The organism is Pseudoxanthomonas fibrivorans, assembly GCF_041464125.1.
Taxonomy (GTDB): domain Bacteria; phylum Pseudomonadota; class Gammaproteobacteria; order Xanthomonadales; family Xanthomonadaceae; genus Pseudoxanthomonas.
Window position 1 is genome coordinate 2,850,034 of sequence record NZ_JBGNUG010000001.1, and the last position, 55,844, is coordinate 2,905,877.

Annotated in this window: 51 protein-coding genes and 1 pseudogene (2 of these 52 only partly in view); 29 read left to right on the forward strand and 23 right to left on the reverse strand. The window is 71.7% G+C overall.

Features of this window, described 5'->3' with window-relative positions:
- The 3 genes from aceA to ACA089_RS13135 form a co-directional block, all read left to right on the forward strand.
- Nucleotides 1–18: the 3' end of an isocitrate lyase gene (gene aceA / locus ACA089_RS13125; protein ID WP_372017456.1), read on the forward strand. Its footprint begins 1,275 nt before the window's first position; the window shows 18 of its 1,293 coding nt (coding positions 1,276–1,293); its start codon lies beyond the left edge, outside the window; its stop codon occupies nt 16–18.
- A gap of 319 nt (nt 19–337) precedes the next feature.
- Nucleotides 338–1,375: a GGDEF domain-containing protein gene (locus tag ACA089_RS13130; protein WP_372017458.1), complete on the forward strand. Its 1,038-nt coding sequence runs from the start codon at nt 338–340 to the stop codon at nt 1,373–1,375.
- Between the two features lie 10 nt (nt 1,376–1,385).
- The gene (locus ACA089_RS13135) at nt 1,386–3,941 is read left to right on the forward strand and encodes a putative peptide modification system cyclase (RefSeq protein ID WP_372017460.1); all 2,556 of its coding nucleotides are present in this window, start codon (nt 1,386–1,388) and stop codon (nt 3,939–3,941) included.
- A gap of 2 nt (nt 3,942–3,943) precedes the next feature.
- Here ACA089_RS13135 and ACA089_RS13140 read toward each other — a convergent pair whose 3' ends face one another.
- Nucleotides 3,944–4,264 (reverse strand): NHLP-related RiPP peptide, encoded by a 321-nt coding sequence (locus tag ACA089_RS13140; RefSeq protein ID WP_372017462.1) that lies wholly within the window; start codon nt 4,262–4,264, stop codon nt 3,944–3,946.
- A gap of 63 nt (nt 4,265–4,327) precedes the next feature.
- Between ACA089_RS13140 and ACA089_RS13145 the strand changes: the two genes are divergently transcribed.
- Nucleotides 4,328–5,512 (forward strand): putative peptide maturation dehydrogenase, encoded by a 1,185-nt coding sequence (locus tag ACA089_RS13145; protein ID WP_372017463.1) that lies wholly within the window; start codon nt 4,328–4,330, stop codon nt 5,510–5,512.
- Nucleotides 5,513–5,551: 39 nt separating this feature from the next.
- On the opposite strand, the gene ACA089_RS13150 is transcribed toward ACA089_RS13145, so the two are convergent.
- The 3 genes from ACA089_RS13150 to ubiK all read right to left on the reverse strand — a co-directional run bounded on the left by ACA089_RS13150 (nt 5,552) and on the right by ubiK (nt 9,554).
- Complete coding sequence (locus tag ACA089_RS13150; RefSeq protein ID WP_372017464.1) at nt 5,552–7,645, reverse strand: S9 family peptidase; 2,094 nt, start codon at nt 7,643–7,645, stop codon at nt 5,552–5,554.
- Between the two features lie 117 nt (nt 7,646–7,762).
- On the reverse strand, nt 7,763–9,274 hold the full coding sequence (locus tag ACA089_RS13155) for a YifB family Mg chelatase-like AAA ATPase (protein ID WP_372017466.1): 1,512 nt from the start codon (nt 9,272–9,274) through the stop codon (nt 7,763–7,765).
- 7 nt (nt 9,275–9,281) lie between these two features.
- Nucleotides 9,282–9,554 (reverse strand): ubiquinone biosynthesis accessory factor UbiK, encoded by a 273-nt coding sequence (gene ubiK / locus ACA089_RS13160; RefSeq protein WP_372017467.1) that lies wholly within the window; start codon nt 9,552–9,554, stop codon nt 9,282–9,284.
- 180 nt (nt 9,555–9,734) lie between these two features.
- Here ubiK and ACA089_RS13165 point away from each other — a divergent pair, with 180 nt between their 5' ends.
- Both ACA089_RS13165 and ACA089_RS13170 read left to right on the forward strand, forming a co-directional pair.
- Nucleotides 9,735–10,073, forward strand: a complete 339-nt coding sequence (locus tag ACA089_RS13165) for a P-II family nitrogen regulator (protein WP_372017469.1) — start codon at nt 9,735–9,737, stop codon at nt 10,071–10,073.
- Between the two features lie 40 nt (nt 10,074–10,113).
- Entirely contained in the window at nt 10,114–11,283 is a 1,170-nt protein-coding gene (locus ACA089_RS13170; RefSeq protein ID WP_372017471.1) for a hypothetical protein, read from the forward strand.
- A 124-nt stretch (nt 11,284–11,407) separates the two neighbouring features.
- Here the strand turns inward: ACA089_RS13170 and speE are convergent, their stop codons facing one another.
- On the reverse strand, nt 11,408–12,259 hold the full coding sequence (gene speE / locus ACA089_RS13175) for a polyamine aminopropyltransferase (RefSeq protein ID WP_372017473.1): 852 nt from the start codon (nt 12,257–12,259) through the stop codon (nt 11,408–11,410).
- A 152-nt stretch (nt 12,260–12,411) separates the two neighbouring features.
- On the opposite strand from speE, the gene speA reads away from it, so the two are divergent.
- Together speA and ACA089_RS13185 are read left to right on the forward strand one after the other, a co-directional pair.
- A complete protein-coding gene (speA, locus tag ACA089_RS13180; RefSeq protein WP_372017475.1) occupies nt 12,412–14,301 on the forward strand; it encodes an arginine decarboxylase in 1,890 nt (629 codons plus the stop codon).
- A 91-nt stretch (nt 14,302–14,392) separates the two neighbouring features.
- Entirely contained in the window at nt 14,393–15,082 is a 690-nt protein-coding gene (locus ACA089_RS13185; RefSeq protein ID WP_372017477.1) for a MarC family NAAT transporter, read from the forward strand.
- Between the two features lie 84 nt (nt 15,083–15,166).
- Here the strand turns inward: ACA089_RS13185 and ACA089_RS13190 are convergent, their stop codons facing one another.
- From ACA089_RS13190 to radC, 5 genes are all read right to left on the reverse strand, one after another.
- A complete protein-coding gene (locus ACA089_RS13190) occupies nt 15,167–15,916 on the reverse strand; it encodes an SDR family NAD(P)-dependent oxidoreductase (RefSeq protein ID WP_372017479.1) in 750 nt (249 codons plus the stop codon).
- A gap of 215 nt (nt 15,917–16,131) precedes the next feature.
- Entirely contained in the window at nt 16,132–16,893 is a 762-nt protein-coding gene (locus ACA089_RS13195; RefSeq protein WP_372017481.1) for an SPOR domain-containing protein, read from the reverse strand.
- A gap of 43 nt (nt 16,894–16,936) precedes the next feature.
- Nucleotides 16,937–18,625, reverse strand: coding sequence for an arginine--tRNA ligase (gene argS, locus ACA089_RS13200; protein WP_372017483.1), 1,689 nt, complete (start codon nt 18,623–18,625; stop codon nt 16,937–16,939).
- 35 nt (nt 18,626–18,660) lie between these two features.
- Nucleotides 18,661–19,227, reverse strand: a complete 567-nt coding sequence (locus tag ACA089_RS13205) for a DUF1697 domain-containing protein (protein WP_372017485.1) — start codon at nt 19,225–19,227, stop codon at nt 18,661–18,663.
- 60 nt (nt 19,228–19,287) lie between these two features.
- Nucleotides 19,288–19,962, reverse strand: coding sequence for a RadC family protein (gene radC / locus ACA089_RS13210; RefSeq protein WP_372017487.1), 675 nt, complete (start codon nt 19,960–19,962; stop codon nt 19,288–19,290).
- Between the two features lie 94 nt (nt 19,963–20,056).
- Between radC and coaBC the strand changes: the two genes are divergently transcribed.
- The 3 genes from coaBC to ACA089_RS13225 are packed head-to-tail and all read left to right on the forward strand — an operon-like array spanning nt 20,057 to nt 24,115.
- The gene (gene coaBC, locus ACA089_RS13215; RefSeq protein ID WP_372017489.1) at nt 20,057–21,289 is read left to right on the forward strand and encodes a bifunctional phosphopantothenoylcysteine decarboxylase/phosphopantothenate--cysteine ligase CoaBC; all 1,233 of its coding nucleotides are present in this window, start codon (nt 20,057–20,059) and stop codon (nt 21,287–21,289) included.
- Between the two features lie 5 nt (nt 21,290–21,294).
- The gene (gene dut, locus ACA089_RS13220) at nt 21,295–21,759 is read left to right on the forward strand and encodes a dUTP diphosphatase (RefSeq protein ID WP_372017491.1); all 465 of its coding nucleotides are present in this window, start codon (nt 21,295–21,297) and stop codon (nt 21,757–21,759) included.
- 25 nt (nt 21,760–21,784) lie between these two features.
- The gene (locus ACA089_RS13225) at nt 21,785–24,115 is read left to right on the forward strand and encodes a phosphomannomutase/phosphoglucomutase (RefSeq protein ID WP_372017492.1); all 2,331 of its coding nucleotides are present in this window, start codon (nt 21,785–21,787) and stop codon (nt 24,113–24,115) included.
- Nucleotides 24,116–24,188: 73 nt separating this feature from the next.
- Here ACA089_RS13225 and ACA089_RS13230 read toward each other — a convergent pair whose 3' ends face one another.
- On the reverse strand, nt 24,189–24,860 hold the full coding sequence (locus tag ACA089_RS13230; protein ID WP_372017784.1) for a hypothetical protein: 672 nt from the start codon (nt 24,858–24,860) through the stop codon (nt 24,189–24,191).
- Between the two features lie 49 nt (nt 24,861–24,909).
- Nucleotides 24,910–25,572: an orotate phosphoribosyltransferase gene (gene pyrE, locus ACA089_RS13235; RefSeq protein ID WP_372017494.1), complete on the reverse strand. Its 663-nt coding sequence runs from the start codon at nt 25,570–25,572 to the stop codon at nt 24,910–24,912.
- A 147-nt stretch (nt 25,573–25,719) separates the two neighbouring features.
- Between pyrE and ACA089_RS13240 the strand changes: the two genes are divergently transcribed.
- The 4 genes from ACA089_RS13240 to ACA089_RS13255 all read left to right on the forward strand — a co-directional run bounded on the left by ACA089_RS13240 (nt 25,720) and on the right by ACA089_RS13255 (nt 28,677).
- Nucleotides 25,720–26,529 carry an exodeoxyribonuclease III gene (locus ACA089_RS13240; protein ID WP_372017495.1) on the forward strand — a complete coding sequence of 270 codons (810 nt, stop codon included), beginning with the start codon at nt 25,720–25,722 and terminating at the stop codon, nt 26,527–26,529.
- Nucleotides 26,530–26,531: 2 nt separating this feature from the next.
- Entirely contained in the window at nt 26,532–27,839 is a 1,308-nt protein-coding gene (locus tag ACA089_RS13245) for an AmpG family muropeptide MFS transporter (protein WP_372017786.1), read from the forward strand.
- Between the two features lie 92 nt (nt 27,840–27,931).
- Entirely contained in the window at nt 27,932–28,159 is a 228-nt protein-coding gene (locus tag ACA089_RS13250) for a hypothetical protein (RefSeq protein WP_372017497.1), read from the forward strand.
- Between the two features lie 17 nt (nt 28,160–28,176).
- Nucleotides 28,177–28,677, forward strand: coding sequence for an O-acetyl-ADP-ribose deacetylase (locus tag ACA089_RS13255; protein WP_372017788.1), 501 nt, complete (start codon nt 28,177–28,179; stop codon nt 28,675–28,677).
- A gap of 2 nt (nt 28,678–28,679) precedes the next feature.
- Here ACA089_RS13255 and ACA089_RS13260 read toward each other — a convergent pair whose 3' ends face one another.
- Entirely contained in the window at nt 28,680–29,660 is a 981-nt protein-coding gene (locus ACA089_RS13260) for an isoaspartyl peptidase/L-asparaginase family protein (protein ID WP_372017790.1), read from the reverse strand.
- 444 nt (nt 29,661–30,104) lie between these two features.
- Nucleotides 30,105–30,620 (reverse strand): annotated as a pseudogene (locus ACA089_RS13265) (cyanophycinase); the annotation flags it as partial.
- A gap of 114 nt (nt 30,621–30,734) precedes the next feature.
- Between ACA089_RS13265 and ACA089_RS13270 the strand changes: the two are divergent.
- The 3 genes from ACA089_RS13270 to ACA089_RS13280 all read left to right on the forward strand — a co-directional run bounded on the left by ACA089_RS13270 (nt 30,735) and on the right by ACA089_RS13280 (nt 35,554).
- The gene (locus ACA089_RS13270) at nt 30,735–31,325 is read left to right on the forward strand and encodes an RNA polymerase sigma factor (protein WP_372017499.1); all 591 of its coding nucleotides are present in this window, start codon (nt 30,735–30,737) and stop codon (nt 31,323–31,325) included.
- Nucleotides 31,303–32,409, forward strand: coding sequence for a FecR family protein (locus ACA089_RS13275; RefSeq protein WP_372017501.1), 1,107 nt, complete (start codon nt 31,303–31,305; stop codon nt 32,407–32,409). Before ACA089_RS13270 ends, ACA089_RS13275 begins: the two co-directional genes overlap by 23 nt.
- 82 nt (nt 32,410–32,491) lie before the next feature.
- Nucleotides 32,492–35,554 (forward strand): TonB-dependent receptor domain-containing protein, encoded by a 3,063-nt coding sequence (locus tag ACA089_RS13280; protein WP_372017503.1) that lies wholly within the window; start codon nt 32,492–32,494, stop codon nt 35,552–35,554.
- Between the two features lie 179 nt (nt 35,555–35,733).
- On the opposite strand, the gene ACA089_RS13285 is transcribed toward ACA089_RS13280, so the two are convergent.
- Entirely contained in the window at nt 35,734–36,873 is a 1,140-nt protein-coding gene (locus ACA089_RS13285; protein WP_372017505.1) for an anhydro-N-acetylmuramic acid kinase, read from the reverse strand.
- A 70-nt stretch (nt 36,874–36,943) separates the two neighbouring features.
- Nucleotides 36,944–38,362, reverse strand: coding sequence for a peptidoglycan DD-metalloendopeptidase family protein (locus tag ACA089_RS13290; protein ID WP_372017507.1), 1,419 nt, complete (start codon nt 38,360–38,362; stop codon nt 36,944–36,946).
- Nucleotides 38,363–38,534: 172 nt separating this feature from the next.
- On the opposite strand from ACA089_RS13290, the gene tyrS reads away from it, so the two are divergent.
- Nucleotides 38,535–39,779 (forward strand): tyrosine--tRNA ligase, encoded by a 1,245-nt coding sequence (tyrS, locus tag ACA089_RS13295; protein ID WP_372017508.1) that lies wholly within the window; start codon nt 38,535–38,537, stop codon nt 39,777–39,779.
- Between the two features lie 25 nt (nt 39,780–39,804).
- Here the strand turns inward: tyrS and ACA089_RS13300 are convergent, their stop codons facing one another.
- The 3 genes from ACA089_RS13300 to ACA089_RS13310 all read right to left on the reverse strand — a co-directional run bounded on the left by ACA089_RS13300 (nt 39,805) and on the right by ACA089_RS13310 (nt 45,228).
- Nucleotides 39,805–40,953 carry a GGDEF domain-containing protein gene (locus ACA089_RS13300; RefSeq protein WP_372017510.1) on the reverse strand — a complete coding sequence of 383 codons (1,149 nt, stop codon included), beginning with the start codon at nt 40,951–40,953 and terminating at the stop codon, nt 39,805–39,807.
- 188 nt (nt 40,954–41,141) lie between these two features.
- Entirely contained in the window at nt 41,142–44,354 is a 3,213-nt protein-coding gene (gene putA, locus ACA089_RS13305; protein ID WP_372017512.1) for a bifunctional proline dehydrogenase/L-glutamate gamma-semialdehyde dehydrogenase PutA, read from the reverse strand.
- Nucleotides 44,355–44,514: 160 nt separating this feature from the next.
- A complete protein-coding gene (locus tag ACA089_RS13310; protein WP_372017514.1) occupies nt 44,515–45,228 on the reverse strand; it encodes a helix-turn-helix domain-containing protein in 714 nt (237 codons plus the stop codon).
- A gap of 234 nt (nt 45,229–45,462) precedes the next feature.
- Here ACA089_RS13310 and ACA089_RS13315 point away from each other — a divergent pair, with 234 nt between their 5' ends.
- The 6 genes from ACA089_RS13315 (at nt 45,463) to ACA089_RS13340 (ending at nt 50,354) form a co-directional block, all read left to right on the forward strand.
- On the forward strand, nt 45,463–45,936 hold the full coding sequence (locus ACA089_RS13315) for a DUF2244 domain-containing protein (protein ID WP_372017792.1): 474 nt from the start codon (nt 45,463–45,465) through the stop codon (nt 45,934–45,936).
- Nucleotides 45,937–45,955: 19 nt separating this feature from the next.
- The gene (gene coxB, locus ACA089_RS13320) at nt 45,956–46,906 is read left to right on the forward strand and encodes a cytochrome c oxidase subunit II (RefSeq protein ID WP_372017516.1); all 951 of its coding nucleotides are present in this window, start codon (nt 45,956–45,958) and stop codon (nt 46,904–46,906) included.
- Nucleotides 46,907–46,968: 62 nt separating this feature from the next.
- On the forward strand, nt 46,969–48,582 hold the full coding sequence (gene ctaD, locus ACA089_RS13325; protein ID WP_372017518.1) for a cytochrome c oxidase subunit I: 1,614 nt from the start codon (nt 46,969–46,971) through the stop codon (nt 48,580–48,582).
- A 147-nt stretch (nt 48,583–48,729) separates the two neighbouring features.
- Nucleotides 48,730–48,867 carry a hypothetical protein gene (locus ACA089_RS13330; protein ID WP_372017520.1) on the forward strand — a complete coding sequence of 46 codons (138 nt, stop codon included), beginning with the start codon at nt 48,730–48,732 and terminating at the stop codon, nt 48,865–48,867.
- Nucleotides 48,864–49,463: a cytochrome c oxidase assembly protein gene (locus ACA089_RS13335; protein WP_372017522.1), complete on the forward strand. Its 600-nt coding sequence runs from the start codon at nt 48,864–48,866 to the stop codon at nt 49,461–49,463. The genes ACA089_RS13330 and ACA089_RS13335 overlap by 4 nt, the downstream gene beginning before the upstream one ends.
- Before the next feature lie 21 nt (nt 49,464–49,484).
- Entirely contained in the window at nt 49,485–50,354 is an 870-nt protein-coding gene (locus ACA089_RS13340) for a cytochrome c oxidase subunit 3 (protein WP_372017524.1), read from the forward strand.
- Between the two features lie 76 nt (nt 50,355–50,430).
- Here ACA089_RS13340 and ACA089_RS13345 read toward each other — a convergent pair whose 3' ends face one another.
- Nucleotides 50,431–50,649, reverse strand: a complete 219-nt coding sequence (locus ACA089_RS13345) for a twin transmembrane helix small protein (protein WP_372017526.1) — start codon at nt 50,647–50,649, stop codon at nt 50,431–50,433.
- A gap of 69 nt (nt 50,650–50,718) precedes the next feature.
- Between ACA089_RS13345 and ACA089_RS13350 the strand changes: the two genes are divergently transcribed.
- The 4 genes from ACA089_RS13350 to cyoE are packed head-to-tail and all read left to right on the forward strand — an operon-like array spanning nt 50,719 to nt 54,168.
- Nucleotides 50,719–51,441, forward strand: coding sequence for an SURF1 family protein (locus tag ACA089_RS13350; RefSeq protein ID WP_372017528.1), 723 nt, complete (start codon nt 50,719–50,721; stop codon nt 51,439–51,441).
- Nucleotides 51,442–51,486: 45 nt separating this feature from the next.
- Complete coding sequence (locus ACA089_RS13355; protein ID WP_372017530.1) at nt 51,487–52,059, forward strand: hypothetical protein; 573 nt, start codon at nt 51,487–51,489, stop codon at nt 52,057–52,059.
- A 13-nt stretch (nt 52,060–52,072) separates the two neighbouring features.
- Complete coding sequence (locus ACA089_RS13360; protein ID WP_372017532.1) at nt 52,073–53,275, forward strand: COX15/CtaA family protein; 1,203 nt, start codon at nt 52,073–52,075, stop codon at nt 53,273–53,275.
- The gene (cyoE, locus tag ACA089_RS13365; protein WP_372017534.1) at nt 53,272–54,168 is read left to right on the forward strand and encodes a heme o synthase; all 897 of its coding nucleotides are present in this window, start codon (nt 53,272–53,274) and stop codon (nt 54,166–54,168) included. Before ACA089_RS13360 ends, cyoE begins: the two co-directional genes overlap by 4 nt.
- A 119-nt stretch (nt 54,169–54,287) precedes the next feature.
- On the opposite strand, the gene ACA089_RS13370 is transcribed toward cyoE, so the two are convergent.
- From ACA089_RS13370 to ACA089_RS13380, 3 genes are all read right to left on the reverse strand, one after another.
- A complete protein-coding gene (locus tag ACA089_RS13370; protein WP_372017535.1) occupies nt 54,288–55,028 on the reverse strand; it encodes a TerC family protein in 741 nt (246 codons plus the stop codon).
- 84 nt (nt 55,029–55,112) lie between these two features.
- Complete coding sequence (locus ACA089_RS13375) at nt 55,113–55,391, reverse strand: TFIIB-type zinc ribbon-containing protein (RefSeq protein WP_372017537.1); 279 nt, start codon at nt 55,389–55,391, stop codon at nt 55,113–55,115.
- A 228-nt stretch (nt 55,392–55,619) separates the two neighbouring features.
- Nucleotides 55,620–55,844: the 3' end of a prolyl oligopeptidase family serine peptidase gene (locus ACA089_RS13380; RefSeq protein ID WP_372017539.1), read on the reverse strand. Its footprint extends 2,187 nt past the window's final position; the window shows 225 of its 2,412 coding nt (coding positions 2,188–2,412); the start codon falls outside the window, past its right edge; the stop codon is at nt 55,620–55,622.

Genomic DNA, 55,844 nt, shown 5'->3' on the forward strand with positions numbered 1-55,844 from the left:
GACCGCGCCGCGGCCTGAGCCGCGACGCCCCGCGGGGGCGTCCCCGGGAGGGACGCCTCCCGGGTCCTGCGCGCCGCACGGCCGTGGCGGGGTCGTTCCGGCGTTTGCCCCGGTATAGGGGCCGGCATCCGCCGGCGGCTGGCATGCCGGGAGCCAGGCCATGGGCCGCGACGGACGAGGGCGCAGGACGGAGGGGCCGGCGGGTGCCTGCCGCCGGCGGGACCATCGGTTCCCCTGGCGCTCCGGGCACGTGGCCAACCGGCGGGCGCCATGCCGTACGCGCCCCGATGGTATGCTCCGTCTTCACCCGGGGGGGGCCGGGTTCGGGAGCCGTGGGATGTCGAGCGACGGCGTGGCACGCAACGTCCGGGACAGGAACGAACAGGAAGCCGGTGGTGGCGGAAACGCCGCCCTGGCGGCGTGCGAGTTCGATTTGTTCGCCGCCGTCGGCCGCGAGCGCGCTGTGCGCAACGGCGAGCGCATCTTCCGCCGCGGCGACACCGGCGACATCATGTATGTCATCGCCGCGGGCCGGGTCGAGCTGGATTTCGGCAACGACCTGGCGACCAAGCAGCTCGGGCCGCAGGAGTTCTTCGGCGAGCTGGGCCTGCTGATCGGCGAGCACACGCGCAGCGCGGACGCGGTGGCCGCCAGCGACGGTCGCGTGGTCGAGCTGGGCGAAGTGGAGTTCCAGCAGCTGGTCGAGCGCGATCCGCACCTGGTCGCGCAGTTCCTGCGCCGCTCGATCACCCGCGTGGTGCTCAACGAGCAGAGCCTGATCCGGCAGTTGCGCCGCCGCAACCAGGACCTGGAAACGGCGCTGGACAACCTCTACGCCACCACCCACCAGCTCAACCAGACCGAAGAGCTGATCCGCACCGACGAGCTGACCGGCCTGTACAACCGCCGCGGCCTGACCCTGCACCTGCAGGAATGCCGCCGCCTCGGCCAGACCGCCTCGCTCGGCCTGGTGCTGGTGGACTGCGACCGCTTCAAGCAGGTCAACGACGACCACGGCCACCTGGTCGGCGACCGCGTGCTGCAGAACATCGCCGGCATCCTGCGCTCCGTCGCCGGTGCCGAGGACGTGCCGTGCCGGCTGGGCGGCGACGAGTTCTGCCTGCTGGTCGCGGCGCAGCGGCGCGAGGACGTGATGCGCTACGCCGAGTTCGTGGTCGCCACCACCCGCAACCTGCTGCAGCTGCAGCAGGCCGTGCCGACGATCTGCCCGGTCAGCGTGGGCGCCTGCCTGGTGGACGCGGAGCAGGACTGGAACGACTGGTACGCCCGCGCCGACTCGGCGCTGTACGAGGCCAAGCGCCTGGGCGGCAACCGCGCGTTCTGGATCGACGCCGCCGGCGTGCCGGCGACCTGAGGACGACGGGATGGACGGCATGCCGCACGATGCCAACGCCCCGCAGTTGCGGACCCTGCTGCTGACCGACCTGTGCGACTCGACCGCGCTGGTGGAGAAGCTCGGGGATGGCGTGGCCGCCACCCTGTTCCGCGACCATGACCGGCTGGTGCTGGAACTGCAGCAACGCTGGCGCGGCCGCCTGATCGACCGGTCCGACGGCCTGCTGCTGCTGTTCGAGCGCCCGCTCGACGGACTGGGCTTCGCGCTCGACTACCGCCGCGGGCTGGACGCGCTCGGTCGCGCCCATCGCGTGGGCCCGCTGCTGGCACGCGCCGGCCTGCACGTGGGCGAGGTGCTGATCTGGCGCAACAGCGAGGAGGCGGTGAACGCCGGGGCCAAGCCGGTGGAAGTCGAAGGCCTGGCCAAGCCGTTCGCGGCGCGGCTGATGCAGCTGGCCCGGCCCGGCCAGATCCTGCTGTCCTCGGTGGTCGAACCGCTGCTGCGGCGCTCGGCCCGCGAGCTGGGCGAACGCGGCGATGCCCTGCAATGGCGCACCCACGGCCGCTGGCTGTTCAAGGGCGTGCCGGAGGTGCAGGAGGTGCACGAGGTCGGCGAGCCGGGCCTGGCGCCGTTGCGCGGCCCTCGCGGCGACGCCAAGGCGCGGCGCGACATCCCCGCGTGGCGCAGGCCGGCGGCGCTCGCCGCGGAAGTGGTGCTGGCGACCGGCATGGTGGTCGGTGGCTGGTTCATGACCCGCCCCGAGCCGGCGATCGCCTTCTCCGAGCGCGACTGGGTGGTGGTGGGCGACCTGCGCAACATGACCGGCCAGACCGTGCTGGACGACTCGCTGGAGCAGGCTTTCCGGCTGAGCCTGGAGCAGTCGCGCTACGTCAACGTGCTGTCGGAGCTGAAGGTGCGGGATACCCTCTCGCGCATGGGGCGTCCGATGCTCGCGCTGGTGGATCGCGAGGTCGGGTCCGAAGTCGCCATCCGCGACGGCGCGCTTGGCCTCGTCCTCCCTTCGGTATCGGAGGTGGGCGGCCAGGTCCATGTCAGCCTGGAACTGGTCGATCCGCGGACGAGGGAGACCTTGTTCTCCACCTCGGCGTATGGGGTCGGGATGGAATCGACCCTCGAATCGATCGACGAGGTCACGGCGTCGTTGCGGTCGGCGCTGGGCGAAGGCAGCGTCGCACTCTCGAAGGATTCCAAGCCTCTTCCGCAAGTGGCGACGCGGAGCCTGGATGCCCTGCGGGCTTACGCCCTGGGCCAGGAGGCATACGGAACGGGCAACTACGTCCAGGCCAGGGACTTCTACAAGCGGGCGATCTCGTTCGATCCCGAGTTCGCGCTGGCCCATATCGGCGTCATGCGGGCCTACAGCGTGCTGGACCAGCAGGCGGAGGGGATGCCCTACCTCAGGAAGGCCCAGGAACTGCGCGCGAACCTGAAGGGAAGGGACCAGGTCTATCTCGACGCGTGGGTGGTGCAGCTGGAAGATCCGGAGCATGCCGCCGACGCCTGGATGCAGATGGCGAAGATGTATCCCGACTATTTTCCCGCGCTGACCAACACCGCCTTCGCGCTCGAGGTTCACAACAGTTACGAGCAGGCGCTGGACTTTGCTTCACGTGCGGCGGTCAAGCAGAGCGAGTTCGCCCAGGTTTCCATGGAGCTTCTGGGTAGGCTCCGCCTGGCACGCGGCGAGTTCGACGAGGCCCGGCGGATCCTGTCATCCGCCGGTGATACCGGCACGCCGGGCATGCGGATCTGGCAGGTCGCAGCGCTGGCGGCAGCAGGAGACTTCGCTGCAGCGGAGAAGCTCTGGCCGCCCGACGACCAGCTCAAGCTGACCTACTTCGAACGCGTGTCGATGTACCTCGACGAAGGGAAGTGGCGCCTCGCCAGGGCCGAGGCGGACCGGGTGCATGCAAGGGCGGGCAAGGATGCCGCCCGCTTCCGCCAGAGCCATCTGCCGCTGGCGGTCGCACTCTGGGCGATGGGGGACGCGGACACTTCCAAGCAGGTGTTGCGGTCGGCGGTCGATGCTGCCCTGACGGCCGTCCGGCAGCCCACCAGCGGCATGGACCAGCGCGACGATGCGACGCTCGCCTTGCATGCCGCGCTGCTGGCGCAGCGGATGGGCGACCCGTCACCGGCCGCGGCCGTCTCGGCGGCGCTGAAGGAGAACGACAGGCTGGCCTCGATCCAGCCGGTCAAATCCCTGGCTACGGTGCTGGCGGCCCGCCAGCTGATTCTCGCGGAAAAACCGGACGAGGCGATCGCTTCCCTCAACGCCATCGTCGACGGAACGGAGCCGCTGCAGGCCAGGGTCGCCCTGATGGAGGCCTACATGGCCGCAGGCGAAGCCGACGCCGCGCTCGTACAGGCCCGCTGGCTTGCAGGCAACAGGGGGCGGGCCTATGCGGAGTATGGCTGTGCGTGGTGCCAGCAGGGTCTCAATGTGGTCGATGCCCGGCTTGCCGAGCGCCACGCCGCCGCGCTGGCTGCGGCGGCTGGTGACCGGGGCGTGCTGGACCGGCGGTTGGAGATGACGAGGCTGCCGCCGGCCCAGACACAGTGAGGTCACGCGTCGCGCGTGCCCTTCGACTGGATGTTGAGCAGGATCGGCTGCATGCCCAGCCCGGAGGTCAGCGAAGAGCGGATCTCGTCGCGTGCCGAGGCGATGGCGTCCTTGGAAGCCAGGCCTCCGACCTTCAGCCGGGAATGGAGCAGCTTGAGATCCTCTGCCGCGCCGGGGTCGTAGCCGGCCTTGACCAGCGCCGCTGCGGGGTCTCGAGCGAAGAGATCCCGGAAATCATCGTCACTTGCCAGCAGGTCGAGCAGGCGGTCGGCGACTTCGGGAGCGAGGGGAGCCGGTGCAGCCCCCTGGTTCGGATCGGACATCGGTTTCCCCTGACCACCCGTCAGGGGTGGTTTCGCAGCGAAGCTTAACGGGAAACGCGTCGCATGAAAGAGGAAGGCATGAGGGTTCGCCGGTGCAAGGTGCTCTATCTCGAATCCAGGGAAGAGGTCACTTTCGACCTGGGTGATCTTCTCGCCGGCGGGACAGGCGCCAGGCGTGCCCGCTCCTGGATCGCCTTGGCACCACACCTGGGCGGCGAGTATGTGGTGGACGCATTGGCCCGCGAGGTCCTGGGCGGTCTCAGCCCCGAGCAATGGAGCGAACCGGCCGACCTGCCGGACGGGTGGCAGCCGAAGCTGAAGGAGCTCATCGACTGTGGGCTGGTCCTTGCCGACCAGGCGGACGCCGACGATCCACGCCGTGCAAGGGACGAGGCACTCAGGCGAAGCCACTGGCATCCACTCTCGGCCCTTGCGCATGGCCTGACCCGCTGGAACGGGGTGGATGCCGTCGAGGCCATGCAGAGCACGGGCACGGAAACGGCAGACAAGTTGCGGGACGTGCTCGGGCCGCCGCCGCCGGAACGCGCCATTCGTGGCGACATCGTCTCCAGGGTCGCGTTGCAGCGAAGTGCGTCGAACGGCTTCGACGACCTGCTCAGGCGGAGGGCCACGTGCCGCAACTTCGATCGATCACGGGCACTTCCGCTGGCGTCGCTGACCCAGGTTCTCGAGCGCGTGTTCGCGGCGCAGGCCGTGGTACCCGTGACGCCTGATACGGTATTCCTGAAGAAGAACTGCCCTTCGGGGGGCGGGCTTCACCCGGTGGATGCCTACGTCGTGGTCAGGGACGTGGCCGGCCTGGACCCCGGGATCTACTACTACGACCCCATCGAGCACGCGCTGGGCCGCCTGCCCGATCCCGCAATGCCGCTGGAAAAGCTCATGTGCGAGGCCGTCGCCGGCCAGACCTGGTTCGCCGATGCGCACGTGCTCGCGATCATGGCCCCGCGCTACGCGCGGAACTTCTGGAAATACCGCCAGCACGCGAAGGCCTACCGTGCGGTCCTGCTGGAGGCGGGCCACCTCTCGCAGACGTTGTACCTCTCGGCCACCGAGGCGGGCCTGGCCGCCTACGTGACGTGCGCGATCAACGAGACGTGCCTGGACGAGGCCCTGGGCCTGGACCCGATGAACGAAGGCGTCCTCGCCGTCTGCGGCTTCGGCTGGCGCGGCGGGACGATGGACACGATGGAGCTCGATCCGCTCGGCACGGTCTGGCAGCCGTAGCAGCGGGCGCCGGACTCCGGCGCCCGCCATTTCCCGCAGTTACTTGCGCACGTCCTGCGTATGCGCCTGCAGCGCCGCACCCAGGCCCTCGACGCCGTCGGCGCCGGTGGGCACGGTGACGCTGGAGCCCTTCAGGTCCTCGCCGATCGGCTGGGCGCGGCCGCCCAGGCACTTGGCAAGGAAGTTCTCGGCGATCGCGTTGAAGGCCTTGTTGTTCTCCGGGCGGGCGAAGCCGTGGCCCTCGTCGGGGAACAGCACGTAGGTGACCGGGATGTTCTTGGCCTTCATCGCCTCGACGATCTGGTCGCTTTCGGCCTGCTTCACGCGCGGGTCGTTGGCGCCCTGGCCGATCAGCAGCGGCTTGCTGATCTTGTCGGCGTGGGTGAGCGGCGAGCGTTCGGTGAGCCACTTGCGGCCTTCCTCGGTGCGCGGATCGCCCATGCGCCGCGCCAGCTGCTCGTAGAAGCTGGCCCAGTACGGCGGCACGGTCGCCAGCAGCGTGTTGAGGTTGGACGGGCCGACGATGTCCACGCCGCAGGCGAAGGTGTCGGGGGTGAAGGTCAGGCCGGCGAGCGTGGCGTAGCCGCCGTAGCTGCCGCCCATGATCGCGACCTTGTCGGCGGTGGTGATGCCCTGGCCGACCGCCCACTGCACCGCGTCGATCAGGTCGTCGTGCATCTTGCCGGCCCACTCGCCGTCGCCGGCGTTGGTGAACTCCTTGCCGAAGCCGGTGGAGCCGCGGTAGTTGACCGCCAGCACCGCGTAGCCGCGGTTGGCCAGCCACTGGTCGTAGCTGCTGTAGCCGTAGTCGTCGCGCGCCCACGGCCCGCCGTGGACCAGCAGCACCATCGGCACCGGCGCATTGGCCTTGCCGTCGCCGTCCGGATCGGCCTGCACCGGCAGGGTCAGGTAGCTGGGCAGGGTCAGGCCGTCGCGCGACTTGATCTCCTGCGGCCACATCGGCGCCAGCGGCTTTCCGTCCAGCGCCGGGCGCGCGGAGAACAGCTTGGTCAGCTTGCCCTCGGCGCCGGGCATGCGGTCGTAGCGGTAGTAGACCACCGGCGACTCGGCGGCCGAGTAGGTGACGATCCAGGTCTTGTCGTCGAGCGTGCGTGCGTTGACGCCGGCCTCGCCCGGGCCGATGCCCTCGAGCGTCTTCAGGTCGGCCGCCAGCGCATCGCCGATCGTCTTCCATTCCTCGCGCAGGTAGTCGACCGACACCGCCTGCAGCTCGCCGGTGCGCGGGTCGGACAGGCCGCCGCCGATGTCGGCGCGCGCGTCCTCGGCCAGCAGCTTGCGCTCGCCGGTGGCGCTGTCGACCGCATAGACCGCCGCGGTATTGCGGTTGCGCGAGTCGGACAGGTAGAGGGTCTTGCCGTCGTGGGTCAGGCCCAGCACGTTGGTGGTCAGCACGTCCTCGAACGGAACCTCGTCGGCCTTTTCCCACGCATCGCCGGCGCGCTTGAGGATGTCCATGCCGCCGTCGGGGCGGGAGCGCTGCGCGAAGCGCAGGTTGTAGGCGCCATCGGCGATGTAGCCGGCGATCTCCTGGGTGTTCTTCTCCACCAGCGTGCGCGCGCCGCTGGCCAGGTCGACCCGGTACAGGTCGTGCCACTTGGCGTCGCGGTCGTTCATGCCGACCAGGATGCTGTCCGGCAAGGTCGGGCTGACGCCGACCACCTGCGCGGTGGTCTTCTCGAATGGAGTGAGGTCGCGGCTCTGGTTGCTGGCCAGGTCGACCGCGTACAGGTGGAAGTCCTCGTCGCCGCCACTGTCGCGCAGGTACAGCAGCGTGTCCGGGCGATAGGACCAGAAGTAGTTGCGGATGCCGCGCGCCTTGTCGTCGGTGACCGCACGGCCGGCGGACGGGTCGCTGGCCGGCGCGACCCAGACGTTCATCACCCCATCGACCGGCGCGATCCAGCTCAGGTACTTGCCGTCCGGGCTGATCTGTACGCCGGCGCGCTCGGGATTGCCGAACAGGGCGTCGCGTGCGATCAGCTCGACCTCTTTCGGCGCCTCGGATGCGGCCGGCGCGGCGGCACCGGCGGCGGTGTCGTCCTGCTTGCCCGTGCAGGCGGCCAGGGCGAGGGCAAGGCTGGAGACGGCGAACAGTTTCGAAGTGCGGTGCATGGAGGTTCCCCGGGGATGCCGGACGGCATCGGAGCGGCCACGCTAGCGCAGGAACGGGGCGGCGGTCGTTGCCGGCGCGTTAAACGGCGGCCATGACCGATGGGGGAGGCGCAGGCCTCAGCGCGTGGCGCAGGCCGGCGGCGCGCGGTAGCCGAGGGCTTCGGCGAGGTGGGCCGTGGCGATGCGGTCGGCACCGGCGAGGTCGGCGATGGTGCGGGCCACGCGCAGGACCCGGTGCAGGCTGCGGGCGGTCAGCTGCAGGCGTTCGCCGGCCTGCTCGAGCAGCTGCTGGCCGGCGTCGTCCAGGCGGCAGCTGGCCGCCAGGCCCGCATTGTCCAGGCGGGCGTTGAGCTGGCCGGCACGTGCCCGTTGCCGCGCCTGCGCGGCGACCACCCGCTCGCGCACGGTTGCGCTGGATTCGCCCGCCGGTGCGTCGGCCCGCAGCGCGCGCGGCGGCAGCCGCGCCATCGCCAGGTGCAGGTCGATCCGGTCCAGCAGCGGGCCGGAAAGGCGGCTCCAGTACTGGCGGATCCGGTCGGGCGTGCAGCGGCAGCGCGCGGACGGATCGCCCGCCCACCCGCAGGGGCAGGGGTTCATCGCCGCGACCAGCTGGAAGCGGGCCGGGAACTCGGCGCTGCGCCCGGCGCGGGCCACGGTGATGCGGCCCGACTCCAAAGGCTCGCGGAGCACCTCCAGCGCGGCGCGGCTCCATTCCGGCAGCTCGTCGAGGAACAGCACGCCGTTGTGCGCCAGCGAGATCTCGCCCGGCCGCGGCGGACTGCCGCCGCCGGCCAGGGCGACCGCGCTGGCGCCGTGGTGCGGCGCGCGCCACGGCCGCTGGCGCCAGCGCTGAGGATCGAAGCCGCGGCCGCTGATGGACGCGACCGCCGCCGTTTCCAGCGCCTCGGGCTCCGAGGCCTCCGGCAGCAGGCCGGGCAGGCGCGAGGCCAGCAGGGTCTTGCCGCATCCGGGTGGGCCGCTCATCAGCAGGTGGTGGCCGCCGGCGGCGGCGATTTCCAGCGCCCGGCGTGCCTGGGCCTGGCCGCGCACGTCGGCCAGGTCGGGGACGGGAACCTGCGCCGCGCATGCCATCGCCGCCTCCGCGCGCGGCAGCGCGGCCGGGCCACCCAGTCCGGCGCAGGCTTCCAGCAGGGTGCGGGCGACATAGGCCTCGGCCTCGCGGGCCAGCGCCGCCTCCGCGCCGCTGCCGGCCGGCACGACCAGCCTCCGCCCGTCGCGGGCGGCGGCCAGCACCGCCGGCAGCACGCCGTCGACCGGCCGCAGTTCGCCGGTCAGGCCAAGCTCGCCGAGGAATTCGCAGCCGGCCAGCGCCTCGCGGTCGATCTGCCCGCTGGCGGCAAGGATGCCCAGCGCGATCGGGAGGTCGAAGCGGCCGCCGTCCTTGGGCAGGTCGGCCGGGGCGAGGTTGATGGTGATGCGCCGCTGCGGGTATTCGAACTGGGCGCAGAGGATGGCGGCGCGGACGCGGTCGCGCGATTCGCGCACCGCCGCGGCGGGCAGGCCGACGATCTGGGTGGAGGGCAGGCCGCCGGACAGGTGGACTTCGACCTGGACCGGCGGGGCGGCGACCCCGGCCCGCGCGCGGCTGTGCACCAGCGCCAGGCCCATGGCGGCCTCAGTGCGGGCCTGGCGCGCTGCTGGCGGCGTGCAGGCGCGCTTCCAGGTCCTCGACCGTGCGCTCCAGCGCCTCCAGCTTCTCGCGCGTGCGCAGCAGCACCGCGCGCTGCACGTCGAACTCCTCGCGGGTCACCAGGTCGAGCTTGCCCAGGCCGGCCTGCAGGGCGCTGCGGAAGCTCGCCTGCAGTTCCTCGCCCGATTCGCGCAGGCCCGGCGGAACCAGTTCGCTGAGGCGGCGGGCCAGGTCGTCGATGTGGGTGAGGTCGATCATGGGGGTCTCCGGCGATGGGGTTAGCCTGCGCCCGCGGCACGACGGCGTGAATCGGGCGATGGCGCCGCGCGCGGTCGGAAAACTCCGATGCGGGCGAATGGGCATTGGACCGGAGCGGCATGGGCGAGGCAAGCGCGGCACGCGGTATCCTTCCGGCTCGCCCCCGCCTGGAGTTGCCGGATGAAGATGATCATGGCCGTGATCAAGCCGTTCAAGCTGGACGACGTGCGCGAAGCGCTGTCCGGCCAGGGCATCGCCGGCATCACCGTCACCGAGGTCAAGGGCTTCGGCCGGCAGAAGGGCCACACCGAGCTGTACCGCGGCGCCGAGTACGTGGTCGACTTCCTGCCCAAGGTGAAGGTCGAGGTCGCGGTCACCGACGACCAGGTCGAGGCGGTGGTCGAGGCGATCGTGCGCGCGGCCGGCACCGGCAAGATCGGCGACGGCAAGGTGTTCGTCTACGACCTCGGCCAGGTGGTGCGGATCCGCACCGGCGAACTGGACGCCGACGCGCTGTAGTCGCGGCGCCTGGACAACGACCGTCGGGGAGGCGGAGCGCATGGACGCACGGAAGCTGATGGGCGCCGGACTGTTGCCCGTGTTGCTGGTGCTGGCCGGTTGCGGCGACAGCGGCAAGCGGATGCTGGAGACGGCCTTCGGCGAGCGCCCGGCGGCGCAGGAGCAGTCGCCGGAGGCGGCGATGGACGGTGCGGACCGATCCGGAGAGACCCGGCCGCCGCCGGCGCCCGCCGCAGGCGCAGGCGTTCCCGTGGCCGCGTCCCCTGGCGACGAAGCGACACCGGCATCTCCTGGCGCCCCGGCGACCCGCGCCTTCGAATTCGATACCGCCGATCCGGCGGCAGCCGCACCGGCGACCTGCGGCTTCCCGGACCTGGCGCAGTCCGGCCCCTTCCGCCTGTATGCCGCCGGCGCCTATTCCGGCCGCGACCTCGGTTACGCGATCGACCGCAGCGGGCATGAGGCCACCACCGTGGACGTGCTGGTGAATTCACCCGCGGTACCGGTGGCGCTCATGCTGGGCAACTACGAGCCGACGGTATGGAACATCGGCTGGACCGAGGGCACGCGGATCGTCGCGGTGCTGGTCGGCGGCTACCACAGCCAGGTGGTGACCGGCCTGCCGGCGTCGGTGCCGCGGCTGGTCAGCACCCACGAGAATCGCGGCCCCTGTGGCTACTTCTATGTGTCGGAAGAGCGTTCGGCGGGGCTCAATCCGCTGGCGCGCCAGGTGTTCGGACGCCCGGTCGATCTGCTGCACCCGGCACGCGACGGCAAGGTCGTGATCGGAGGGGCGGTGGCGCCCGGCGCGCGCCTGCTGACCGACGCCGCGGCACGCCCCGCCTCGGCGTTCCGACTGCCCGATTCGCTGGCCGGCGGCGCCGCCGGGCTGCAGTACGCGGTCGCGCAGGGCTGGCTGCGTCCGGCCACCCAGGCCGATGCGCAGGCGTGGAAGGTGGCGTACGACGCGCGCGCAGGTGCCGACCTGCCGCCGGTGGCGGGTGGGCGGACGCCCTCGCGCATGACGGTGCACAACGGCTACGTGGTGCTGAAGTCGTTCGAGCTGCCCCCGGGCCTGTACGGCGCGCATTCGGCCACGTTCTTCGTGCCCAAGGGCGTGCAGCGGCCGACGGGCAATCCCGGCCATTCGGCGATCTACGACTTCAATACGCTCACCTGCCAGGGGGCGGTGTGCGGGATGGGCGACTGAGCCGGCGGCCGGATGCCCGTGCACGTGGCCGCGCTGCTGAGGCCGGCGCGACCCTCCAGTGCTCGGCCCGACACTACACTTCCGGAGGCGCGGCACCCCGGCCGCGCCGCCATCGATGCCCGCTTTACTCGCCCAGCGCTTCCGCCACGAACGGCGGCGCGACCAGCACGCCCTGGTGCAGGTGCGCGTTGTAGTACTTGGTCTTGAACGCCTTGGCCGCGGCGTCGCCGTCGCGGAAGCCGAAGCCCTGGCCCTTGCGCGCCAGGGTCACGCTCCACCAGCCGGTGGGATAGCACGGCTGTGGGAACGGCACGGTCTTGAAGGTGCTGAAGCCGGCCTTGCCCATCTCCGAACGCATCGCCTTGATCAGTTCGAGCTGCGCCAGCGGCGACTCGGACTGCTGCACGAGGATGCCGTCGTCCTTCAGCGCGCGGAAGCAGCTGGCGTAGAAGTCCTTGTTGAACAGGCCCTCGGCCGGGCCGACCGGGTCGGTCGAGTCGACGATGACCACGTCCACGCTGCCGGCCGGGCAGTTGGCCATGTAGGCCACGCCGTCGTCGAACAGCAGCTCGGCGCGCGGATCGCCGTTGGAATCGCACAGCTCCGGGAAGTGCTTCTCGGCCATGCGCGTGACCTGCTCGTCGATGTCGCACTGGGTCGCGCTCTCCACGCCCGGGTGCTTGAGCACCTCGCGCAGCGTGCCGCAGTCGCCGCCACCGATGATGACGACCCGCTTGGGTGCATCGTGGGTGAACAGCACCGGGTGGCTGATCATCTCGTGGTACAGGAAGTTGTCGCGGCTGGTGAGCATCACCGCGCCGTCGATCAGCATCAGGTTGCCCCAGTCGGTCGTGCGGTAGATCTCGATCTTCTGGAACGGCGACTGCACCTCGTCCAGCTTGGCCTCGATCCGGTAGCCGATGGCCGAGCCGGTCGGCTCGAAGTGCTCGATGTACCAGTTGTCCTGGGTGCTCATGGCGGTCCTCGTGGGGCGGGCGCCGCGGGGCGCCATCGGGGGCGGGCCGGCCCGGCGGGCGGGGCCGGCGGCAGGGGGCGCGCATTGTAACGGAGCCTTCTGAACGCCGGGGTTAGAATGCGCGTCCTTCTTTCCGCCCGAGCCGCACGCCGATGAGCGACTGGTCCGCCGACCACGCCCGCAAGACCTGGTCCATCCCGCACTGGTCCGGCGGCTACTTCGACGTGGCCGCGGGCGCGATGCAGGTCCTGCCGCGGGGCGCCGGCGGTCCGTCGCTGGCGCTGCCGGCCCTGGTCGAGTCCGCGCGCGCGCAGGGCATGCAGCTGCCGCTGCTGCTGCGCTTCCCGGACATCCTCGGCGACCGCCTCGGCCGCCTGCAGGCCGCGTTCGCCCAGGCCATGTCCGACGCCGACTACGCCGGCGGCTACACCGCCGTGTACCCGATCAAGGTCAACCAGCACCGCGGCGTGGCCGGCACCCTGGCCAGCCACCAGGGCGAGGGCTTCGGCCTGGAGGCCGGCAGCAAGCCGGAGCTGATGGCGGTGCTGGCGCTGTCGCGCCCGGGCGGGCTGATCGTCTGCAACGGCTACAAGGACCGCGAGTACATCCGACTGGCGCTGATCGGGCGCAAGCTCGGGCTGGAGACTTTCATCGTCATCGAGAAGCCGTCCGAACTGGCGCTGGTGATGGAAGAGGCCGCCACCCTCGGCGTACGCCCCGGGCTGGGCGTGCGCATGCGCCTGGCCAGCCTGGGCGCGGGCAAGTGGCAGAACAGCGGCGGCGACAAGGCCAAGTTCGGCCTCTCCCCGCGCCAGCTGCTCGACCTGTGGAAGTCGCTGCGCGACACCGGCATGACCGACTGCCTGCAGCTGCTGCACTTCCACATGGGCTCGCAGATCTCCAACGTGCGCGACATCGCCAACGGCATGCGCGAGGCCACCCGCTACTTCAGCGAGCTCTCGCGCCTGGGCGCGAAGGTGCGCTACATGGACGTGGGCGGCGGCCTGGGCATCGACTACGAGGGCACCCGCTCGCGCAGCGAGTGCTCGATCAACTACGGGCTGAACCAGTACGCGGCCAACATCGTCCAGCCGCTGGCCGAAGCCTGCGCCGAGCAGGGCCTGGTGCCGCCGCGGATCGTCACCGAGTGCGGCCGCGCGATGACCGCGCACCACGCGGTGCTGGTGGCCAACACCACCGAGGTGGAAACCGCGCCGGAGGGCCGCGTGCCCGACGCGCACGACGACGAGCCCGCCGCGATCCGCCACCTGCGCGAGCTGCACGCCGACCTGCACCAGCGGCCGCCGCTGGAGCTGTTCCACGAGGCCCAGCACTTCCATGCCGAAGGCCTGTCCGCCTACGCGCTGGGCCAGATCGACCTGCCGCAGCGCGCGCGCGTGGACGACCTGTTCTACGCCGTCGCCCACGGCGTGCGCGCGCAGCTGGACTGGGGCGAGCGCAGCCACCGCGCGGTGCTGGACGAGCTCAACGACCGCCTGGTCGACAAGTATTTCGTCAACTTCAGCGTGTTCGAATCCATCCCCGACGCCTGGGCGATCGACCAGGTGTTCCCGATCGTGCCGATCGAGCGGCTCGACGAGCCGCCGACGCGCCGCGGCGTGATCGCCGACATGACCTGCGATTCGGACGGCACGGTGAAGACCTACGTCGAGCACGGCGGCCTGGATACCTCGCTGCCGTTGCACCCGGTGCGCCATGGCGAGAGCTATTGCCTGGCGTTCTTCCTGGTCGGTGCCTACCAGGAGATCCTGGGCGACATCCACAACCTGTTCGGCGACACCGACGCGGTGGAGGTGCGGCTGACCGGCGACGGCGGCTACGAGCTGACCCAGCAGCGCCGCGGCGACACCACCGACGTGATGCTGGACTACGTCGGCTACCGCCTGGACGACCTGCGCGAAGCCTATGCCCAGCGCGTGCACGCCGCCGGCCTGCCGGAGGCCGAATCGCTGGCGCTGGCCGAGGCGCTGGAGGCCGGCCTGACCGGCTACACCTACCTGTCGGACGAACCGCTGGCCTGAGCCTGCGCCCCGGATGCGCGGGCCCCGGGGATTCGGCAATGTCGTTCGGGCCCTGTATGGTGGGCCCCGGGACCCTGGCGGAGGTCGCGCGGTGCTGGAACTGTTGAAGGCGGTCGCGATCGGCCTGGCCACGCTGTTGCCGCTGGCCAATCCGCTGACCACGGTGGCCCTGCTCATGGGCCTGTCGCGGGGCATGAGCGAGCAGGAGCGCGACCGCCAGGCGCGCAAGGCCGCCATCTACGTGTTCGTGATCATGGCCACGGCCTACTACGCCGGCCAGGTGGTCATGAACGTGTTCGGCATCTCGATCACCGGCCTGCGCATCGCCGGCGGGCTGATCGTGGCGTTCATCGGCTTCCGGATGCTGTTCCCGCAGCAGAAGCTGGACGAGACGCCCGAGGTGGAACGCCGCAGCGAGGAGCTGCGCCAGCACCGCACCGACGACATCGCCTTCATCCCGCTGGCGATGCCCAGCACCGCCGGCCCGGGCACCATCGCCCTGATTATCAGCACCGCCGCGGCGGTGCGCGACGAGCGACCCTACGCCGACTGGGTCATGCACGTGGCGCCGCCGCTGGTGTTCCTGCTGGCCAGCGCCATATTGCTGCTGTGCCTGCGCAGCGCCGGCACGATCATGCGCGTGCTCGGCAACAGCGGCGTGGAGGCGTTCTCGCGCCTGATGGGCTTTCTGCTGGTCTGCATCGGCGTGCAGTTCGTGATCAACGGCGTCTACGAGGTCGCCGGCGACGTGGTCGCCCTGCTGCGGTCGGCCGGGGCGTAAGGCGCGGCGGCGGGCCAGCCGCGCGCCGCATGCGAGGACTGGCGCGCCGGGACGCGGTGGGCCGGGCCGGCGCCCGGCGCGGGGTCAGCCGCGGAACACCTGGAAGCCGGCGAACGACTGGGTCACCGGCATGATCTCCAGCCGGTTGATGTTGAGGTGCGCCGGCAGGGTGGCCACGTGGAAGACCTGTTCGGCGATGTCCCCGGCCGTCATCGGCTGCGCGTCCCGGTACAGCGTGTCCGAGGCGGCCTGGTTGCCGTGGGTGCGGACCAGGGTGAATTCGGTCTCGGCCATGCCGGGCTCGATCGTGGTCACGCGCACGCCGGTGCCGTGCAGGTCGGTGCGCAGGTTCAGCGAGAACTGGCTGACGAAGGCCTTGGTGCCGCCGTAGACGTTGCCGCCCGGGTATGGATACACGCCGGCCACCGAGCTGACGTTGATGACCACGCCCTTGCGTGCGACCAGCGCCGGCAGCAGCCGGTGGGTCAGCGTCACCAGCGCGGTGATGTTGGTGTCGATCATCACCCGCCAGTCCTCGAGGCTGGCCTGCTGCGCCGGCGCGGTGCCCAGCGCCAGGCCGGCGTTGTTGACCAGCACGTCGATATCGCGGAAGCCCTCGGGCAGCGCATCGAGCGCCGCGGCCATCGCCGCCGCATCGCGCACGTCGAACTGCGCCGGGTGCACGTGGGCCGCGCCGAGCTCGTCGACCAGCGCCTGCAGACGATCGCCACGGCGGCCGGTCGCCACCACCTTCCAGCCGGCGCCGACGAAGCGGCGCGCGGCGGCCAGGCCGAAACCCGAGGTGGCGCCGGTGATGAAGGCCGTCTTGGACATCGCGGATTCCTGTTGGGAGGACCCGCCGATTCTCGCACCATCGCGGCACAGTGGTCCGCCCGATGCGGACCGCATCCGTTATCGAGACATCGGAGAAAGGAGGAGCCCCCTTGAGTCAAGGGGGCGCGCCGGCAGGCGCAGGGGTTATGGGGGCAACGGGCACGGGGCCCAAGGTTTGCCACGGCAAACCTTGGGGTAACTCCGCCTTGGCGGAGTTACTGCGCCCGGATCGCCATCGCCGGCAGGCCGCTGTCGGCGAGCTTGCGCTTGGCTTCGGCCAGTTCGCTGGCGGTGCCGTAGGGTCCCATCCGCACGCGGTAGACGGTCTTGCCGCCGGCCTGGCCGGATTCGACGCGGGCCCCCAGGCCCAGCATCGCGATCTTGGCCTTCACCTCCTCCGCGTCGCCGGAGGCGCCGAAGGCGCCGGCCTGGAGGATGTAACGGGCACCGTCGCCGGCTGCGGGCGACGGCGCCGCGGCCGCGGTGGCCGTTGCAGCGGGAGCATCGGCGACTGCAGCGGGCGCGGGCGCAGTGGCGGGCGTGCCGGCTGCCGCCGTCGTGGCGGCGGGGGCGCGTCCCTCCAGCGCATCGCGCGCCCGGCGCGCCTCTTCCTGCGCGCGTCGCGCTTCCTCCTCGCGCGCGCTGGCGGCCAGCTCGGCGTCCGACATGCGCACTTCGTTGCCGGGCAGGACGGTGTAGAAGTCGTACTGGGGCGCGGTCTCGCCACCGGTCGCCGGCGCGTCGGCCGGCGGCGTGTCGGCGATCGCTTCGGTATCGGCGATCGGCGCGGGCTGCGCATCCGGATTGGCGCGCGGGCCGAAGCGGACGAAGCCGTCGCCGTCCTTCTTCAGCAGGCCCGGCACGGCCAGCACCACCACGGCGCCGATCGCCAGTCCCGCCACCATCCAGACCCACGCCGGGCGGCCGTTGCCGCCGCCGTTGCGCCGGGCCTGGTTCTTGCCACGTCTAGCCGCCATTACTGCCTGTCTCCGTCATGGTTCCCCGCGCCGCCAAGGCGCGTCACATCCGCTCCGGCGCGCCGACGCCGAGCAGTGCGAGTCCGTTCGCCAGTCCCTGCCGCACGGCCAGGGCCAGTGCGAGGCGCGCGTCGCGCAGGTCCGCGTCCTCCACCAGCACCGGCGTGTTCGCGTACCAGGTGTGGAAAGCATAGGCCAGTTCGCGCAGGTACTGGGCGATCAGGTGCGGTTCCAGCGACTGGCCGGCCGCTTCCACCGTCTCGGGCCAGCGCGAGAGCTCGACCATCAGCGACAGCGAGCCCTCGTCGTCCAGCCGCGCCAGCTTCGCCAGCGCGTTGGCCTGGTCGTACGCGTAGCCCTTCTCGGCGGCCTGGCGCAGCAACGCGCATACGCGGGCATGCGCGTACTGCACGTAGAACACCGGGTTGTCGTTGCTCTGCTGGCGCGCCAGGTCGATGTCGAACACCAGCTGCGAGTCGGGCTTGCGGGCGATCAGGAACCAGCGCGTCGCGTCGCGGCCGGCTTCCTCGATCAGGTCGCGCAGGGTCAGGTACGAGCCGGCGCGCTTGGACAGCTTCACCTCCTCGCCGCCGCGCATCACCGTGACCATCTGGTGCAGCACGTATTCCGGCCAGCCCTTCGGGATGCCGGCGTCCAGCGCCTGCAGGCCCGCGCGCACGCGGGCCAGCGAGCCGTGGTGGTCGGCGCCCAGCTCGGTGATCGCGCGTTCGTAGCCGCGCTGCCACTTGCTCAGGTGGTAGGCCACGTCCGGCACGAAGTAGGTGTAGGTGCCGTCGGACTTGCGCATCACGCGGTCCTTGTCGTCGCCGAAGTCGGTGGACTTCAGCCACAGCGCGCCGCCTTCCTCGTAGGTGTGGCCCTTGGCGACGAGCTCGCGCACGGTTTCCTCGACCTTGCCGTCGGTGTACAGCGAGCTTTCGAGGAAGTAGATGTCGAAATCGACGCCGAACGCGGCCAGGTCCTGGTTCTGCTCGTTGCGCAGGTACGCCACGGCGAAGCGGCGGATCGCGTCGGCATCCTCGACGTCGCCGCTGCCGCGGACCTCGTGGCCTTCGATCCGCACCGCGTCGCCGCGCAGGTAGGCGTCGGCCACGTCCTGGATGTAGTCGCCGTTGTAGGCGTCGGCCGGCCACTCGGCGTCGCCCGGGCGCAGGCCGCGCAGGCGCGCCTGGGTGGAGCGCGCCAGGTTCTCGATCTGGACGCCGGCGTCGTTGTAGTAAAACTCGCGCTTGACCCTCCAGCCATTCGCGTCGAGCACCCGGGCGATGCAGTCGCCGATCGCGGCGGCGCGGCCATGGCCGACATGCAGCGGCCCGGTCGGGTTGGCCGACACGTATTCGACCCCGGCGGTGCGGCCCTGGCCGGAGGTGTTGCGGCCGTACTCCTCGCCCTGGCGCAGCGCGGCGGTGATTTCCCGCTGCCAGGCGCCGGGCGCGAGGTGGAAGTTGATGAAGCCCGGGCCGGCGATCTCGACGCGGGCGACGTCGTCGCCGGGAGGCAGCGCGTCGACCAGCGCCTGCGCCAGCGCGCGCGGATTGGTGCGCGCGGCCTTGGCCAGCAGCATCGCCGCGTTGGTGGCGAAATCACCGTGCTCGCGGGTCTTGGGCCGCTCGACCACGAAGTCGGGAGTGGCCGCGTCGGCCGGCACGGTGCCGGCGGCACGCAGCGCGTCGATGCCCTGGGCGATCAGGGCGTTGAGGAGGGTTTTCACTCGGGGGGCGGGTTCATGCGGTCTGGCCGGGCATTTTACCCGCTCCGCCGGGCCCGGGCCGGTCGCGACGGCGGTGCGGGCGGTGCGGCGTCCAGCGCGGCGGCCATCGCCGCCAGCCGGGCGACGGTGTTCATGTTGCGCCCCGTGCCGGCCTCGCCCGCCGGCACCCGCAGGCGCGAGTCGGCCATGCCGGCGCCGTAGGCCACGTAGATCTCGCGTTCGCCCCGGGCCAGCCGCTCCCCGTGCTGGTGGCTCACGGTGTCCAGCGCGTCCGGCGGCGGCGCCCCGTCCAGGAACAGGGCGAGCGTGCGGCTGGGGGCCTCGTCGGCGAACGGGTTGGCCGCCAGCACCCGCGCCAGCTCGGCGGCGGTGCGGACCAGCACGCGCACCGGCTTGCCGGCGTAGGCCTGCAGGCGCCGCTCGAGCGCCGCCTTGACCTGCGCCTCGCCCAGGTCGCTGTGGAAGACCACGTTGCCGCTGGCGATGTAGGTGCGCACCCCGGCATAGCCCTCGGCCTCGCACATGGCCTGCAGCTCGGACATCGGCAGCTTGCCGGTGCCGCCGACGTTGACGGCGCGGAGCAGGGCGGCATAGGCGGGCATCGTAGAATCCTGCAGGGCGGTGCGTGCAAATCTAGCGCGACGGCCGTGGTCGCGGCCGGTTCAGACCAGACCGCGCGCCGCCAGCGATACCGGCTCGCCGTCGCCGACCACGAAGTGGTCGAGCAGGCGCACCTCCACCAGCGCCAGCGCCTGCTTGAGCCGGGCGGTGACCGCGCGGTCGGCCGCCGACGGGTCGCTGCAGCCGGACGGGTGGTTGTGGCCGACGATCACCGCCGCGGCGTTGTGCGCCAGCGCCCGGCGCACGACCTCGCGCGGGTGCACCTCGGCGCCGTCGATGGTGCCGGCGAACAGTTCCTCGAACGCCAGCGCGCGGTGCCGGGTGTCGAGGAACAGCGCGGCGAAGACCTCGTGCGGGTACGGCCGCAGGCGCCGCGCGAAATAGCGCCCGGCCGCGACCGGATCGGTGAGCGCGTCGCCCCGTTCCAGGGCCGCGGCCAGGTGGCGGTTGCCCAGTTCCAGCGCGGCCGCCAGCTGGCAGGCGCGGGCGGGCCCCAGGCCGGGCAGCCGGGCCAGGGCCGGCGGCGGACGGTCCAGCAGCCGGCGCAGCGGCCCGTGCGCGGCCAGCAGGTCGCGCGCGGTCTGCACCGCATCGCGCCCGGCCAGCCCGGAGCCGAGGAAGATCGCCAGCAGCTCGGCGTCGGACAGCGCGCCGGCGCCGCGGGCGAGCAGCTTCTCGCGGGGGCGTTCGGTGCTGGGCCAGTCGCGGATGTGCATGGCTCCAGCCTGCCTGCCGCGTGCACGGCGCGCATCGGTGCACGCGGAGGCTTGGAGTAAGCTGGTCGCCCTGTTCAGCGTAGGAAAATCCCAGGTGAGTGCTACGGCCACCGGCCCGCTCGGCGGGCAGCGGATCCTGTTGTGCGTGGGCGGCGGGATCGCCGCCTACAAGGCCCTGGAACTGGTGCGCCGCCTGCGCGACGCCGGCGCCCACGTGCAGGTGGCGATGACCGCCGGGGCGCAGCAGTTCGTCACCCCGCTCAGCTTCCAGGCCCTGTCCGGCCATCCGGCGCGCACCACCCTGTGGGACGGCGCCGCCGAGCAGGCCATGGGCCACCTGGAACTGGCGCGCTGGGCCGACCGCGTGATCGTCGCCCCGGCCACCGCCGACCTGCTCGCGCGGCTGGCCCACGGCCTGGCGGACGACCTCGTCACCACCCTGTGCCTGGCCACCACGGCCCCGCTGAGCGTGGCCCCGGCGATGAACCACCGCATGTGGCAGCACCCGGCCACGGTGGCCAATGTCGCCACCCTGCGCGGGCGCGGCGTCCAGGTGATCGGGCCGGACGACGGCCCGCTGGCCGAGGGCGAGTCCGGGCCCGGCCGCCTGCGCGAGCCCGACGCGATCGTCGCCGAACTGGCGGCGAGCTCGGCCGCCGCCGCCGGTCCCGGCCTGCTGCAGGGCCTGAAGGTCGTGGTCAGCGCCGGACCGACCTACGAGGACCTGGACCCGGTCCGCTACCTGGGCAACCGCAGCAGCGGCAAGATGGGCTTTGCCGTCGCCGCCAGCGCGGCGCGGCAGGGCGCGCGGGTGGTGCTGGTCGCCGGCCCGGTGCAGCTGGACACGCCCCCCGGCGTGCAGCGGGTGGACGTGCGTTCGGCCGAGCAGATGCGCCAGGCCGTCGCCGCGGCGCTGCCGGCCGACGTCTACATCGGCGCCGCCGCGGTGGCCGACTACACCCCGCGTGCGTTCTCGCCGAACAAGATCAAGAAGACCGGCGCCGGCGAGACGCTCGCCGTGGACCTGGTCCGCACGCCCGACATCCTGGCCGAGGTCGCGCGCCGCGAGGACGCCGGGCTGAAGCTGGTGGTCGGATTCGCCGCCGAGACCGACAACGTGGCCGACTATGCACGGCAGAAACTGACCGCCAAGCGCCTGGACCTGATCGTGGCCAACCGCGTCGGCGTGCCGGGCGCCGGCTTCGAGAGCGACGACAACGCCATGACCGCGTACTGGCCCGGCGGCGAGCGCGACTTCCCGGCCGCGCCCAAGGTCCGGCTGGCCGACGGCCTGGTCGAGCTGGTCGCCCAGCGGCTGCAGGCATGAGCGCCATGGCCACGACCCACGAACTGGAAGTGAAGCTGCTCGACCCGCGTTTCGGCGACCGCTGGCCGCTGCCCGAATACGCCACCGCCTCCAGCGCGGGCATGGACCTGCGCGCGGCCCTGGAGACCGAGCTGGTCCTGCAGCCCGGCGACGCGGCGCTGGTGCCCAGCGGGCTGTCCATCCACATCGCCGACCCGGGCCTGTGCGCCCTGGTCCTGCCGCGCTCGGGGCTGGGCCACCGCCACGGCATCGTGCTGGGCAACGGCACCGGGCTGATCGACGCCGACTACCAGGGGCCGCTGCTGATCAGCGTGTGGAACCGGGGCCGGGAGGCGTTCACGATCCAGCCCGGCGACCGCATCGCCCAGCTGGTGTTGGCACCAATCGTGCGAGCGAAGCTGAAGGTGGTGGATACTTTCGCCGGCAGTGCGCGTGGCGAAGGGGGCTTCGGCCACACCGGCGTACGCTAGGACGGTCAACAGGGGACCAGGATCGATGAGCCAGATGGATGCAGGCCGCTTGCCACCGGAGCAGTTGAGGAAGCGCGCGCCGTTGCTGGTGCTGTTGCTGGGGCTGCTCGCCGCGTGGTTCGCGTGGAGCGGGGTGACGCAGTGGCGCGCGGCCGCGCGCGAACACCAGCTCGTGGCGGCCCGCGACGGGCTGGTCAAGGCGGTGGTCGCGGTGGCGTCGGCCCAGACCCGGGCGCTGGAGCAGGGCCTCGGGCGCGACGACGTGCAGGCGGCGCTGGCCGCCGGCGATGCCTCGGCGGCGGCGGCGGCATTGTCGGCCGGGATGAAGGGCGTGGAGGACGCGCAGTTCCTCCCCGCCGACCTGGCGGCCGGCTACGCCGACGCCAAGCGGTTCGGGTATGCGCGACTGGGCCTGCTCGAGCGGGCCATGAACGAACAGGCGGCGGCGGCCTCGGTCGTCCGCGACGGGGGCGGCGCGAAGCTGGGGCTGGCCGCGCCGGTGACCCTGGCCGGGGCGCCCGCCGTGGCGTACGTACGCAAGCCGCTGGCCGTGCTCACCGCCCCGCTGGAGCGGACGGCGGTGCCGGGAGACGCCTACCTGGCGTTGCGCCAGGGCGGGTACAACGTCGCCGAACGCGGCGAGGGCGAACTGGCCGACAGCGCCGACGTGCTGTCGCGCGAAGTCGGCAAGACCGGCCTGCGGGTGGCGGCGGCGGTGCCGGACGTGGCCCGCGGCCCGTTCGGCCTCGGTGCGGTGGCCTGCCTGGTGGCCGCGCTGCTGCTGGCGCTGGTGGCGCTGGCGGTCCTGCTGCTGGCCTGGGGCAAGCTGCCGCAGCTGCGTCGCAAGGGCGCCGTGGCCGAGGTCGAAAGCGAAATGCCCACGCTCGGCCAGACCATCCAGCGCGACCTGGAGTCGGCGCCGGCGGCGCCGGCGGCCACGCGGGCCGCGCCGGTGGTCGCCGACGCGCAGGTGGAGCCGGGCATTTTCCGCGCCTACGACATCCGCGGCGTGGTCGGGCGCGAGCTGACCCCGCAGGTCGCGGCCTGGATCGGCCAGGCGGTCGGCAGCGTCATGGCCGAGCAGGGCCTGACCGACATCGTGGTCGGGCGCGACGGCCGCCTGTCGGGTCCGGAACTGGCCGGCGGCCTGATCGAGGGCCTGCGCAAGGCCGGCCGCAACGTGATCGACGTGGGCATGGTGCCGACGCCGGTGGTGTATTTCGCCGCCTACCACCTGCGCGCCGGCAGCGGCGTGGCGGTCACCGGCAGCCACAATCCGCCCGACTACAACGGCTTCAAGATCGTGGTCGGCGGCGAGACCCTGTCCGGGGACGCGATCTACGACCTGTTCACCCGCATCCGCGACGGCCGCCTGCACCGCGCCGACAGCCTCGGCTCGCTGGTGCAGCAGGCGGTGGACGAGGACTACATCCGGCGCATCGCCGACGACGTGCAGCTGGAACGGCCGCTGAAGGTGGTGGTCGACGCCGGCAATGGCGTGGCCGGCGACATCGCCCCGCGGCTGCTGGAGGCGATCGGCGCCGAGGCGATCCCGTTGTACTGCGACGTCGACGGCACCTTCCCCAACCACCATCCGGACCCGAGCGAGCCGCACAACCTCGAAGACCTGGTGCAGATGGTCAAGCGTTTCGACGCCGACCTGGGCCTGGCGTTCGACGGCGACGGCGACCGCCTGGGCGTGGTGACGAAGGAAGGCAAGATCATCTTCCCCGACCGCCTGCTGATGCTCTACGCGGCCGACGTGCTGCAGCGCAATCCCGGCGCTCTGGTCATTTACGACGTCAAGTGCACGGGCAAGCTGTCCGACTACATCCTGCGCCAGGGCGGCAGCCCGCTGATGTGGAAGACCGGGCACTCGCTGATCAAGTCCAAGATGCGCGAGACCGAGGCCGAACTGGCCGGCGAGATGAGCGGCCACTTCTTCTTCAAGGAACGCTGGTACGGCTTCGACGACGGCCTGTACTCGGCCGCGCGGCTGCTGGAGATCCTGGCCGGCCGTTTCGAGACGCCGACGGAAGTGCTGGACGAACTGCCGGACAGCGTGTCCACGCCGGAGATCAAGGTGCCGGTGGATGGCGACCCGCACGCGATCGTGGCGCGCTTCGCCGCCGCCGCGCAGGCTGAGGATGCGCCGTTCGCGGGCGCGCGCCTGACCACCATCGACGGCCTGCGCGCGGACTGGAACGACGGCTGGGGCCTGCTGCGCGCGTCCAACACCACGCCGGTGCTGGTGCTGCGCTTCGAGGCCGACGACGAGGCCGCACTGGCCCGGATCCGGGACCTCTACCGCGAGCAGCTGCGCGTGCAGCTGCCCGAGGCGGCGCTGGAGTTCTGAGGGCGGGGCGCGGCGTCGCGCGCCCCCCGTGCATGCCCGCCGGACGACGGCGGGCCGCTGGCCGGCGGTAAGGCTACTGCTTCGGCGCCGGCGGCAGGTCCGCCGCCAGCCGCGCGCCCGGCGCGTCGCTGGCCTTCAGCTCGCGGTAGCGCTGCATGATCTGCTCGATCTCCACGTCCAGTTCGGCGCGCTGGCGCTCGAAGCTGGCCTGGAGGGCGGTGTGGTAGAGCAGCTGGGCGTGGCGCACGCGGATGTCGCCGGCCAGCTTGTCCGGCACGGGCTTGCCCGACAGTTCGCGCTCGCCGGCGGTACGCAGCAGGCTGACCAGGCCTTCGCGCAGGCTGGTGACGTTGTAGCGCGCGGTGTTGATGCTGTTGTCGACCAGGTTGATGCGTTCGGCGAACACCCGGCGCAGTTCTTCCTCGGTCTGGAACGAGGTCAGCATCGCCTGGTCGGTACGGCGGCGGGTCTCGGCGGCCAGCGCCTCGGTCTTGCGCCGGGCTTCCTCCTCGGCCTGCGCCGCGCGCTCGTCGTCGGTCAGCGCGCGCTGCACCTCGCCGGTGCGCATGCCGCTGCGCACGCTGATCTCCTCGCGGGCCGCGGCCATGGCTTCCGGCGGCAGCGTGTCGGCGCACTTGCGCTGGCCGTTCTCGCTCCAGCAGTACAGCTTCTTCTCGGCGCCGGCCTTGCCCTGGGCGTACCCCTGCAGCGGCAGGACCAGGCCGGTCGCGGCCAGTGCCAGCAAGGCCCGGTGGTGTCTGTTCACTGGCGTCACGGCAGCCCCCTGCTGTCAGTCAGCCCGTCGGATCGCAGCCGTAGCGGGCGCGGTACGCCAGCAGCGGTGCACGGAATTCGGCCAGTGTGTCGTTTCCCCCGGCGAATGCAAGCAGGTCGGCCAGCCCGGCCACCGCCAGCACCGGAACCCCGGCTTCGGCGGCCACCGCCTGCGCCGCCGACCGGCGGTCGCCTTCGGCCGCGATCTCCTGCCGGTCCAGGGCGACGACGATGCCCGCCACCGTGCCGCCGGCGCCGGCGATGATCGACAGCGCTTCGCGGATCGCGGTGCCGGCGGTGATCACGTCGTCCACCACCAGCACCCGGCGGCCCGCGAGCGGGGCGCCGATCAGGCTGCCGCCTTCGCCGTGGGCCTTGGCTTCCTTGCGGTTGAACGCCAGCGGCAGATCGCGGCCGCGGCGTGCGTATTCGCAGGCCAGCGCGGTCGCCAGCGGAATGCCCTTGTAGGCCGGGCCGAACAGCAGGTCGAAGGACAGGCCGGAGGCATCGATGGCGTCGGCGTAGCTGGCCGCCAGTCCCGCCAGGGTGGCGCCGCTGTCGAAGCGGCCGGCATTGAAGAAATAGGGCGACACGCGGCCGGACTTGAGCGTGAACTCGCCGAAGCGCAGCGCCTCGGCGTCCAGCGCCAGCTGCAGGAAACGGGTGCGGTGGTCGGACGTCATCGGCGTGCGGGATCCGGTGGGGCCGATAGGATACCCGGCCCGGTCGCGGGGCCCGGTGCCCGGCCCGCATCCCGGGTGGCGCCAGGGGGAACGCCATGCGGGCCCGGATTCGCTAGGCTAGCGGCTGGCCCGTCCACGCTCCTCCGCATGCGCATCATCAGTTTCAACGCCAACGGCATCCGCTCGGCCGCGAGCAAGGGTTTCTTCGACTGGCTCGACACGCAGGCGGCCGACGTGGTCTGCCTGCAGGAGACCAAGTCGCAGGAGGATCAGTTGTCCGACCCGCGTTTCCGCCCCGACGGCCACCACTGCTTCTACCGCGACGCGAGCACCAAGAAGGGCTACAGCGGCGTGGCGATCTACGCGCGGCGGGAACCGGACGAGGTGCGCACGTCGCTGGGGCGGCCCGACTTCGACGAGGAAGGCCGCTACATCGAGGCTCGCTTCGGCAACCTGAGCGTGGTCTCGTTCTACATCCCCTCCGGCTCGTCCGGCGAGCTGCGCCAGGGCTACAAGTTCCAGGTCATGGAATGGCTCAAACCCGTCCTCGACGGGTGGCTGGCCAGCGGCCGCGACTACGTGCTGTGCGGCGACTGGAACATCGTCCGCTCGCGCCTGGACATCAGGAACTGGACCTCCAACCAGAAGAACTCCGGCTGCCTGCCGCCGGAACGCGACTGGCTCAACGGCCTGTGCGCGGACCGCGCCGACGAGGCCGATGCGAAGGCCGGGCGGGGCTGGGTCGACGCCTACCGCGTGCTGCATCCGGAAGGGCAGGACTACACCTGGTGGAGCAACCGCGGCGCGGCCCGGGCCAACAACGTCGGATGGCGGATCGACTACCAGTTCGTCACGCCGTCGATGCGCGACCGGCTGCGTGCCTGCTCGATCTACCGCGACGTGCGCTTCTCCGACCACGCGCCGTTCACCGTGGACTACGCGGACGGCGGCAAGTGAGCGTGCAGGAGGCGGCGCAGCCGCCCTCGTACAAGGGCTGGGACGGGATCCGCCGCGCCTTCGGCACCCCGTCGGCGCTGGCCATGGCCGTGCTCGGCTTCGGCTGCGGCCTGCCGTTCCTGCCGATCGCCTCGCTGACCCTGTCCACGCGCCTGCGCGAGTCCGGGCTGGACCTGCACAGCATCGGCCTGATCAGCCTGGCCAGCTTCTTCTACCTGTTCAAGTTCCTGTGGGCGCCGCTGCTGGACCGCTACGTGTTCGCGCCGCTCGGTTTCCTCGGCCGCCGCCGCTCGTGGCTGCTGTGCGCCCAGCTCGGCGTGGCCGCGGGCCTGGCCGCGCTGGCGTTCGTGCGCCCGGAACTGGGCGTGATGCCGCTGGTGGGCTGGGTGCTGTTCACCTCCTTCGCCGGCGCGACCCAGGATTCGGTGGTCGACGCCTACCGGATCGAGGTGGCCCCGGCCAATGCCCAGGCCGCGCTGGCGGCGACGTACACGCTGGGATACCGGATCGGCCTGATCCTCGGCGGCGCCGGCGCGCTGTACCTGGCCGATTTCGCCGGCTGGACGGTGGCCTACCTGGGCATGTCCGCGCTGATGCTGCTGCCGCTGCTGGCCACCCTGCTCAGCCGGGAACCGGCCGCACCGGAGGCGACCGTGCAGCGCCGGATCGATTTCATCGGTGCGTTCTGGCAGCCGTTCTCCAGCTTCTTCCGCAACAACGGCGTGGCCTTCGGCGTCGCGCTGCTGCTGTTCGTGGGCCTGTTCAAGTTCCCCGACCAGGTGATCGGGGTCATGGCCGGGCCGTTCTACCTGGATTCGGGCTACACCAAGGCCGACATCGCCACGGTGTCCAAGCTCTACGGGATATGGGCCGGGATCGGCGGCGCCTTCCTCGGCGGCGTGTGCGTGGCCGCCTTCGGCTTCCGCCGCATGCTGCTGGTCGCGGCGCTGGGCGTGGCCCTGTCCAACCTGGCGTTCCTGCTGATGGCCCGCCACCCTTCGGAGATCTGGGCGTTCTATGCGGCGATCACCGCCGACAACGTCGCCCAGGGCTTCGCCGGGACCACCCTGGTGGCGTTCATGTCCTCGCTGACCGACCGCAACTTCACCGCCACCCAGTTCGCGCTGATGGTGTCGCTGGCCAACCTGCCGGGCAAGTTCGCCGGCGGCCTGTCCGGCTACGTGGTGGAGGCGAGTTCCTACGGCACCTTCTTCACCCTGAGCGCACTGACGGTGGTGCCGACGCTGCTGCTGCTGGCCTGGCTGTGGCGCAGGATCCGCGAGCCCGGCACCGCCGCGCCCGCCGGCTGACCCCTCGGGGGCGATGCGCTGCGGGCTGCGGATTCGTGGCAGTCTTGCCCACGACCTACCCGATCCATCCGACGCCGACGGGGGAAGGCGCCATGACCGACCTGATGCTTCGCGACATCGACCCGATCCTGGCCGAACGCATCCGCCGCGTGTCGGTGGCGCGTGGCTGGACCCAGCACGAGACCATCCTGCGCCTGATCGAGCAGGGCCTGTTCGCGTCCGAGCACGAGGTCCGCGGCGGGCTGGAGAACCCCGAGGTGGACGCGCTGTCCGACGCGATCGCGGCGCTGAAGCTGCTGCCCGCCGGCAAGGGCTTCTGAGCGCGGCCGCGATGGCCTTGCTGCTGCGCGCCGAACAGGCCGACATCACCACCCTGGCGGTGGACGCCATCGTCAACGCGGCCAATGCCTCGCTGCTGGGCGGCGGCGGGGTGGACGGCGCGATCCACCGCGCCGCCGGCCCGGGACTGCTGGCGGAGTGCCGGACCCTCGGCGGTTGCCCGCCCGGCGAGGCACGGATCACCGCGGGCCACGCGCTGCCCGCGCGGCACGTGATCCATGCCGTCGGCCCGGTGTGGCGCGGTGGCGGCCACGGCGAACCGGCGCTGCTGGCCGCGTGCTACCGCAACAGCCTGGCCCTGGCCGAGGCGCACGGTTGCACGGACGTGGCGTTCCCGTCGATCAGCACCGGCGCATACGGCTATCCGCCGGACCTGGCCGCGCCGCTGGCGGTGGCCGCGGTGGCCGCGTTCCCGGCGCGGACCGTGCGCGCGGTGGTGTTCTGCTGCTTCTCCGCGGCGGACCTGCAGCGCTACGTGGCGCTGCTGGCCGCGCGCTGAGCTCAGGGCAGGGGCAGCGCCTCGCCGCGGAACACCGCCACGTGCGGCACGCCGTCGGCGCCGATCCAGCCGCGGTACATGCCCTCGGTGTTGAACGGGAAGGCGACGCTGCCGTCGGCGCCCAGCGCGATCGCGCCGCCGTCGCCGCCGGCCTTGGGGATGTCGCGGTCGATCACCGCCTCGGCGGCACGGGCCAGCGGCTGGCCGGCCAGGCGCACGCGCGCGCAGATCTCGTGCGCGGCGGCGTCGCGGATGTAGAACTCGCCCCAGCCGGTCCCTGACACCGCGCAGCGTTCGTCGGCCCAGGTGCCGGCGCCGATGATCGGCGAGTCGCCGACGCGGCCGTAGCGCTTGTTGGTCATGCCGCCGGTGGAGGTGCCGGCGGCCAGCCGCCCCTGCGCATCGAGCGCGAGCGCACCGACCGTGCCGAAATAGGCCTTGCCCGGCAACTGCAGCGGTGTGCCGGACGCCTGCGCCCTGGCTTCCTCGGCCAGCGCCCGCTGCAGCTGCTGCCAGCGCTTCTCGGTCCGGAAGTAGGACGGATCGACCAGCTCGATGCCCTGTTCGGCGGCGAACGCCTCGGCGCCGCCGCCGACCATCATCACGTGCCTGGAGTGCTCCATCACCGCGCGCGCCAGGGTGATCGGATTCCTGACCCGGTGCACGCCGGCGATCGCGCCGGCCTGGCCGCTGGCGCCGTCCATGATCGAGGCGTCCAGCTCGTTCCTGCCGTCGTGGGTGAACACCGCGCCGCGCGCGGCGTTGAACTGGGGCGCATCCTCCAGCACCCGGATCGCGGCGGTGACCGCGTCCAGCGCCGGCTTGCCGGCCTTGATCTGCGCATGCCCGGCGCGCAGCGCCGCTTCCAGCGCCTTTCGGGCCTCGGATTCCTCGCCGGCCGACAGGCCGGCGCGCTCGACCCCGGCGCCGCCGTGGATCACCAGCAGCGGCGCATCGAGCGCGACCAGCACGCCGTCGCGCACCGCGTAGTGGCGCCGGGCGGCGGGCCGCTCGACCTTGCCCGACGGCAGGTGCAGCACCGAATCCACGCCGGCGACCACGGTGTCGACCCGCGCCAGCTGCATCGGCTCGTCCTCGGCCTGCTTCTGCGCGAAGCCGCCCTCGACCACGGTCGCGCCGGCCCCCGGTGCGGTCGCATAGACGCGGGCGCGGCCATCGCCTTCCACCGCCACCGCCGCGTCCTCGTCCACGCCCAGGCCGACCAGCGGCTTGCCGGCCAGCGCCTCGCCCTTGGCGACGAAGGCGACCAGCCGGCCGAGCCGGCCGCGCTCACGGAAATGGGTGTCGGTGACCACGCCCCTGAGCGCGTCCAGGTGCAGGAAGCCGGTCTCGATCGTGTTGCCGTCGCCGAGCGGGTCGGCCAGCGCATGCGGCGTGGTCTGGCTGCCGCCGTCCATCGCGCCGTACAGGTATTCGCCGAGCATCGCCAGGCCGGCGCTGGTGCCGCCGAGCGGCTTGCCCGCGCGCACGTGGGCGTCCAGCGCCGCGGCCACCGGCGTGCCGCGCCAGTAGCGCACGTAGCGCGACTGGTCGCCGCCGGCGATGAAGATGCCGTCGGCGCGCCCGAGCGCGGCCAGCACCGCCGGGTCGGAGGCTGCGTCCCGGTCCTTGAACACGAACGTCTCCACCGAAGCGATGCCGCCGACCTCGTTGAAGAACTCCTCGCCGATCTCGCCGCCCTGCGAGGCGCGCAGCACGACGATGTGGCCGTTGCCGGCCTTCTTCATGAACCAGTGCATCGCGTCGAAGTTGCGGTCGCCGCCGCCCATCAGCAGCAGCCCGGGCTGGACGCGGCCCGGTGTCTTCGCGGCGGTATCGCCGAGCAGGTAATGGCCGTAGTCGGCCGCCGCCACCGGCGCGGCCAGCACGCAGGCGACCACCAGGCCCATCAGCTTCCACGCACCGCCACCACGCTTCTTCATTCCGCCACTCCTGTTCCGGGGCCACGGCACGACGCTGCGTGCCGGCAGACAGCCTAGACGAACCGGCGGCCGCGATCCCCCATCGATCCGCGCCGGCCGGGTTAGAGTGCGGCCATGCCCAACGAACTGGACGACTGGTTCGTCCGCGAGGTGCTGGTCCACGAGCGGACGCTGACGCAGTACCTGCACCGCTGCTGGCCGCGGCGCGACGAAGTGCACGACCTGCGCCAGGAGGTCTACGTCCGCGTCTACGAGGCGGCCGCGCGCAGCCGCCCGGCCACGCCGCGGGCCTTCGTGTTCGCCACCGCCCGCCACCTGATGACCGACCGCCTGCGCCGCAGCCGGGTGGTGTCGATCGAGCCGGTGGGTGATTTCGAGTCCTCGAACGTCTACCTGATCGACGAGGTGTCGCCCGAACGCTGGTGCGGCACCCGCCAGGCGCTGCGACGGCTGGTCGACGCGCTGGATGCCCTGCCGGAGCGCTGCCGCGAGGTGGTCTGGCTGCGCCGGGTGGAGGAGCTGTCGCAGAACGACGTCGCCCAGCGCCTGGGCATCAGCGGGAGGACCGTGGAAAAGCACCTCGCCAAGGGCATGCGCCTGATCGCCGACCACCTTTACGGGGGCGGGGCGGACGTGCGCGCCGGGCGGGCGCCACGGCCCGGCGCGGAGGGGGAACCGGGACATGGCCGACAGCAGGAAGACTGAGCGCGAGGCCGCGGCCTGGCTGGCGCGGCGGGACGCTGCGGCCTGGAGCGCGGGCGACCAGCGCGCGCTGGATGCGTGGCTGGAGGAAAGCACCGCGCACCGGGTGGCGTGGCTGCGGCTGGCGTCGGCCTGGGCCGAAGCCGGGCGCCTGCAGGCGCTGGCCGCCGGCCTGCCGTCCGGCCAGGTGCCCGCGCGCGACCGGTGGTCGCCCTGGAGGACCCCGGCCCGTCCGGCCGCCCTCGACGGGCCCGATGCGCCGGCCCCGCCGGCCCCGCCGGCCCCGCCGGACCTGCGTGCGGTCGCGTTCGCCGGGCGGCCGCGCGGGTCGCGTCCGCGACGCTGGCCCCGTGCCGTGGCGGCCGGCCTGGTGCTGGCGGTCGCCGGGGGCCTGGGCTGGGGCGCCTGGCAGCTGGGAGGACGGCACCAGGCCAGCTATGCCAGCACCCTGGGCCAGGTGCGCGAGGTGGTGCTGGCGGACGGCTCCCGCGCGACCCTGAGCAGCGACAGCCGGCTGGAGGTGCGCCTGGACCGCGCCCGCCGGCACGTGGCGCTGCTTCGTGGCGAAGCCTTCTTCGAAGTGGCCCATGAACCGGGCCGGCCGTTCGTGGTCGAGGCCGCGGGCCGGCGCGCGGTGGCGGTGGGCACGCACTACGCGGTGCGCCGCGACACCGGCGATGCGCTGCGGGTGGTGGTGACCGAGGGCCGGGTGAGACTGGAGGACACCGCCGCTGGCGCTGCGGGCGGGCCGCCGGGGCCGGTCGCGCTGCTGCCCGCGGGCAGCGTCGCCACGGCCGGGCCGGACGGGGTCCTGGTGCGGTCGCTGCCGCTGGCCGAGGCCCGCCGCTACCTGGAGTGGCGCGACGGCTTCCTGGCCTTCGACGACGTCCCGCTGGCGCAGGCGGCCGGCGAGTTCAACCGCTTCAACGCGCGCCGGCTGGAACTGGCCGATCCGGACGTCGCCCGGCTGCGGATCGGCGGCAACTTCCGCTGGTCCAACCTCGAAGGTTTCGTCGGCCTGCTCGAGCAGGGCTTCCCGGTCCGCGCCGAGCGCCACCCGGACCGGATCGTCCTGCACTCGCGTTGAGTGCGCGGCGATGGGGGCATCGGCCGCGTCGTTCGTCCATAGCTGGAAAGAGTGCCGTCCCGGCACCGGGGAGAAAGAACCGATGCGTCACCCGTCGCGTGTCCTGCTGTTGAGCCTGGCCTGCACGACCGCGCTGGCGGCGCAGGCGGCCGAGGCGTCCGGCCCGATCAACGTCCCGCCCGGCGACCTGGCCGCCGCGCTCAATACCCTGGCGCGCCAGTCGGATACCCAGCTGGTCTACCGCGCCGACGAACTCAAGGGCCGCCGCACCGCCGGCGTGCAGGGCGCCGATTCCACCGACCAGGCGCTGCAGCAGCTGCTGCACGGCAGCGGCTTCGGCGCGCGCCGCGACCAGGCCACCGGCGCGGTGCTGGTGGCGCGCGTGGATGCGCCGCGCCGCGCGGCCGCGCCGGCGCCGGCCGCCCAGGACGCCGCCGCGGGCAGCCCGCCGCCGGCCCAGGAAGAGGACGTGACCGAGATCGACGCGGTCCAGGTCACCGGTTCGCGCATCCCGCGGGCGCAGATCGAGGGCCCGGCGCCGATCAGCGTGATCACCGCCGAGGAAATCCGCGCGAACGGGTTCACCTCGGTGCCCGACATCCTGCGCGGCATGACCCAGAACGGCGGCGAGACGCAGAGCCAGCAGTCCGCCAGCGGTGCCGACTTCTCCCCCGGCGCGCAGCAGGTCGACCTGCGCGGCCTCGGCCCCAACCACACCCTGGTGCTGGTCAACGGCCGCCGCATCGCCGACTTCCCGATGCCGTTCAAGGGCCGCAGCAACTTCACCGACATCTCGGGCATCCCGATCGGGATGATCGAGCGGGTGGAAGTGCTGACCGGCAGCGCTTCGGCGATCTACGGTTCGGACGCCATTTCCGGCGTGGTCAACTTCATCCTCAAGAAGCGCGTGGACGGCACCCTCGTCGACATGCGCATCGGCACCACCAGCGACGGCGGCGGCGAATCGTTCAACGCGACCCTGGTCGACGGGTTCGAGCGCGGCCGCTTCAGCGGCCTGTACGGCCTGGAGCTGCAGTCGCAGACGCCGCTGTGGGCCTACGAGCGCGGGATCCAGGATTCGACCCTGGACGCCCCGACCGCGAGCTCCCGCGCCGCGCGCCGGGCCTACCTGCGCACCGACTGGTGGGACTACTACCTCGACCCGGGCCAGGCGGCGTGCGACGCGCTGGCCGGCCAGAACCAGGGCAGCACCTATTACGCCTCGCGTCCCGGCTGGGGCTACGACGACGACCTGGGCGAGGAGGTCGACGGCTACTACTGCGGCAGCGACAAGTCGATCGGCTACGGCACCATCCTCAGCAAGCGGCGCGGCCTGAACGGCTACGCCTCGCTGTCCTACGACTTCGGCGGCGGCGCCGAATGGTTCGCCGACGTGCAGGCCGGCTACCACGAGGTGGAGCTGTTCCGCGACGTCGCCTCGTGGAGCTACATGGCCCCGGACGGCAACGAGGAGGGCTACTTCTACAACGACGCCACCGGCCAGGTCGAATACTGGCAGCGCCAGTTCTCGCCCGAGGAGATGGGCGGCCTGGACCGCGGCATGGTCGAGACCACGCAGAAGACCTTCAGCCTGACCACCGGCTTCAAGGGCACCTTCGCCGCCGACTGGGACTACGAGGCCTCGCTGAGCTGGTCGCAGTACAGCGCCGAGATCAGCTGGCCGCAGATCGTGGCCGCGGCCGCCAACGCGCTGCTCCTCGGCCCGCAGCTGGGCGTGGACGACGACGGCTTCCCGATTTTCAACGCCGATCCGGCGCGCCTGTACACGCCGCTGACCCGCGCCGAGTACGACAGCATCGCCGCCCGCTCGGTCTACCGGCCGAAGTCGGAGACCGGCACCGTCGCGCTGACCGTCAGCAAGGCCGACCTGTTCACCCTGCCGGGCGGCGACGCGGGCTTCGCCGGCACCGTCGAGTTCGGGCACCAGGCCTACGAACTCAACCCCGATCCGCTGGCCACGCAGTACTACTACTACAGCTGGAAGGATTCGGACGGCCACGGCAGCCGCAACCGCTGGGCCACGGCCGGCGAGCTGCGCATGCCTCTCCTGGAGACGCTGGACTGGAGCGTGGCCGGGCGCTACGACCAGTACCGCTATTCGGGCAACTCGATCGGCAAGGCGACCTGGAGCACGGGCCTGGAGTGGCGGCCGGTCGAGAGCCTGCTGGTGCGCGGCTCCTACGGCACCGCGTTCCGCGCGCCGGACCTGCACTACGTGTACGCCGGCATCGGCAACGACGAGACCTCGGGCAACGACTACTACTACTGCCTGCTCGACGATGCCGACGACTGCTCGGACTACGAGGAAGGCCTGATCCGCACCCGCGAGGGCAACCGCGACCTGGCCGCCGAGACCAGCACCTCGTGGACCGCCGGCTTCGTGTGGTCGCCGCTGGAAGGCCTGGACCTGTCGGCCGACTGGTTCGACATCGACATGCGCGACCAGGTGCAGGACATGAGCGTGGACGCGATCCTGCGCGACGAGGCGGCCTGCCGGCTCGGCGAGCTCGACATCGCCTCGCCGACCTGCGTGGATGCGCTTGCGCGGGTGACCCGCTCCAGCAACGACTCGCTGTACGGGATCTACGTCAACCCGATCAACGTGGCGCGCGAGTACACCAGCGGCATCGACGTGGCCGCGCGCTACCGCTTCGACACGCCGGTCGGGCGCTGGACGCTTTCGTTCAACCACACCTGGGTCAACGAGCACGAGTTCCAGCAGTTCCCCGGCGACCCGGTCGAGGACGAGTTCGCGGTCAACAGCGGGTTCGACATCCCGCGCACCAAGAGCAACGCGAGCATCGGCTGGGAGAACGCCGGCTGGTCGGCGACCCTGTACGGCCAGCGCCTGGGCAAGCTGCCGAACGGCTGGTCGTACGACCAGGTGTGGGAGGAGGGCGACCCGGGTCCGTACATCGCCGCCACCTACCGCTACAACGCGTCGGTGTCCTACCGGTTCAACGACCAGTCCCGCCTGGCGCTGGCGGTGACCAACCTGACCAACAAGATGCCGCCGAAGGACCCGACCTACACGGCGTATCCGTACTACGACATCTCCTGGTTCGATTCGGTCGGCCGCACGATCAACCTGCAGTACACCCACCAGTTCGGCGGCACGCAGTAGCCCGGCCACCCGGGACGCGGCGGCCGGCCGGGCCGCCGCGGGATCCGGCCGCGCCCGCAGGCACGGTTACGTGCGGCGCGCGAGGCCGGCGGGACCCCGCCCACGGGAACGCCGCATCGTGCAGCGGCCCATCGGGCGGTACGCGATGCATGGGCCGCCAGGGCGTGGCCCGTTGCGGGCTACGCCGGATGCACCACGCCCAGCACGCGCGGGCCGCGCGCACCGGTGACCGCCGGCAGGTTGCCGGGGCGGCCGGCCAGGCATTCGCGGGCCAGCCAGGCGAAGGCCATGGCCTCGACGAAATCCGGATCGAGTCCGTGCGCGGCGGAGGATTCCACCGCCACGCCCGGCAGCCGGTCGGCGATGCGCCGCATCAGCGGCGGGTTGCGCACGCCGCCGCCGCAGGCGACCAGCCGCGCGGTCCCGGGCTGGTGCGCGCGCAACGCGTCGGCGATGGTGGCCGCGCTCAGTTCCAGCAGGGTGGCCTGGACGTCGGCCGGCGCTTCGCCGCCGCGCAGCCTGGCCTGTACCCATTCAAGGTGGAACTGCTCGCGGCCGGTGCTCTTGGGTGGCGGCAGCGCGAACCACGGGTCGTCGAGCAGGCGCTCGAGCAGCGCCGCATCGACCGTGCCGCTGGCGGCGAAGCCACCGCCGGCGTCGAACACCTGGCCGGTGTGGCGGTGGCACCACGCGTCGAGCAGCGCGTTGGCCGGCCCGGTGTCGAAGCCGCGGACGGCGAGCTCCGCGCCGGCGGATGCGGCGTGCCCGCCGCGCGGCAGCAGGGTGTAGTTGCCGATCCCGCCGAGGTTGAGCACGGCACGATCCTCGCCGGCGTCGTGCAGCAGCGCGGCGTGGAAGGCCGGCACCAGCGGCGCGCCCTGGCCGCCGGCGGCGACGTCGCGGCGGCGGAAGTCGCAGACGGTCGCGATGCCGGTGCGTTCGGCGACCACGCTGCCGTCGCCGATCTGCATCGTGAAGGGCGCCTCGCCCGAGGGCCGGTGGCGCACGGTCTGGCCGTGCGAGCCGATCGCCGCGACCTGCGAGGGCGCGACGCCGGCCTGCTCCAGCAACGCCCGGGCGGCGGCGGCGAAGGCCTGCGCGACCTGCACGTCGAGCCGGCCCAGTTCGTCCAGCGATTCCATCGCCCCGCCCTGGCCGAGCGCGACCAGCCGCTCGCGCAGCGCCGGCGACCACGGCTGCACGTGGGCCGCACGCAGCCGCAGGCCGCGTGCGTGGCCGGGATCGGGGAATTCGACCAGCGCGGCGTCGATGCCGTCGGCGCTGGTGCCGGAGATCAGGCCGATGAAGAGCTGGGACATGCGCGCAGGGTAACCGGGACGGCGGCGCGCGGGGAGGCGGCGCGTGGCGCCGCCCGGGACGGGCGCGGGCTCAGCCGCGCTTGTCCTTCTTCTTCGCCTTGGCGGTGTCGGCGTGGGCGAACATCAGCTTCTCCATCGACTCCATCCGCGCCAGGGTCGGCGCGGTGGCGGCGCGGAACGCGGCCAGGTCGGCGCCCTTGAGCGGTTCCGGCGGCGGCATGGTCACCGACAGCGGGTTGCGGTGCACGCCGTTGACGCGGAATTCGTAGTGCAGGTGCGGGCCGGTGGCCAGGCCGGTAGAGCCGACGTAGCCGATCACCGTGCCCTGCGCGACCTGCTGGCCCTTGCGCACCTTGCCGAAGCGCGACATGTGCGCGTACAGGGTGGTGTGGCCGCGGCCGTGGTCGAGGATGACGACGTTGCCGTAGCCGCGCTGGGTGCCGACGAACTGCACGCGCGCGTCGCCGGCGGCCATGATCGGAGTGCCGGTGCCGGCGGCATAGTCCACGCCCTTGTGCATGCGCATCTTGCCCAGCACCGGGTGCCGGCGCGCGCCGAAGCTCGAGGACAGGCGCGCATACGGGATCGGCATGCGGATGAAGCTCTTCTTCAGCGGCCGGCCGTCGGCGGTGAAGTACTCGGCCTTGCCGTTGCGTTCGAAGCGGAAGCCCGTGTAGGTCTTGCCGTCGGTGCTGAAGGTCGCGGCGAGGATGCGGCCGGTGCCGATCCGCTCGCCTTCGCGCCAGGTCTCCTCGACCACCGCGCTAAAGCGGTCGCCGCGCTGCACGTCCTTGAAGTCGATGTCGTACTTGAAGATGTCGTCGGTCATCACCGCGATCGCCGACGGGCTCAACCCGGCCTTGCGCCCCGCCGCGTACAGCGAATGGTCGATCTCCGCGCTGGTCACGGCCAGGCGGGTGGTGGTGGCGCGCTCGAGCACCTTCTCGCGGATGCGGTCGCCCTGCAGCGACAGTTCCACGCGCTGGGTCGGCCCGCGGTCGAAGCGGAAGCCGCTCAGCGCGCCGGCCTCGTCGCGCTGGAAGGCCAGCTCGGTGCCCGGGCGCAGGCGGGTGAGCGCCTCGCGGTTGGCCGGGTTCTCGAGGATCCGGTGCATGGTCGTCGCCGGCGCGCCGATCTCCTCGAACAGCTGGCCCAGGGTCTGGCCACGCTCGACCTGCAGGACCTCCCAGTAACCGCCTTCGGCCGCGCCGGCCGCGCGCACGGTCAGCGGCGGCAGCTGCAGCGGCAGCGTGGCGTGCGATTGCGAGGTCGGCTGCAGCTGCGAGGAGAAGCCGGGCACGATGGTGGCCAGCAGCGCGCCCAGCGTCGCGAACAGGCTGGCGTGCAGCCAGTGGCGCCGGGTCCAGCGGGTGTTGAAGGCGGCGGGAAACCGCTCCTTCAGCTTGCGGTGCAGGTGGCGGTGGTGAAGGATGCCGAGGCGGTCGTGGAACTGCTGCTTGCGGGCGCGGCCGTGATCGGTCAGGGACATCGCTTAACTTCCTTCACGGGACCCCGGAGTGCGGCCCACTGGGCAGGTACCATAAACACCTGAAACTAGTGCGTCAAACCATTGAAGAAGCTGAATTTTTCGCTGGCTTTCCGGTTAACCGGCACGTAACATTTCGTTCAAGTTTGTCGTCACCCGAACTGTGGAGCCGGTCGTGTTTCCCCCCCAAGCCAAGCCCTCCGTCGAACAATCCCTTGCCCTCATCGGCCGTGGTGCCGACGAGATCCTCAAGCGCGAGGAACTGGAGGCGCGGCTGGTCGAATCGGCGAAGGCCGGCGGCCGCCCGCTGCGGGTCAAGGCCGGCTTCGACCCGACCGCGCCGGACCTGCACATCGGCCACACCGTGCTGCTGAACAAGATGCGCCAGTTCCAGGACCTGGGGCACCAGGTGATCTTCCTGATCGGCGACTTCACCGGGATGATCGGCGACCCGACCGGCAAGAACGTCACCCGCAAGCCGCTGACCCGCGAGGACGTGCTGGCCAACGCCCGCACCTACGAGGAGCAGGTGTTCAAGGTGCTCGACCGCGAGCGCACCGAAGTGCGCTTCAACAGCGAATGGTTCGGCAAGATGGCCGCGGCCGACATGATCCGCCTGGCCGGCCAGCACACCGTGGCGCGCATGCTCGAGCGCGACGACTTCGCCAAGCGCTACGCGGCGCAGCAGTCGATCGCCATCCACGAGTTCCTCTACCCGCTGGTGCAGGGCTACGACTCGGTGGCGCTGGAGGCCGACGTCGAGCTCGGCGGCACCGACCAGAAGTTCAACCTGCTGATGGGCCGCGGCCTGCAGGAGCACTACGGTCAGAAGCCGCAGATCGTGCTGACCATGCCGCTGCTGGAAGGCCTGGACGGCGTCAACAAGATGAGCAAGTCGCTGGGCAACTACATCGGCATCAGCGAGCCGGCGATCGACATCGTGACCAAGACGATGAAGATCGGCGACGCGCTGACCTGGCGCTGGATCGACCTGCTCAGCTTCGACATCTCCGTGGCCGAGGCGGCGAAGCTGAAGGCCGAGGTGGAGTCGGGCGCGCTCAATCCGCGCGAAGTGAAGCTGCGCCTGGCGCGCGAACTGGCCACCCGCTTCCACGATGCCGCCGCCGCCGAGCAGGCGATCGCCGGTTGGCACGCGGTGGTGACCGGCCAGGGCGACACGTCCTCGCTGCCGCTGCAGGACGTGGCGGTGCCGGCCGAAGGCATCCGCATCGCCGCGCTGCTCACCGCGGCCGGGATCACCCCGTCCAACTCCGAGGCCAACCGCAAGCTCAAGGAGCGCGCGGTGAAGGTGGAAGGCGTGGTGGTCGAGGATCCGGCGACCACGTTCGCGCCCGGCTTCGAGGGCGTGCTGCAGGTCGGCAAGCGCAATTTCGCCCGGGTCCGGCTGGTCGCCGGCTGAGCCTGCCCGCCGCGGCGTCCGCGGGTCAGAGCGTGTGCGTCACCACGCAGTCGCGGCCGGCACGCTTGGCCGTGTAGAGCGCCTCGTCGGCGCCGCGCATCAGCATCGACAGCGGCATCGGCCGGTTCGAGACGGCCACGCCGAGGCTGGCGGTGACCCGCACCGGCGGCGACGGCGGGTCCAGGCGCATCGTCGACAGCGACACGCGGATGCGCTCGGCCAATGCCTGCGCGTTGCACGCGTCGGGCCCGGTCACCACGATCACGAATTCCTCGCCGCCGGTGCGCGCGAACACGTCGTGCTCGCGGGTCTGGCCGCGGATGGTGTCGCTGAGCTTCTGCAGCACCAGGTCGCCGATCTCGTGCCCGTAGCGGTCGTTGACCCGCTTGAAGTGGTCCAGGTCCAGCGCGATCACCGCCAGGTGGCCTTCGCGGGTCAGCCGCTCCAGCTCCGGATCGAGCCGCGCGAACAGGCCGCGGCGGTTGAGCGTGCCGGTGAGCGGGTCGAGCATCGCCGTCTGCCGCAGCGATTCGGCGGCGCGGAAGCTGGCCAGCATCAGCATGCAGAAGTTGATCAGGTACCAGGTCGACAGGTCGACGTTGACCCAGGCGTCGTTCGGTCCGTAGCGGCCGGTGAACGCATTGAGCAGGTCGCGGGCATACAGCACCGCCAGCACCGCGCAACCGACCATCACCAGCCGTGCCGGCACGCGCAGCGGGGGGACGTCCAGGCGGCGCAGTTGCCAGAGCATGACCGCGAGCATGACCAGTTCGGCCAGGCTCATCGCCGCGCCCTGGCCGTCGATCGCGTCGCCGGCCAGCCAGGCGAGCAACGACAGGCCGACCAGCCCCGGCACCAGCGCCCATTCCGCGGGCCGCAGCGGGCGCTGCTGGGTGAACTTGATGGACGCCCCCGCCAGCACCGCCAGCCCGCCGCAGGCGAGGATGCCGCCGATCGCCGCCGCCGTCGTGGCCGTCGCCGACCCGGCCCGCTCCAGCCCGGTGGCGGTGCCGTCGAGCATCGCGGCGCCGACCGAGTAGAGGAAGTGGCCGCCCCCCCAGGAGGCGATCCCGCGCACGCCGCGCGACACCCGCGCGACATGCCAGAACAGCACGAGCAGGATCAGCGCCAGCGCGCAGTCGGTGAGCAGGAGGTTGTAGAAATCGGTGGTCATCCGCCTCCCGGTCCTTGCCGCGGTCGCCGCCGCCCGCTCCGATGCATCCCGCTTCCGTACGGGGCCGCGCAAGCGTCGCCGATGCGCCGCGGGCAGGCAAGTCCCGGGCGGGGCGCCCCGCGGCCACGAAAAAGGGGCGCATGGCGCGCCCCTTCCCGTTCCGGCGGTGGCCGCGGCCGCGGCGGCGGTCAGTCGCCCAGGGTCAGCAGCGAGGCGTTGCCGCCGGCGGCCGTGGTGTTGACCGTGACCGTCTTTTCGGTGGCGAAGCGCGGCAGGTAGTGCGGGCCGCCGGCCTTGGGGCCGGTGCCGGACAGGCCCTGGCCGCCGAACGGCTGCACGCCGACCACCGCGCCGATCTGGTTGCGGTTGACGTAGACGTTGCCGACCTTGACCCGCGAGGCGATCCGCTCGACGGTTTCGTCGATGCGCGAGTGGATGCCCAGGGTCAGGCCGTAGCCGGTGGCGTTGACCTGGTCGATCACCGCGTCCAGGTGCTCGGCCTTCCAGCGGATCACGTGCAGCACCGGGCCGAACACCTCGCGCTGGAGCTGCGACAGCGAGGACAGTTCGTAGGCGCGCGGGGCGAAGAAGGTGCCCAGGGCCAGGTCGGTGTCCATCGGCACGGTGGCGATGTGGCGCGCCTCCTGGTCCATGCGCGTGGCATGCGCCTTGAGCACCTCGAGCGCCTCGGCGTCGATCACCGGGCCGACGTCGGTGGCCAGCAGGCCGGGATCGCCCACCTTCAGTTCCGCCATCGCGCCGGCGAGCATGGTCATCACCTTGTCGGCGATGTCGTCCTGCACGAACAGCACGCGCGCGGCCGAGCAGCGCTGGCCGGCCGAGGTGAAGGCCGAGCCGATCGCATCCTTGACCAGTTGCTCGGGCAGGGCGGAGGAGTCGGCGATCAGCGCGTTCTGGCCGCCGGTCTCGGCGATCAGCACGGCCAGCGGCGCGTTCTCGCGCGCGGCCAGGGCGCGGTTGATCGCGCGCGCGGTCTCGGTCGAGCCGGTGAAGGCCACGCCGGCCACGCGCGGGTCGGAGGTCAGGGCCGCGCCCACGGTGGCGCCGTCGCCCGGCACGAACTGCAGCACGTCGGCCGGCACGCCCGCTTCGTGCAGCAGCTTCACCGCGGCATGGCCAATCAGGCTGGTCTGCTCGGCCGGCTTGGCGATCACGCTGTTGCCGGCGGCCAGCGCGGCGCAGACCTGGCCGAGGAAGATCGCCAGCGGGAAGTTCCACGGGCTGATGCAGACGAACACGCCGCGGCCCTGCAGGCGCAGTTCGTTCGACTCGCCGGTCGGGCCGGGCAGCGCCTCGGGCGCGCCGAACTGGCGGCGGGCCTGGGCCGCGTAATAGCGCAGGAAGTCGACCGCCTCGCGCACCTCGGCGACCGCGTCGGGCAGCGTCTTGCCGGCTTCGCGCACGCACAGCGCCATGAACGCGGGCATGCGCTGCTCGAGCAGGGTGGCCGCGTGTTCGAGGATCGCGGCGCGGCTGGCGGCCGGAGTGCGGTCCCATGCCGGCTGCGCGGCGACCGCATTGGCCAGCGCGCGCTGCACGGTGGCCGCATCGGCCGGCTGCCAGTGGCCGACGACCTGGCGGCGGTCGGCCGGGCTGGCCACGGCCAGGCTTTCGCCGGCCGGAAGGGCGCCCGGCACCAGCGGCGCGGCGCGCCATGGGCCGGCGTGCTCGTTCAGGCGCTCGGCCAGGGCCTTGAGTTCGGTGTCGTCGGCGAAGTTGGCGCCCATGGAGTTGTCCCTGTCGAAGCCCTGCTGGGTGTAGAGGTCGCGCGGCAGCGGAATGCGCGGGTGGCGGATGGACGAACCGGCGGAATCGAAGCCGATCACCGCGGCGACCGGGTCCTGGACCAGGTCGGACACCGGCACGTCCTCGTCGGTGATGCGGTTGACGAAGCTGGAATTGGCGCCGTTCTCGAGCAGGCGGCGGACCAGGTACGGCAGCAGGTCCTCGTGGCTGCCGACCGGCGCATACACCCGGCACGGCACGCCGAGGCGGTCGGCCGGCACCACTTCGGCATAGAGGTCGTCGCCCATGCCGTGCAGCTTCTGGTGCTCGTAGTCGCGGCCGTTGGCCAGCGCGCGGATCGCGGCGATGGTCTGCGCGTTGTGGGTGGCGAACATCGGGTAGATCGCGTCGGCGTGGCCGAACATGCGCCGCGCGCACGCCAGGTAGGAAACATCGGTGTTCTGCTTGCGGGTGAACACCGGGTAGCCGGCCTGGCCCTCGACCTGGGCGCGCTTGATCTCCGCGTCCCAGTACGCGCCCTTGACCAGCCGCACGGGAATGCGGCGGCCCACCCGGCGGGCCAGGTCGGCGAGGAAGTCGACCACGAACGGCGCGCGTTTCTGGTAGGCCTGCACGGCCAGGCCGTAGCCCTCCCAGCCGTCGAGCGAGGGATCGGAGAAGGTCGCCTCGATCAGGTCCAGCGACAGCTCCAGGCGGTCGCTTTCCTCGGCGTCGACGGTGTAGCCGATGCCATAGGACTTCGCCAGCTGCGCCAGCTCCAGCACGGCCGGCGCGAGTTCGGCCAGCACCCGCTCGCGCTTGGCGTGTTCGTAGCGCGGGAACAGCGCGGACAGCTTGATCGAGATGCTCGGCGCGGCGAAGACATCTGCGCCGACGTAGTTGCCGCTGCGCCCGATCGCATGGATCGCGTCGCGGTAGGCCTGCAGGTAGCGGCGCGCGTCCTTCATCGTCAGCGCGCCTTCGCCGAGCATGTCGAACGAATAGCGGTAGTGGGCGTTGTCGCCCTTCTTCGAGCGCGACAGCGCTTCGGAGATCGTGCGGCCCATCACGAACTGGTGGCCCATGATCCGCATCGCCTGGCGCACGGCCAGGCGCACCACCGGTTCGCCGACCCGGCCGACCAGGCGCTTGAACGCGCCCGGCACGTCGTGGCGGGTGAGGTCGTTGAGGTTGACCAGCCTGCCGGTGAGCATCAGGCCCCAGGTCGAGGCGTTGACCAGCACCGACTCGCTCTGGCCCAGGTGCTTCTCCCAGTCGGCGTCGCCGAGCTTGTCGCGGATCAGCTTGTCGGCGGTCTCCTGGTCGGGGATGCGCAGCAGCGCCTCGGCCACGCACATCAGCAGCACGCCTTCCTCGCTGCCCAGGTCGTACTGGCGCATGAAAGCCTCGATCGCGCCCTGGTCCTGGGCGCGGGCGCGCACGCGGCGGACCAGGTCGGCGGCCAGCGCGTCGATGTCGGCCTGGACCAGCGGCTCCTGGCGGGCCTGCAGCAGCAGTTCGCGGACGTGGGTGGCCTCGTCGCGCAGCCAGGCGGCGGTGATCGCCGCGCGCAGCGCGGACGGGGCGGCGGCGGCCGGCGCGACCGGGATGGCGGCACGCGGCGGGGAATCGGGACGGGCGGGCGAGGCGGTCATGGGCGGGGTCGGCTGCGGGGACGGGTGCCGGCGCCTCGAGGGCCTGCCACGGGCCGGCATGGGGCGGGGCGCCAGCCGTCCATCATGGCCGGCGGGTGGTCGTCCTGGCTTGAAGGATTCCGGCGTCCGCGGCGCGGAAGCCGGCACAAAACCCGCCGGCTCAGGCCTGGCGCAGGGCGCGGTACTCGCTGGGGGTCATCCCGACCAGGGCCACGAAGCGGCGGGTGAAGGCGCTCTGGTCGCTGAAGCCGCAGGCCTGGGCGATCGAAGCGATGCTGCCCGGCCCGTGCAGCCGGTGCATCGCCGCCTGGATCCGGATCCGGGTCAGCAGCTGCAGCGGGGTCAGCTGGAACACCTTCTGGAAGGTGCGTTCGAGCTTGGATTCGGAGAAGCCGGTGATCGCCAGCAGGTCGTGGATGCGGATGTTGCCGGCGAAGTGCCGGTTCATGTGCACCAGCGCCTCCCGCAGCGAGGCGTAGTCCGCGCCCAGGCCCTCGCGGCTGGCCAGGTCGCGCGAGATCCCGACCAGCCCGGCCACCTGGCCGTCGACCCGCAGCGGCCGCTTGCAGGTCAGGCACCAGCCCGGCTCCTGGTCGGAGAACAGGTGCAGTTCGAGCAGGTTGTCGATCACCGCGCCTTCCAGCACCTGCTGGTCCTGCAGGCCGTAGGTGGCGCCCAGCCCGCTCGGGTACACCTCGCTGGCCCGCCGGCCGATGATCTCGCGCCGCGAGCGCAGGCCCAGCCGGCGCAGCATGGTCGCGTTGACATGGGTGTAGCGCCCCTCGCGGTCCTTGATGAAGAACAGGACATCGGGGATCGAGTCGAACAGGGCCTCGACCTCGGCGGCGTCCACGGTCGGGGGAGCGGGCTTCACGGGGCGCGGTCGCAGTCGGGCGGGACGGGCGCATTCTAGAGCGTGCGCCGGGCAGGCCCGCCAGGCGGGCGGGCGGGCGTCGGCCGGGGGCCCATGCGCGGCCCGGAGCGGCCACGCCCCGGCCGCCGGAGCGCCGGCAAATACTTGAGCCGGATCAATGCAAGTTGCCGCCCGCTGTGCCCAGCGCTTACCATCTTCGGTGTTTTCCGCAGGCGGCAAGCGGCGGTGGGCGGCATGATCGAGGTGGTTCCGACCAGGTCCGGCGACGCCGGCGCGCAGCTGCGGCTGCGCCCGCCGCGGGCCCTGACGGCCCGCCAGTTCAGGGCGCTGTTCGCCGCGCTGGCGGGGGCGATGTGGCTGGTGGCCGGGCTCGGCTGGCTGGCCGGCAATGCCTTCGCCCCGGCCTTCGCCCTGCTGCACAGCGCGGGGGTCGCGCTGGCGTTGCGCTGTTTGTGGCGCAGCGGGGAACACGGCGAGGAGATCGCCATCGGTCCTTCCGCGGTGGACGTCCGCCGCGGGGCCGATGTCGTGTTCAGCGCCCATCCGCACTGGGTGCGGGTGCACGTGGGGAGGGACGACGGCAGGGTCACGCTGTCGTCCAGCGGCCGGCGGGTCGAGGTGGGCGCCTTCCTGGGCCCGGCCGAACGCTCGCAACTGGCACGGTGCTTGAAAGAATTCCTGGCGGCCGAGGCAGGCCGCAACCGATGACGCAACCAGGGTCTAGGCAATGATGCAAGCGAAGGGATGGTGGAAGCGGTGGTTGGCGGCGGGCGCGCTGTTGGTGGCGCCGGCGCTGGCCTGGGCCCAGTCGGCGGACCCGCACCGCTGGCAGCTGAACATGGGCCGCGGCGTCACCGCGTCCTCGCAGAACGCGTACGAGGCCCACATGATCGTGCTGATCGTGTGCGTGGTCATCGGCGTGATCGTGTTCGGCGCGATGGGCTACGCGATGTTCAAGTTCCGCCGCTCCAAGGGCGCGGTCGCGGCGCAGTTCAGCCACAACACCACCGCCGAGGTGATCTGGACGGTGATCCCGGTCCTGATCCTGATCGCGATGGCGTGGCCGGCCACCGCCAAGCTGATCGCGATGTACGACACCCGCGACTCCGAGATGACGGTCAAGGTCACCGGCTACCAGTGGATGTGGAAGTACGAGTACCTGGGCGAGGGCGTGGCCTTCACCAGCCGCCTGGACCGCGAATCCGACCGGATCCGCCAGAGCGGCGAGCAGCCCAGCCTCGAGGCCAACCCGCACTACCTGCTGGACGTGGACAACCGCCTGGTCCTGCCGGTGGACACCAAGGTCCGCTTCGTCATCACCGCCGACGACGTGATCCACGCCTGGTGGGTGCCGGCGCTGGGCTGGAAGCAGGACGCGATCCCGGGCCTGATCAACGAGGCCTGGACCGAGATCAAGACCCCGGGCGTGTACCGCGGCCAGTGCGCCGAGCTGTGCGGCAAGGACCACGGCTTCATGCCGATCGTGGTCGAGGCGGTGTCGAAGGAAGAGTTCGCGAAGTGGCTGGCGGCGAAGAAGCCGGCCCCGGCCGCCGAGCCCGCCGCCGCCCCGGCCGTCGAAGCGCCGGCCGCCACCGAGGCGCCGGCCGGCGATGCCGCGCCGGCCCCGGAAGCCGCGCCGCAGGACGCCGCCCCCGCGGCCGGCGCCGCGCAGGGCTGACCCGATCAACGCAACGGCCGCCATGCGGCCGCCACGCACACGCATTCAGAGGTAGCAACGCCATGGCCCATTCCGCCGCCGAGCACCACGACGACCACCACGGCCACAAGCAGGGGTTCTTCGAGCGCTGGTTCTTCTCCACGAACCACAAGGACATCGGCACGCTGTACCTGCTGTTCTCCTTCACCATGTTCATCATCGGCGCGGCCATGTCGGTGGTGATCCGCGCCGAGCTGATGAAGCCGGGCCTGCAGTTCGTCAGCCCCGAGTTCTTCAACCAGATGACCACCGTGCACGCGCTGGTCATGATCTTCGGCGGCGTGATGCCGGCCTTCGTCGGCCTGGCCAACTGGATGATCCCGCTGCAGGTCGGCGCGCCGGACATGGCGCTGCCGCGCATGAACAACTGGTCCTTCTGGATCATGCCGTTCGCGTTCACCCTGCTGCTGATGACGCTGTTCCTGCCGGGCGGCGCGCCGGCCGGCGGCTGGACGCTGTACCCGCCGCTGTCGCTGCAGGGCGGCTACAACGTCGCGTTCACGATCTTCGCCATCCACATGATGGGCGTCAGCTCGATCATGGGCTCGATCAACATCATCGCCACCGTGCTCAACATGCGCGCCCCGGGCCTGGACCTGCTGAAGATGCCGATCTTCTGCTGGACCTGGCTGATCACCGCCTTCCTGCTGATCGCGGTGATGCCGGTGCTGGCCGGCGCGGTGACCATGCTGCTGACCGACAAGTTCTTCGGGACCAGCTTCTTCAATGCCGCCGGCGGCGGCGACCCGGTGATGTTCCAGCACATCTTCTGGTTCTTCGGGCACCCCGAGGTCTACATCATGATCCTGCCCGCCTTCGGCGTGGTGAGCGAGATCATCCCGACCTTCAGCCGGAAGCCGCTGTTCGGCTACCAGGCGATGGTCTACGCGACCGCCTCGATCGCGTTCCTGTCGTTCATCGTATGGGCCCACCACATGTTCACCGTGGGCATGCCGCTGGGCGGCGAGATCTACTTCATGTTCGCCACCATGCTGATCGCGGTGCCGACCGGCGTGAAGGTGTTCAACTGGGTCAGCACGATGTGGAAGGGCTCGCTGACCTTCGAGGCACCGATGCTGTGGTCGGTCGCGTTCGTGATCCTGTTCTCGATCGGCGGCTTCTCCGGCCTGATGCTGGCGATCGTTCCCGCCGACTTCCAGTACCACGACACCTATTTCGTGGTCGCCCACTTCCACTACGTGCTGGTGACCGGCGCGGTGTTCGCGCTGATCGCCGCGGTCTACTACTGGTGGCCGAAGTGGACCGGCCGGATGTACAGCGAGGCGGCGGCCAAGTTCCACTTCTGGTGGACGATGGTGTTCGTCAACCTGCTGTTCTTCCCGCAGCACTTCCTCGGCCTGGCCGGCATGCCGCGCCGCATCCCGGACTACAACGTGGTGTTCGCCGACTGGAACCTGGTCAGCTCGATCGGTGCGTTCGGCATGTTCGTCACCCCGTTCATGATGGCCGCGATCCTGTGGCACTCGCTGCGCAACGGCGCCAAGGCCGAGGCGCGCTCGTGGGAAGCGGCGCGTGGCCTGGAGTGGACCGTGCCCTCGCCGGCGCCGCACCACACCTTCGCCACGCCGCCGGTGATCAAGGACGGCGACCTGGCCCACGGCGACGTCAGTCACTAGTCCGAATCCCTGGGAGCAGCCCGCACATCCATGTGCGGGGGTTCAAAGGGCGAGTCCCTCGCGAGAGCCGACACAGCCGTGTGCCGGCGTTCAACGGTAAAGCGCCGGCTCCGAACGGATGCCGGGCCTGAGGAAGAAGCAGCAACCATGACCGCACCGACCGGGCACAACCAGGACACCGCGCAGCGCCGCAAGGGCGTGGCGCGCACGGCCTGGGTCGTGGGCGCCATCGCGCTGGCGATCTACCTCGCCTTCATCCTGTCGGGCGTGCTGGGCGCGGCATGAGCGAAGCGCAGGCCCCGGCGAAGCGTGGCGCAGGCTGGCTGAAGCTGGCCGGCGTGGCGCTGGCCGCGTTCGCCTTCACCTTCTCGCTGGTGCCGCTGTACCGGATCGCCTGCGAGAAGGTGTTCGGCATCCGCCTGGAAGGCGGCACCGGGCAGGCCCGCGCCGGCACCGTGGCCACGGCCGCCGAGCGCAAGTCGCGCACGGTCACCGTGCAGTTCGACGGCGGCGTGAACTCCAAGCTGCCGTGGGCGTTCGAGCCCGAGCAGCTGACCATGGAGGTCGTGCCGGGGGAGCTCAACGAGGCGCTGTATTTCGCCCGCAACGACGGCGACCGCGCGATCGTCGGCAGCGCGGTGCCCTCGGTGGCGCCGGCGCGCGCGTCGGGCCACTTCACCAAGACCGAATGCTTCTGCTTCACCGCCCAGACCCTGCAGCCGGGCGAGAAGCGCGACATGCCGGTGCGCTTCATCGTCGATCCGGACCTGCCGGGCGACGTCAAGACGATCACGCTGTCTTACACTTTCTTCAAGAACGAGGACCTCACCGCGCGACTGGGCGCGGCGCAGGTCTCCAACGCGCCGCACGCGGCGCCCTGACGAGCACGGAAACACACCGCCATGGCCCAACCGCAGACGGACCACTATTTCGTACCGGCGCAGAGCAAGGCGCCGATCCTGGCCTCGGTCGCACTGTTCACGCTGATGATCGGGGTGGCCACCTGGCTCAACGGGCTGGCCTGGGGCAAGTGGACGTTCTTCGTCGGCCTGGCCGCGATGCTCGCGGTGCTGTTCTACTGGTTCAGCGAAGTGGTGCGCGAATCGCTGGCCGGCCACTACAACCGCCAGGTCGACATCTCGTTCCGGATGGGGATGATCTGGTTCATCTTCTCCGAAGTGATGTTCTTCGCCGCGTTCTTCGGCGCGCTGTTCTACGCCCGCCACCTCGCCCTGCCGTGGCTGGGCGGCGAAGGCGACGGCGTGATGACCAACGCCCTGCTGTGGGACGGCTACACCGCGGCCTGGCCGACGGCCGGCCCGGGCCAGGTCGGTGGCCAGTTCCAGACCATCCCGGCCTGGGGCCTGCCGCTGCTCAACACGCTGATCCTGCTGACCTCGGGCGTGACCCTGACCATCGCCCACCACGCGCTCAAGGCCAACGCGCGCCGCCAGGTGCTGCTGTGGCTGGGCCTGACCGTGCTGCTGGGCCTGCTGTTCCTGTTCTTCCAGGCCGAGGAATACATCCACGCCTACCAGGAACTGAACCTGACCCTGGGTTCCGGCATCTACGGCTCGACCTTCTTCATGCTCACCGGCTTCCACGGCGCGCACGTGTTGCTGGGCACGATCATGCTGGCGATCATGTGGCTGCGCGTGGCCAAGGGCCACTTCACCCCCGACAACCACTTCGCCTTCGAAGCCGCCGCGTGGTACTGGCACTTCGTCGACGTGGTCTGGCTGGCGCTGTTCCTGTTCGTCTACGTGCTCTGAGCCGGGCGCCGGCACGCTGCCGGCCACCACGGTATGCCGACAGGGACGCCTCCGGGCGTCCCCGTCGTTTCAGGGCTCAGCGGCCGACGCCGTGCGGCTGGATAACCCCGGTCCAGATGCCGAGGATGACCAGCAGGATCAGCGCCACCGACAGGCCGATGCGGCGGGTGAGCGCGTTGACCGTGCGCTTGCTCTGGCCGCGGTCGACCAGCAGGTAGTACAGGGCCGAGCCGAGGTTCCACAGGATGACGATCAGGAACGCCACCACCACCAGGGTCTTGAGCGAATCGTTCACGGCGGTGGCCTCGGTGCGTGCGTGGATGCGATGGCCGGCATTATCGCAGGCGCGGACGGGGATGGCGCGATGAGCGGCCGGCGCCTGCCGCTGTGGGCCGGCTGGGTGCTGGCCTTGGGCGTGGCCGCGCTGTGCGCGTCGCTGGGTGCGTGGCAGCTGCAGCGGATGCAGGCCAAGCAGGCCCAGCTCGACGCCGCGGCGCGGGTGCTGGACGAGCGCCGGTCGCAGCCGCTGTCGCGGGCCGCCGACCCGGCGCGCGCGCGCGCCTACGACTGGGCATCGGGCCGAGGCCGCTTCCTCGACGCGCCCGCGGTGCTGCTCGACAACCAGAACCGCGACGGCCGCGCCGGCGTGCGCGCCTACCGGGTCTTCCTGCCCGCGGACACGCCGGACGCGCTGCTGGTGGAGCTGGGCTGGCTGCCGTTGCCCGGCGACCGCCGCCTGCCCGCGGTGGCCGCCCCCGGAACGGAGGAGGTGGCGGGCCTGCTGCTGCCGCCGCCCTCGCCCGGGCTGGTCGCGCCGGTCGTGTCGCCGCAGCCGGACGGAACGCTGCTGGTGGTGGCGCTGGATCCGCCCGCGCTGGCCGCCGCGCTGGGCGTGCCGTCGCTGGCGCCGCGCGTGCTGCGGCTGGACCCGGCGCTGCCGGGGGGCTATGCCCGCGACCTGGAACTGCTGCCGAACACGCTGCCGCCGGACCGCCACCTCGGCTATGCGGTGCAGTGGTTCGCGTTGTCCGGCGCGGTGCTGGCCATCGCGACGCTGCTGACCTTCCGAGGCCGGCGCCGGCGCTGAGCGTCGCGTGCCGTCCGCGGTGCCCGACGTGCGAAAATCCCCGCCATGACCGTTCCCGCCTCCGACGCCGCCCGCACCCGCCGCGGGCGACTGATGCTGATCGCCCTGTTCCTGCTGTTCTTCGGTACCGCCTTCGGCGCGGTGCTGCTGCGCCTGAGCGGCTGGATGCCGGCCGGCCTGCGCAACCACGGCGAGCTGCTGCAGCCGCCGGCCGACCTGCGCCAGGCGCCGCCGCTGCTGGCGGACGGCACCCCGTACGCCTGGGAGCCGGCCGCGCGCACCTGGCGGATCGTGGTCGCGCCGCCACCGGCCTGCAGCGACGAATGCACCCGCCTGCTCGCCGAGCTGGACAAGGTCTGGCAGCTGTTCGGGCACAACGCCGACCAGGTCGAGATCCTGTGGCTGGGGCCGCTGCCGGCCGGCGCGCCGGAACTGCCCGAACTGCGGGTGCTGCGCGAGGACCCCGCCCTGCGCGCGGCGCTGCCACGCGCCGCCGATCCGGCCGGCATCCCGCTGTTCGTGATCGATCCCAACGGCTTCGTCGTCCTGCGCTACCCGCCGCATGCCGACCCGGCCGGCGTGCGCGCCGACGTCGCCCGCCTGCTGAAACTGAAGTGAGGTGGCTGCACCGATGAACGCGATCGCCCGACCCGCGCTGGTCCGCCATTTCCACCGCCTTGCCTGGCTGGCGGTGCTGCTGACCGCCTGCGTGGTCGTGTTCGGTGCGTTCGTGCGCCTGTCCGACGCCGGGCTGAGCTGCCCGGACTGGCCGACCTGCTACGGCCGCGCCACCTGGCCGTCGGCCGCACAGGACGCCGCCGCGCACGCGGCCAGCGAGATCCGTCCATTCGAGACGCACAAGGCCTGGCGCGAGCAGGTGCACCGCCACCTGGCCGCGACCCTGGGCGTGCTGGTGCTGCTGCTGGCGATCCTGGCCGCGCGCCGGCGGCGGCTGGGCATCGCCCAGATCCTCGTCGCCTCGCTGCTGGTGGCCGCCGCGATCCCGGCGTACATGGCCGGGCAGATCGGCCTGGCCTTCGCCCTGGCCGGCGCCGGCGAGGCGATCCTGCTGCTGGCCGCGCTGCGCTGGTCCAACATCGACCTGGCCCGGGCGGCGGTGCTGACCCTGGCGGTGATCGTGTTCCAGGCGCTGCTGGGCAAGTGGACGGTGACCCTGCTGCTGAAACCCGTCGTGGTGATGGGCCACCTCCTCGGCGGACTGGCGACGTTCTCGCTGCTGCTGTGGATGGCCTGGCGCGCCACCGACCTGCCGATCCGGCTGGCCGACGCGCGAACGCTGCGGCGCTGGGTGGTGGTGGGGCTGGCCGTGCTGGGCATACAGATCGCGCTGGGCGGCTGGACCAGCGCGAACTACGCCGCGCTGGCCTGCGGCGGCGGTGGCTGGACCACCGCCGAGCACCACTACCTCGACTTCCCGAAATGCGTCGGCCAGTGGTGGCCGCGGGCCGACTTCCGCGAAGGCTTCGTGCTCTGGCGCGGGATCGGCGTGGACTACGAGGGCGGCGTGCTCGACGGCGCCTCCCGCATCGCGATCCAGCTGGCGCACCGGCTGATGGCCGTTGTCGTGTTCGTATACCTGCTGTGGCTGGCGCTGCGCCTGTGGCGCAACCCGGGCATGCGTGGCTGGGGCTTCCTGCTCGGGCTGCTGGTCGTGGCCCAGGTCGCGCTCGGCGTGCTCAACGTCAAGCTGGCCCTGCCGCTGCCGGTGGCGGTGCTGCACAACGCCGGCGCGCTGGCGCTGCTGTTCGTGCTGGTGACGCTGCTGGCACGGTTGAAGGAACCCGGCACGAAGGAACTCGGGTCCGTCGCATGAGCGCGATTCCCCCCTGGCGCCAGTACCTGGAGCTGACCAAGCCGCGCGTGGTCGCGCTGCTGGTGTTCACCGCGCTGGTCGGCATGTTCCTGGCGGTGCCGGGCCTGCCGCCGCTGAAGGAAAGCGTGTTCGGCCTGCTCGGCATCTGGCTGGCGGCCTCGTCGGCGGCGGCCATCAACCACCTGATCGACCAGCGGATCGACAAGGTGATGGTGCGCACCGCGCACCGGCCGCTGGCCACCGGCGCGTTGAGGCCGATGCAGGTGCTGGCGTTCGCGGTCGCGCTCGGCGTGGCCTCGATGGCGCTGCTCGTGTTGCTGGTGAACGCGGTCACCGCGCTGCTGACCTTCGCCTCGCTGATCGGCTACGCGGTGGTCTACACCGGCTGGCTCAAGCGGGCCACGCCGCAGAACATCGTGATCGGCGGCGTCGCCGGGGCCGCGCCGCCGCTGCTGGGCTGGGCCGCGGTGACCAACATGGACGGCGCGTGGGACTGGCAGCACGCGCTGCTGCTGGTGCTGATCATCTTCGTGTGGACGCCGCCGCACTTCTGGGCGCTGGCGATCTTCCGCCGCGAGGACTATGCGCGCGCGCTGATCCCGATGCTGCCGGTCACCCACGGCGTGACCTACACCCGCTGGCAGATCCTGTTCTACACCGTGCTGCTGCTGCAGGTGAGCATCCTGCCGGTGCTGTTCGGCATGAGCGGGTTCTTCTACCTGGGCGGCGCGCTGGTGCTGGGCAGCGTGTTCCTCTGGTACGCCTGGCGCCTGCTGGATCCGCCGGACGAGTTCTTCGCCATGCGCGTGTTCAATTACTCGATCATCTACCTGATGGCGCTGTTCGCCTTCCTGCTGGTCGACCACTGGCTGCCGCTGCTGCTGCGCGGCTGACCGCGGCGGCGGCGAGGCGACGCGCCGCCGTGCCGCCCGGTCCGGGGGTCCCCGGCCAGCGCGGCGCCGGACGGGGACCGTGCATCGCAGGGCGCCCGCCGGGCGCCCTGCATCGGGCGTCAGCCGTTGCCCGCCCTGGCTGCCTCGACCGCCTTCTTCTCGCGGCTGCGGATCCACATGTTGATCGCCTCGACGAACACCGAGAACGCCATCGCGGTGTAGACGTAGCCCTTGGGGATGTGCAGGCCGAAGCCGTCGGCGATCAGCACCAGGCCGATCATGATCAGGAAGGCCAGCGCCAGCACCTTGACCGTCGGGTGCTTCTCGACGAACACGCCGATCGGGCCGGCGAAGGCGAGCATGAAGGCGATCGAGATGACGATCGCGGTGACCATCACCCAGCGCTCGTCGACCATGCCCACCGCGGTGATGATCGAGTCCAGCGAGAACACGATGTCCAGCACCATGATCTGCGCGATCACGCCGGCGAAGGAGGTGGCCGCGCGGGCCAGGCCACCCTGCCCGGCGCCCTCGACCTTGTGGTGGATCTCCAGCGTCGCCTTGGCGATCAGGAACAGGCCGCCGCCGATCAGGATCAGGTCGCGCCAGGAGAACGGCTGGCCGAACAGCTCGAACACCGGGTAGGTCAGGCGCGTGATCCAGACGATGGTGAACAGCAGCACCAGGCGGGTGATCGCGGCGCCGGCGATGCCCAGGTGGCGCGCGCGGCTGCGCTGCTCCGGCGGCAGGCGCCCGGCGAGGATCGAGATGAAGATGATGTTGTCGATGCCCAGGACCAGTTCGAGCGCGGTCAGGGTCGCCAGGGCGATCAGGATTTCGGGAGTGAACAGGGATTCCATGGAGGGTTCGGTCGTAGGGGTGCGGGCACAGGATGCCGCCCCGCCGGTTCAGGCGGCGTGGCGGCGCGGGGGCGGGGCGGCGGGCTAGAAGTCGAACAGCTCGCCGAGCAGCGACTTGGGCTTGCGCGGCTTGTGTCCGTAGCCGTGGGCGTCGTGGTGGCCGTGGCGCGGCGGCGCGTGGCGTTCGGCCGGGCGGTAGGCGGGCGGCGCGGCGGCGGCGGTCTCGGCGCCGGCGCGTTCGATCAGGCGGTCCAGTTCGCCGCGGTCGAGCCAGACGCCGCGGCATTCGGGGCAGTAGTCGATTTCGATGCCCTGGCGTTCGGTCATGGCCAGGGTCACGGTCCTGCAGGCGGGGCAATGCATGTGGGGGCTCCGGTGGTTCCAGGGCCGCGGCGAACCTGCATCGGAGACCGGTGGGGGCCGGACACACCTTCGCCGCGGAACGGCGAAGGTCTTGCCCACAGGCCGCAGGGCCTGCCGCTGCACCGGGACCGGGGTCCGTAATGACGATGCGAGCGCGGGGGGCTACTCCCCTTCGATGCGCGATCCTAGCATGCGGCCGGTGAACCGCCCGGGCGCGCGGGGCGGTCCTCAGCGACCGGCGTCCGCGTCCAGGTGCTGGACCACGACCGGCTCCAGCGAGCGCAGCCCCGCCTGGCGGCCGAAGGCCAGCGCCTGCTCGCGCGAAGCCCCCGCCTGCGCTTCGGCCAGGGCGAGCAGGGCGCCGGCCCGGTTGCCCGAGGCGCAGTGCACCAGCACCCCGTCGCCGTGTTCACGCAGCAACGCGGCCAGCGCGCGGGCGTTGGCCGGGGTGAC

Bases quoted from the DNA above. Each gene is read 5' to 3' on its own strand.
- ACA089_RS13130 (WP_372017458.1), top strand. From the start codon at position 338: ATGTCGAGCGACGGCGTGGCACGCAACGTCCGGGACAGGAACGAACAG.
- ACA089_RS13135 (WP_372017460.1), top strand. From the start codon at position 1,386: ATGGACGGCATGCCGCACGATGCCAACGCCCCGCAGTTGCGGACCCTG.
- ACA089_RS13140 (WP_372017462.1), bottom strand. From the start codon at position 4,264: ATGTCCGATCCGAACCAGGGGGCTGCACCGGCTCCCCTCGCTCCCGAA.
- ACA089_RS13145 (WP_372017463.1), top strand. From the start codon at position 4,328: ATGAAAGAGGAAGGCATGAGGGTTCGCCGGTGCAAGGTGCTCTATCTC.
- ACA089_RS13150 (WP_372017464.1), bottom strand. From the start codon at position 7,645: ATGCACCGCACTTCGAAACTGTTCGCCGTCTCCAGCCTTGCCCTCGCC.
- ACA089_RS13155 (WP_372017466.1), bottom strand. From the start codon at position 9,274: ATGGGCCTGGCGCTGGTGCACAGCCGCGCGCGGGCCGGGGTCGCCGCC.
- ubiK (WP_372017467.1), bottom strand. From the start codon at position 9,554: ATGATCGACCTCACCCACATCGACGACCTGGCCCGCCGCCTCAGCGAA.
- ACA089_RS13165 (WP_372017469.1), top strand. From the start codon at position 9,735: ATGAAGATGATCATGGCCGTGATCAAGCCGTTCAAGCTGGACGACGTG.
- ACA089_RS13170 (WP_372017471.1), top strand. From the start codon at position 10,114: ATGGACGCACGGAAGCTGATGGGCGCCGGACTGTTGCCCGTGTTGCTG.
- speE (WP_372017473.1), bottom strand. From the start codon at position 12,259: ATGAGCACCCAGGACAACTGGTACATCGAGCACTTCGAGCCGACCGGC.
- speA (WP_372017475.1), top strand. From the start codon at position 12,412: ATGAGCGACTGGTCCGCCGACCACGCCCGCAAGACCTGGTCCATCCCG.
- ACA089_RS13190 (WP_372017479.1), bottom strand. From the start codon at position 15,916: ATGTCCAAGACGGCCTTCATCACCGGCGCCACCTCGGGTTTCGGCCTG.
- ACA089_RS13195 (WP_372017481.1), bottom strand. From the start codon at position 16,893: ATGGCGGCTAGACGTGGCAAGAACCAGGCCCGGCGCAACGGCGGCGGC.
- ACA089_RS13205 (WP_372017485.1), bottom strand. From the start codon at position 19,227: ATGCCCGCCTATGCCGCCCTGCTCCGCGCCGTCAACGTCGGCGGCACC.
- radC (WP_372017487.1), bottom strand. From the start codon at position 19,962: ATGCACATCCGCGACTGGCCCAGCACCGAACGCCCCCGCGAGAAGCTG.
- dut (WP_372017491.1), top strand. From the start codon at position 21,295: ATGGCCACGACCCACGAACTGGAAGTGAAGCTGCTCGACCCGCGTTTC.
- ACA089_RS13225 (WP_372017492.1), top strand. From the start codon at position 21,785: ATGAGCCAGATGGATGCAGGCCGCTTGCCACCGGAGCAGTTGAGGAAG.
- pyrE (WP_372017494.1), bottom strand. From the start codon at position 25,572: ATGACGTCCGACCACCGCACCCGTTTCCTGCAGCTGGCGCTGGACGCC.
- ACA089_RS13240 (WP_372017495.1), top strand. From the start codon at position 25,720: ATGCGCATCATCAGTTTCAACGCCAACGGCATCCGCTCGGCCGCGAGC.
- ACA089_RS13250 (WP_372017497.1), top strand. From the start codon at position 27,932: ATGACCGACCTGATGCTTCGCGACATCGACCCGATCCTGGCCGAACGC.
- ACA089_RS13270 (WP_372017499.1), top strand. From the start codon at position 30,735: ATGCCCAACGAACTGGACGACTGGTTCGTCCGCGAGGTGCTGGTCCAC.
- ACA089_RS13275 (WP_372017501.1), top strand. From the start codon at position 31,303: ATGGCCGACAGCAGGAAGACTGAGCGCGAGGCCGCGGCCTGGCTGGCG.
- ACA089_RS13280 (WP_372017503.1), top strand. From the start codon at position 32,492: ATGCGTCACCCGTCGCGTGTCCTGCTGTTGAGCCTGGCCTGCACGACC.
- ACA089_RS13285 (WP_372017505.1), bottom strand. From the start codon at position 36,873: ATGTCCCAGCTCTTCATCGGCCTGATCTCCGGCACCAGCGCCGACGGC.
- ACA089_RS13290 (WP_372017507.1), bottom strand. From the start codon at position 38,362: ATGTCCCTGACCGATCACGGCCGCGCCCGCAAGCAGCAGTTCCACGAC.
- ACA089_RS13300 (WP_372017510.1), bottom strand. From the start codon at position 40,953: ATGACCACCGATTTCTACAACCTCCTGCTCACCGACTGCGCGCTGGCG.
- putA (WP_372017512.1), bottom strand. From the start codon at position 44,354: ATGACCGCCTCGCCCGCCCGTCCCGATTCCCCGCCGCGTGCCGCCATC.
- ACA089_RS13315 (WP_372017792.1), top strand. From the start codon at position 45,463: ATGATCGAGGTGGTTCCGACCAGGTCCGGCGACGCCGGCGCGCAGCTG.
- coxB (WP_372017516.1), top strand. From the start codon at position 45,956: ATGATGCAAGCGAAGGGATGGTGGAAGCGGTGGTTGGCGGCGGGCGCG.
- ctaD (WP_372017518.1), top strand. From the start codon at position 46,969: ATGGCCCATTCCGCCGCCGAGCACCACGACGACCACCACGGCCACAAG.
- ACA089_RS13330 (WP_372017520.1), top strand. From the start codon at position 48,730: ATGACCGCACCGACCGGGCACAACCAGGACACCGCGCAGCGCCGCAAG.
- ACA089_RS13335 (WP_372017522.1), top strand. From the start codon at position 48,864: ATGAGCGAAGCGCAGGCCCCGGCGAAGCGTGGCGCAGGCTGGCTGAAG.
- ACA089_RS13340 (WP_372017524.1), top strand. From the start codon at position 49,485: ATGGCCCAACCGCAGACGGACCACTATTTCGTACCGGCGCAGAGCAAG.
- ACA089_RS13350 (WP_372017528.1), top strand. From the start codon at position 50,719: ATGAGCGGCCGGCGCCTGCCGCTGTGGGCCGGCTGGGTGCTGGCCTTG.
- ACA089_RS13355 (WP_372017530.1), top strand. From the start codon at position 51,487: ATGACCGTTCCCGCCTCCGACGCCGCCCGCACCCGCCGCGGGCGACTG.
- ACA089_RS13360 (WP_372017532.1), top strand. From the start codon at position 52,073: ATGAACGCGATCGCCCGACCCGCGCTGGTCCGCCATTTCCACCGCCTT.
- cyoE (WP_372017534.1), top strand. From the start codon at position 53,272: ATGAGCGCGATTCCCCCCTGGCGCCAGTACCTGGAGCTGACCAAGCCG.
- ACA089_RS13370 (WP_372017535.1), bottom strand. From the start codon at position 55,028: ATGGAATCCCTGTTCACTCCCGAAATCCTGATCGCCCTGGCGACCCTG.
- ACA089_RS13375 (WP_372017537.1), bottom strand. From the start codon at position 55,391: ATGCATTGCCCCGCCTGCAGGACCGTGACCCTGGCCATGACCGAACGC.